This window comes from Deinococcus sp. KSM4-11, assembly GCF_004801415.1.
Taxonomy (GTDB): domain Bacteria; phylum Deinococcota; class Deinococci; order Deinococcales; family Deinococcaceae; genus Deinococcus.
Window position 1 is genome coordinate 1 of the sequence record NZ_SSNX01000002.1, and the last position, 57671, is coordinate 57671.

The 57671-nt window shown below is 67.2% G+C and carries 44 protein-coding genes (1 of these 44 running past the window's edge); 19 read left to right on the forward strand and 25 right to left on the reverse strand.

Annotated elements, in window-relative coordinates; all coding sequences use genetic code 11:
- The 4 genes from E7T09_RS07240 to E7T09_RS07255 form a co-directional block, all read right to left on the reverse strand.
- Window positions 1-265 (reverse strand): DeoR family transcriptional regulator (locus E7T09_RS07240; protein ID WP_136388531.1); only part of this gene is annotated, 265 nt, incomplete at its 3' end.
- 589 nt (window positions 266-854) lie between these two features.
- The gene (locus E7T09_RS07245) at window positions 855-1622 is read right to left on the reverse strand and encodes an SDR family oxidoreductase (protein WP_136388532.1); all 768 of its coding nucleotides are present in this window, start codon (window positions 1620-1622) and stop codon (window positions 855-857) included.
- 488 nt (window positions 1623-2110) lie between these two features.
- On the reverse strand, window positions 2111-2959 hold the full coding sequence (locus E7T09_RS07250; RefSeq protein ID WP_136388533.1) for a hypothetical protein: 849 nt from the start codon (window positions 2957-2959) through the stop codon (window positions 2111-2113).
- A gap of 225 nt (window positions 2960-3184) precedes the next feature.
- Complete coding sequence (locus tag E7T09_RS07255) at window positions 3185-5122, reverse strand: bifunctional diguanylate cyclase/phosphodiesterase (RefSeq protein WP_136388534.1); 1938 nt, start codon at window positions 5120-5122, stop codon at window positions 3185-3187.
- Between the two features lie 724 nt (window positions 5123-5846).
- Here E7T09_RS07255 and E7T09_RS07260 point away from each other — a divergent pair.
- Together E7T09_RS07260 and E7T09_RS07265 are read left to right on the forward strand one after the other, a co-directional pair.
- Window positions 5847-7196: a S8 family serine peptidase gene (locus E7T09_RS07260; protein WP_136388535.1), complete on the forward strand. Its 1350-nt coding sequence runs from the start codon at window positions 5847-5849 to the stop codon at window positions 7194-7196.
- 102 nt (window positions 7197-7298) lie between these two features.
- On the forward strand, window positions 7299-9926 hold the full coding sequence (locus E7T09_RS07265) for an EAL domain-containing protein (protein WP_136388536.1): 2628 nt from the start codon (window positions 7299-7301) through the stop codon (window positions 9924-9926).
- A gap of 69 nt (window positions 9927-9995) precedes the next feature.
- Here E7T09_RS07265 and E7T09_RS07270 read toward each other — a convergent pair whose 3' ends face one another.
- From E7T09_RS07270 to E7T09_RS07285, 4 genes are all read right to left on the reverse strand, one after another.
- A complete protein-coding gene (locus E7T09_RS07270; protein ID WP_136388537.1) occupies window positions 9996-10547 on the reverse strand; it encodes a VOC family protein in 552 nt (183 codons plus the stop codon).
- Between the two features lie 20 nt (window positions 10548-10567).
- Window positions 10568-12154 (reverse strand): glycerol-3-phosphate dehydrogenase/oxidase, encoded by a 1587-nt coding sequence (locus tag E7T09_RS07275; RefSeq protein ID WP_136388538.1) that lies wholly within the window; start codon window positions 12152-12154, stop codon window positions 10568-10570.
- Window positions 12155-12207: 53 nt separating this feature from the next.
- A complete protein-coding gene (gene glpK, locus E7T09_RS07280) occupies window positions 12208-13770 on the reverse strand; it encodes a glycerol kinase GlpK (RefSeq protein ID WP_136388539.1) in 1563 nt (520 codons plus the stop codon).
- 171 nt (window positions 13771-13941) lie between these two features.
- Window positions 13942-15717 (reverse strand): S9 family peptidase, encoded by a 1776-nt coding sequence (locus tag E7T09_RS07285; protein WP_168734747.1) that lies wholly within the window; start codon window positions 15715-15717, stop codon window positions 13942-13944.
- Between the two features lie 430 nt (window positions 15718-16147).
- Here E7T09_RS07285 and E7T09_RS07290 point away from each other — a divergent pair, with 430 nt between their 5' ends.
- Window positions 16148-17143 (forward strand): sugar-binding transcriptional regulator, encoded by a 996-nt coding sequence (locus E7T09_RS07290; RefSeq protein ID WP_136388540.1) that lies wholly within the window; start codon window positions 16148-16150, stop codon window positions 17141-17143.
- Between the two features lie 4 nt (window positions 17144-17147).
- Here E7T09_RS07290 and E7T09_RS07295 read toward each other — a convergent pair whose 3' ends face one another.
- The 4 genes from E7T09_RS07295 to E7T09_RS07310 all read right to left on the reverse strand — a co-directional run bounded on the left by E7T09_RS07295 (window position 17148) and on the right by E7T09_RS07310 (window position 22303).
- Window positions 17148-19025, reverse strand: a complete 1878-nt coding sequence (locus E7T09_RS07295; protein ID WP_240741670.1) for an ABC transporter ATP-binding protein — start codon at window positions 19023-19025, stop codon at window positions 17148-17150.
- An 81-nt stretch (window positions 19026-19106) separates the two neighbouring features.
- Window positions 19107-20090, reverse strand: coding sequence for a diguanylate cyclase (locus E7T09_RS07300; RefSeq protein ID WP_168734748.1), 984 nt, complete (start codon window positions 20088-20090; stop codon window positions 19107-19109).
- Window positions 20091-20272: 182 nt separating this feature from the next.
- Window positions 20273-21205, reverse strand: a complete 933-nt coding sequence (gene tal, locus E7T09_RS07305; RefSeq protein WP_136388542.1) for a transaldolase — start codon at window positions 21203-21205, stop codon at window positions 20273-20275.
- 138 nt (window positions 21206-21343) lie between these two features.
- Window positions 21344-22303, reverse strand: coding sequence for a transcriptional regulator (locus tag E7T09_RS07310; protein WP_136388543.1), 960 nt, complete (start codon window positions 22301-22303; stop codon window positions 21344-21346).
- A 351-nt stretch (window positions 22304-22654) separates the two neighbouring features.
- Here E7T09_RS07310 and E7T09_RS07315 point away from each other — a divergent pair, with 351 nt between their 5' ends.
- The 4 genes from E7T09_RS07315 to E7T09_RS07330 all read left to right on the forward strand — a co-directional run bounded on the left by E7T09_RS07315 (window position 22655) and on the right by E7T09_RS07330 (window position 27282).
- Window positions 22655-23623 (forward strand): ABC transporter substrate-binding protein, encoded by a 969-nt coding sequence (locus tag E7T09_RS07315; RefSeq protein ID WP_136388544.1) that lies wholly within the window; start codon window positions 22655-22657, stop codon window positions 23621-23623.
- Window positions 23624-23768: 145 nt separating this feature from the next.
- Entirely contained in the window at window positions 23769-25301 is a 1533-nt protein-coding gene (locus E7T09_RS07320) for a sugar ABC transporter ATP-binding protein (RefSeq protein WP_370293770.1), read from the forward strand.
- Window positions 25298-26314 (forward strand): ABC transporter permease, encoded by a 1017-nt coding sequence (locus E7T09_RS07325; RefSeq protein ID WP_136388545.1) that lies wholly within the window; start codon window positions 25298-25300, stop codon window positions 26312-26314. The genes E7T09_RS07320 and E7T09_RS07325 overlap by 4 nt, the downstream gene beginning before the upstream one ends.
- The gene (locus E7T09_RS07330; protein WP_136388546.1) at window positions 26311-27282 is read left to right on the forward strand and encodes an ABC transporter permease; all 972 of its coding nucleotides are present in this window, start codon (window positions 26311-26313) and stop codon (window positions 27280-27282) included. The genes E7T09_RS07325 and E7T09_RS07330 overlap by 4 nt, the downstream gene beginning before the upstream one ends.
- Before the next feature lie 41 nt (window positions 27283-27323).
- Here the strand turns inward: E7T09_RS07330 and E7T09_RS07335 are convergent, their stop codons facing one another.
- The 10 genes from E7T09_RS07335 to E7T09_RS07380 all read right to left on the reverse strand — a co-directional run bounded on the left by E7T09_RS07335 (window position 27324) and on the right by E7T09_RS07380 (window position 39247).
- Window positions 27324-28214 (reverse strand): N-acetylglucosamine kinase, encoded by an 891-nt coding sequence (locus tag E7T09_RS07335; RefSeq protein ID WP_136388547.1) that lies wholly within the window; start codon window positions 28212-28214, stop codon window positions 27324-27326.
- Window positions 28215-28325: 111 nt separating this feature from the next.
- Window positions 28326-29855: a CoA-acylating methylmalonate-semialdehyde dehydrogenase gene (locus E7T09_RS07340; protein ID WP_136388548.1), complete on the reverse strand. Its 1530-nt coding sequence runs from the start codon at window positions 29853-29855 to the stop codon at window positions 28326-28328.
- Window positions 29856-29957: 102 nt separating this feature from the next.
- Entirely contained in the window at window positions 29958-31310 is a 1353-nt protein-coding gene (locus E7T09_RS07345) for an aminotransferase class III-fold pyridoxal phosphate-dependent enzyme (protein WP_136388549.1), read from the reverse strand.
- Between the two features lie 111 nt (window positions 31311-31421).
- A complete protein-coding gene (gene iolB, locus E7T09_RS07350; RefSeq protein WP_136388550.1) occupies window positions 31422-32264 on the reverse strand; it encodes a 5-deoxy-glucuronate isomerase in 843 nt (280 codons plus the stop codon).
- The gene (iolG, locus tag E7T09_RS07355) at window positions 32261-33295 is read right to left on the reverse strand and encodes an inositol 2-dehydrogenase (RefSeq protein ID WP_136388551.1); all 1035 of its coding nucleotides are present in this window, start codon (window positions 33293-33295) and stop codon (window positions 32261-32263) included. The genes iolB and iolG overlap by 4 nt, the downstream gene beginning before the upstream one ends.
- Window positions 33292-34116 carry a class II fructose-bisphosphate aldolase gene (locus E7T09_RS07360; RefSeq protein WP_136388552.1) on the reverse strand — a complete coding sequence of 275 codons (825 nt, stop codon included), beginning with the start codon at window positions 34114-34116 and terminating at the stop codon, window positions 33292-33294. Before E7T09_RS07360 ends, iolG begins: the two co-directional genes overlap by 4 nt.
- Complete coding sequence (gene iolC, locus E7T09_RS07365; protein WP_205746953.1) at window positions 34113-35138, reverse strand: 5-dehydro-2-deoxygluconokinase; 1026 nt, start codon at window positions 35136-35138, stop codon at window positions 34113-34115. Before iolC ends, E7T09_RS07360 begins: the two co-directional genes overlap by 4 nt.
- Window positions 35135-36079, reverse strand: coding sequence for a TIM barrel protein (locus E7T09_RS07370; protein ID WP_136388553.1), 945 nt, complete (start codon window positions 36077-36079; stop codon window positions 35135-35137). The genes iolC and E7T09_RS07370 overlap by 4 nt, the downstream gene beginning before the upstream one ends.
- 34 nt (window positions 36080-36113) lie before the next feature.
- Window positions 36114-38006, reverse strand: a complete 1893-nt coding sequence (gene iolD / locus E7T09_RS07375; protein ID WP_136388554.1) for a 3D-(3,5/4)-trihydroxycyclohexane-1,2-dione acylhydrolase (decyclizing) — start codon at window positions 38004-38006, stop codon at window positions 36114-36116.
- 212 nt (window positions 38007-38218) lie between these two features.
- Window positions 38219-39247, reverse strand: coding sequence for a LacI family DNA-binding transcriptional regulator (locus E7T09_RS07380; protein WP_370293824.1), 1029 nt, complete (start codon window positions 39245-39247; stop codon window positions 38219-38221).
- 250 nt (window positions 39248-39497) lie between these two features.
- On the opposite strand from E7T09_RS07380, the gene E7T09_RS07385 reads away from it, so the two are divergent.
- A complete protein-coding gene (locus tag E7T09_RS07385; RefSeq protein ID WP_205746955.1) occupies window positions 39498-41474 on the forward strand; it encodes an alkaline phosphatase family protein in 1977 nt (658 codons plus the stop codon).
- Complete coding sequence (locus tag E7T09_RS07390; RefSeq protein WP_136388556.1) at window positions 41452-42099, forward strand: hypothetical protein; 648 nt, start codon at window positions 41452-41454, stop codon at window positions 42097-42099. The genes E7T09_RS07385 and E7T09_RS07390 overlap by 23 nt, the downstream gene beginning before the upstream one ends.
- Window positions 42100-42129: 30 nt before the next feature.
- Here E7T09_RS07390 and E7T09_RS07395 read toward each other — a convergent pair whose 3' ends face one another.
- Entirely contained in the window at window positions 42130-42831 is a 702-nt protein-coding gene (locus E7T09_RS07395) for a GNAT family N-acetyltransferase (RefSeq protein ID WP_136388557.1), read from the reverse strand.
- A gap of 343 nt (window positions 42832-43174) precedes the next feature.
- Between E7T09_RS07395 and E7T09_RS07400 the strand changes: the two genes are divergently transcribed.
- From E7T09_RS07400 to E7T09_RS07415, 4 genes are all read left to right on the forward strand, one after another.
- On the forward strand, window positions 43175-44143 hold the full coding sequence (locus E7T09_RS07400) for an aldo/keto reductase (RefSeq protein WP_136388558.1): 969 nt from the start codon (window positions 43175-43177) through the stop codon (window positions 44141-44143).
- Between the two features lie 313 nt (window positions 44144-44456).
- Window positions 44457-44705 (forward strand): AbrB/MazE/SpoVT family DNA-binding domain-containing protein, encoded by a 249-nt coding sequence (locus E7T09_RS07405; RefSeq protein ID WP_136388559.1) that lies wholly within the window; start codon window positions 44457-44459, stop codon window positions 44703-44705.
- Window positions 44702-45085 (forward strand): PIN domain-containing protein, encoded by a 384-nt coding sequence (locus tag E7T09_RS07410; protein ID WP_136388560.1) that lies wholly within the window; start codon window positions 44702-44704, stop codon window positions 45083-45085. Before E7T09_RS07405 ends, E7T09_RS07410 begins: the two co-directional genes overlap by 4 nt.
- Window positions 45082-46074, forward strand: coding sequence for a site-specific integrase (locus tag E7T09_RS07415; protein ID WP_136388561.1), 993 nt, complete (start codon window positions 45082-45084; stop codon window positions 46072-46074). The genes E7T09_RS07410 and E7T09_RS07415 overlap by 4 nt, the downstream gene beginning before the upstream one ends.
- A 45-nt stretch (window positions 46075-46119) precedes the next feature.
- On the opposite strand, the gene E7T09_RS07420 is transcribed toward E7T09_RS07415, so the two are convergent.
- Window positions 46120-46962 carry a nucleotidyltransferase domain-containing protein gene (locus E7T09_RS07420; RefSeq protein ID WP_136388562.1) on the reverse strand — a complete coding sequence of 281 codons (843 nt, stop codon included), beginning with the start codon at window positions 46960-46962 and terminating at the stop codon, window positions 46120-46122.
- 123 nt (window positions 46963-47085) lie between these two features.
- On the reverse strand, window positions 47086-48378 hold the full coding sequence (locus tag E7T09_RS07425) for an ABC transporter substrate-binding protein (RefSeq protein ID WP_136388563.1): 1293 nt from the start codon (window positions 48376-48378) through the stop codon (window positions 47086-47088).
- A gap of 397 nt (window positions 48379-48775) precedes the next feature.
- Between E7T09_RS07425 and E7T09_RS07430 the strand changes: the two genes are divergently transcribed.
- From E7T09_RS07430 to E7T09_RS07455, 6 genes are all read left to right on the forward strand, one after another.
- The gene (locus E7T09_RS07430) at window positions 48776-51607 is read left to right on the forward strand and encodes a BTAD domain-containing putative transcriptional regulator (RefSeq protein ID WP_136388564.1); all 2832 of its coding nucleotides are present in this window, start codon (window positions 48776-48778) and stop codon (window positions 51605-51607) included.
- Between the two features lie 313 nt (window positions 51608-51920).
- Window positions 51921-53807: a thiol-activated cytolysin family protein gene (locus E7T09_RS07435; protein ID WP_168734749.1), complete on the forward strand. Its 1887-nt coding sequence runs from the start codon at window positions 51921-51923 to the stop codon at window positions 53805-53807.
- 674 nt (window positions 53808-54481) lie between these two features.
- Window positions 54482-55498: a LacI family DNA-binding transcriptional regulator gene (locus tag E7T09_RS07440; RefSeq protein WP_136388566.1), complete on the forward strand. Its 1017-nt coding sequence runs from the start codon at window positions 54482-54484 to the stop codon at window positions 55496-55498.
- An 18-nt stretch (window positions 55499-55516) separates the two neighbouring features.
- Entirely contained in the window at window positions 55517-56449 is a 933-nt protein-coding gene (locus tag E7T09_RS07445; protein WP_240741671.1) for a carbohydrate ABC transporter permease, read from the forward strand.
- Between the two features lie 57 nt (window positions 56450-56506).
- On the forward strand, window positions 56507-57430 hold the full coding sequence (locus tag E7T09_RS07450; RefSeq protein ID WP_136388567.1) for a carbohydrate ABC transporter permease: 924 nt from the start codon (window positions 56507-56509) through the stop codon (window positions 57428-57430).
- Window positions 57431-57588: 158 nt separating this feature from the next.
- A protein-coding gene (locus E7T09_RS07455; RefSeq protein WP_136388568.1) for a sugar ABC transporter substrate-binding protein crosses the window boundary here: on the forward strand, window positions 57589-57671 show its 5' end (the start). It continues 1237 nt past the right edge of the window; only the first 83 of its 1320 coding nucleotides appear in the window; its start codon is at window positions 57589-57591; the stop codon falls past the right edge of the window.

Below are 57671 nucleotides of genomic sequence, written 5' to 3' on the forward strand. Positions count from 1 at the left end.
GCAGCGAGAAGGCCGCCTCGCCAATGGCGCGTTTGGCCTCCACCTGCTCCTGCACACGCGACTGGAAGGCGACTTCAGGATTGGCAGCGTCGGCCAGGCGGGCGCCGCCATGCGTGCGCGTGACCACGCCCTGTTCCTCGAGGCGCTGGAGGTCCCGCCGGATCGTGACGATCGAGGCGCCGGTCGCGTCAGCGAGATCCTGCACGTTGGAAAAGCCGTTGCTGTACAGGTGATGCTGGATCTTGTTGATCCGGTCGGACTGCATAGATGACCTCCGTCAGGGGTGGCTGCCGTGTCGTGCTGTGGGTGCTGGCATTCCCCAGCCCCGCGCTCTGATTGATGGTGGCACCATAGCACCCCATTCGACCAGATACAACCATGCAAGTGATCGTTTCGGATCGCATGCGCTCTGTCGCTGTGAGGAATGATCAGATGCCGCCCTGAACGGCGTGGAGCGTTTCGGCGGCGGGGAATGTGCATCGATGAAATGCCCCCTTGTCAGGAGGACAAGCGGGTCAATGTGAATACCATTGCGCTATTTTGGCGATCCAGCGATCGCAAACGATCAGTGGTGTTTATGAGGGTGGTTTGCTTTCCCTGCCGTCATCAGTAGCGCTGGGCACGGCCGTGATCGCCGCCTATTTCCCCTACATGCCACACGCGACGGTCTCCGGTTTGCTCCACCCGTACCACTGGCCGGACGGTGTCTCCAGGGCGATCCGGCGAAGGGACGGGCCAGTGCCAGATCAACCGCTTACAGGCGATCCTGGACGATCAGCAGGGCGGCCCCCGCATCGGTAGGGAGAGATCTGGCAACGCCGCTCTCCGTTGTCTGCCAGTCCTTCGCAGGTGATTCAGCCGTGTCTGGCAGCTCTGAGCATGTCGTTCATACGCTTGAAGAACACGTCGTACTCGCCGCTGCGTTCCGCGAACCGCTGGGCATGCACCCGTTGGACGAGCACCTCGGTGACCGCCGGATCGTCCTTCAGGATCTGCATGACCTCGGCAATGAATTCATCGAGTGGCATGGCATTCGGATCGTTTGCCTGCCGCTCTCCCTGCAGACTGGTACGCACGTAGGGCGGAGCCAGTTCGATCACCTGCACGGGCGTGTCTGCCAGTTGGTAGCGCAGGGACTGGGTATACGAGTGGATCGCGGCCTTCGTGGCGCTGTAGGTGGGGTTCAGGGCCAGGGGCACAAAGGCGAGCCCCGACGTGACCGTCATGACCGTCGCCGAGGGCAGGGTCAGCAGGTGTGGCAGGAGGGCCGAGTTCAGCCGGATCGGGCCGAGCAGATTGGTGGCAATGTGCGCCTCCGCGGTGGCGACCTCGCCTGTCTTCAGGTCTTCCTCGCTCATCATTCCCGCGTTGTGGATGACCGCGTTGAGCGCCGGGGAGTCCTGAATGAGTTGCCTGGCCACCTGCTGGATTGCGTCCGGATCGGCCACGTCGAGTACGACGGCGTGCATGCCGGGATGGGAAGCGACCGTGGCGTCCAGCGTGTCCTGCCGGCGGCCCGTAATGATGACCGTGTTGCCCAGCGAGTGAAAGGCAGAGGCGAGTGCCTGCCCAATGCCCGAGTTGCCGCCTGTGACCAGAATGGTATTGCCTGTCAGCTGCATGGAAATCTCCTTGACCGCATCCTAGTCCGAACACGCACCACTTGGAAGTAAGCACCCGGAAGTTCTCTACTTACTTTGTGGAGAGTGTCGACTGAAACGTATTCTTTGTCCTGCCACATGGAACACGGAGGCTGGAATCCTAAAGCGTCAGATTCGTCCGCCGGAACATACCGCTTCGCCAGGCTACGACCACCTGAATCCTGGTTCAGATGGACGTGATAGCGGGTTCGCCGTCCAGTTGCCCCAGACTTCCTGGGGGCGGCTATTCCACGGCATGCAGATGGACTCCTCGCGCCTCATGCTGCTCGGAGAGTGACGGTCGTCCGGAATCTGGAAATCGCTGGTCGCCCAGCCGTCGTTGGCCGGTGCAAATCGAAAAGCAGGTGCCGTGGATGCTTCACACTTTCCCGGAACTCATCTTGAGGCGCCCCAAAAAAAGCCCGCCCTGGCGGCCGATGAGGCTGCGCAGGACGTGCTGCAGGGACGTTTCAGGGGACCGTGAGGTGTAGGGTCATCTCGCTGACCATGGAACCCGATGCGGTCGCCGTGCAGGCGTAGGTGCCGGGAACGGTGGGTGTGACCTCGAAGCGCGCGGTTTCGCCGGCCCAACAGAAGTCCAGGGCGGACATGGTGGCGGCGGCCACCCGGTACGGCGCGTTGTAATGGCGGCTGGCCACCACGCCGAGTTGCCCCATCAGGACGGCGACGGGCATCGCGGGGAAGTTCTCGAAATGACCGGCGCAGGCCTCGCGGGGGACTTCGGGCAGCGTCAGGACGCCCGTGTCACCCTCGGTGCTGAACACGCCGGTGGGCGGCTCGGGCATGCGGTCGTAGTGCAGGACGCTGAATTCCGGGTCGTATTTCGAGCGGAACAGTCGGCGGAACGAGGCTTCACTCAGGATCGTGTAGGTGACACGCAGGTGTGCGAGGTCATGGCCGCCTGAGGTGATGGTGATCTCGGCGATCGCCTGGCGTTTGTTGCGTTCGAGCACGGTGGCGCTGAACGAGACGGTGGTGCCGTAGGGTGCGTCGTTTGCGAACCCGGTGTACGTGGCGTCCTGCGCGAGGTAGTACCGCCGGTCGTCGTCATCGAAGTCGAGGGCGACGGCGCACAGACCGCAGATGGCCGCGTGGCGGCTGATTTCACTGGCCTGCATGGGACCTTGCTCGGCGGTGGCGCGGGATTCGGCGGTCGCTTCGGCCATGAAGGTGTGGTCGAACAGCCGCAGATCCTGCAACGCGAAGTATGGAGCCCGGACGCAGATACGCTGCAGCAGTTGGTCGCGGTCGACCGGGCTGAACAGGGTTGGCAGGGAGGTGCGGCTGTGGTCGAGCATGGGGGGGCTCCTCTGAACCGATGAGTCGGGACTGAAGAGAGTCTATAGAAAAGCTTCATGAACATGCAACTGTCTTCACATACCCACATTTGTAAGTCTTCTGTCAGGGTGGCTGTGCCTGCTTCAGCTGTGTTTCAGACGCACATTCTGTGGAAAAAACAGCGAGCCCGAACCCCATCATCGGGTCGAGCCTAACCTTCATGAAAACTTAAGAGATCTGCCGAATCAATGGAGCGGTTTGCCGGCCGGACGCGGTGCAAAGAGCGCGGGCATGACGTAGGCCTCCAGCGCCGCGTCCTCGGCGAGCGGAGGGGACAGGAAATAGCCCTGGCCCAGATCACAGCCGAGGTCACGCAGCATTTCCAGCTGCTTGCGGGTCTCTACGCCCTCGGCGACCACCTGCAGTTCCAGGGTGTCGGCAATCCCGATCACTGCCTCGATCAACGCGAGCGCGAACTGTGGGGCGCGGCGCGGCGCACTCAGGTCGCTGATGAACGACCGGTCGATCTTGATGCAGTTGATCGGCAGGTCCCGCAGGTAGGCGAGCGACGAGTACCCCGTGCCGAAATCGTCGATGGCGATCTTCACACCCAGCGTCTGCAGTTCCTTTAGCGACGACTTCACGACGTCCAGGCGGCGCATCACGGCGCTCTCGGTCAGCTCGATCTCCAGCGACGAGGCGGGGAGATCGGCGCTCTGAAGGGCCTCACGGACGATATCCACGAAGTCCGGCTGGATGAATTGCAGGGGAGACACGTTCACGCTGACCGTCACGGCGAGTCCCGTCACGTCGTTCCAGCGCCGCGCCTGCCGGCAGGCCGCCCGCAGGGCCCAGGCACCCAGCGCGATGATCTGTCCATTGTTCTCCGCGATGGGAATGAACTCGGACGCCGGAATCGCGCCCAGCTCCGGATGCGTCCAGCGCAGCAGCGTTTCGAGTTTGCGAACCACGCCGTCGTCCAGCGAGCAGATCGGCTGGTACATCACATGCAGTTCACCGGCCCCCTGGGCCTGACCGAGGGCCCGCTCCACCAGTTTGAGCCGCTCGATGGCCGAATCGGTGTCGGCCTCATAGCGCCGCACCCCCGCCTTGCCGTAACTCTTGACGGTGTACATCGCGCTGTCCGCATGCTGGATCAGGGTCTGAGCGTCCAGGGCATCGTCGGGGAAGATGCTGACGCCGACGCTGGCCGTGAGGTTCACGATGCTGTTCCCCACGATCATGGGCTGGCACAGTTCGGCCAGCACCCGCTCCGCGACCTGCATGGCCAGGGCGGGCGGACTGGGCAGCACCATCACGAATTCGTCGCCACTCAAGCGGCCAACCAGGGTGGCGCTTCCCTGGGTGCGTTCCAGACGACGGGCCGTTTCCTGAAGGGCGAGATCGCCGATGCCGTGCCCAAGGGTGTCGTTCACGAGCTTGAAACCGTCCAGGTCGATGAACAGCAGGGCAAATGGCGTAGTCGCGTCAATGGTTTCGGAGATCACCTGATCGATCCTGGAGCGGTTCGGCAGTCCCGTGAGCAGGTCGGTGCCGATCAGCTGCCGCATCGTGTCCACCTCGGACATCGACCGCACATATTTGTCCTTGAAGCCGATGAACGCGTTAGTCACAACGAACAGCGCGATGTTTGCCAGGTTCAGTTCCAGCAGCGCGTACACGATGCCCTGGGGAGCGCCGTGGATGGCCGCGCGCAGCAGGTAGGCCACGCTCACCAGGAAGAACAGGGTAAAGAAGATGATCGACACCAGGCGTGCGCTCCGCAGCCTGGGGATGAAGAACGACAGCACCTGCAGCGCCGGAATCCAGAAGAACGTTTCGGTCATCTGGAGCTGCACGACGTAGGTCTGTGGGATCAGGAAGAGGATGAAGACCAGTTTCCCGAGAAACAGGCCACTCATGGCAAACACCAGTGAGGTGACCGCCGCGTTCGTCTGGGCCGGCCGTTGCCACAGCAGCGCGGAAAGCCCGAGCAGCAGCACCAGCGCGAGCGGGTACGTCACCTGATCAAAGGGAGAACCCTGGCCACTGGGAACATCGAAGGCCATGCCGATCGCGAAGGCCAGGGCCGCCAGCGGAAGGGCGAACAGCAGCGGACGACGCCACTCGATGTCAGGTTGCGTTCGCGCCGTGAGGTCCGCTTCAGTCAGGAGGCGTGCCATGAATGAGACAGATGCTATGACGACCAGTCTCTCAGAAAACTTTCACGCACGAGGTGGGTGTCGGTCAGCGATGACATGGAGCCCCGATATGTCGTGCAGCGCGCCCAATCGGTCTTCGACAGATGCCCGAGGCCCCACGCCCGTGTGCTTCTAGGTCTCTGGGCCTGAGTGGCAGACCGCAAGGCGCCAAGTGATCATCGAGAGGGAGTGTAGACCTGGAATTCACTTAAGAATGAAAGACTAAACATCGAAATTACTTGCAACGAAAGACGCAACAATCTAGACAATACTTTCATCCGTTGGCCAATCCCCGATGGGGGAGATGTGGTAGCTACCTGTTGTCGAGTCAATGGATTGACCTGGAGATCGCCCTTCGACGAGTTTCCGGCGGACACGTCTGTTCCCAGCATAAATCTGCCTCTGGCCTCCTATCGCGTGCTAGGTGAGAGCGTTTGCTGTATGTTCATGATGAATGTGAACTTTTTTTCATTTATCTCTCCGCCTGTAAGGACGGCGCCAGATCGTATTGCAAAGCCTTCAGCTGGCCCGCAAACTGACGTACAGGAGCGATCCATTTCGCAGAACGACCAGCAAAGCGGAATGCCAGGACAGACTGCGACCATTCCCCCCTCAATGCTCCTCATCACCCGTCGTCCTGCCGTTCTCTCACTCTGATCTCATAAGGGAGCCCTCAATGTCACGTCATACCCATACAACGCTCACCGTGTCGACTCTCGCCCTGACGGCGCTCCTGGCCAGCTGCGGACGTACCACGGCGCCGCAGATCAGCGCCAGCACCGACGCCGTCATGACGGTTCTCCAGCCGGGTACGGCCACCGATGCTCAACTCGAAGCGACGTACGGCGGCCACCTGATCACCCGCACTCCTGGCTTCGCCGTGCTGACTCTCAGCAGTCAAAGCGCCCGACTGGCTCCGCTGAGCGCCAAGGTGAAGGTCGAGAAGAACCACAACGTCTTCCGTGTGGGCAAAGGCAAGGGACAGACGAATACCACGGTGTCCGGCAGCGGCTCGATCGGCGTGTGGGGCAACGGCTCAATCGGCGTATGGGGCAACGGCTCGATCGGCGTGTGGGGCAACGGCTCGATCGGCGTATGGGGCAACGGCTCAATTGGCGTGTGGGGCAACGGCTCAATTGGCGTGTGGGGCAACGGCTCGATCGGCGTGTGGGGCAACGGCGAATACAAGCCGATCCCGCAGAACAGTGACACGTGGCAGCAGATCTCACTGAATGCCGTGCAGTCGACCGAACGTGCCGGTGGCGTGGGCATGACCGTGGCCGTCATCGATACCGGGGTCGACCTGAATCACCCGGCCATCCGTGGCGGGTTCACTGATCCCACCACGTGGCACGATTTCGTCGATGGAGACGCCACGCCGCAGGATGAAGGAACCCTGGGCAGCGGCCTGAGCGGGCACGGCACCGAGGTCGCTGGCATTGTGGCCCAGGTGGCCCCCGTGGCCAAGATCATGCCCCTGCGTGTGCTGGCCGCAGACGGGACGGGCGATGTCGCGTCCGTCGCGGCGGCCATCGTCTGGGCCACGGATCACGGTGCGAACGTCATCAACCTGAGCCTCGGCTCGGCTGAACCCGTCACAGCCGTGACGCAGGCGATCGCGTATGCCAACAGCCATGGCGTGGCCATTGCCGCAGCCGCCGGGAACGCCGGCACTGAAGGGCTCGACTATCCCGCGGCAGAATTCGCCTCGCAGCCCTTGAACATCGCGGTCGGCAGTGTCGATCTCCACGACGCCAAGAGCGCGTTCTCGCAGTACGCCTCGAATCTGGAACTCCTCGCCCCCGGTGAGCGGGTCTTCGGCCCAGCGCCCCAGGAGCGGTTCGCCGCGTGGAGCGGGACAAGCATGAGCGCCCCGGTGGTCGCGGGCGGACTGGCGCTCGGCATGAGCGTCGGCGCGAACGGCGCGCAGGCGGCCGCCGCGCTGACCAGCACCGCGACGTCGGTGGATACCGTGAGCGGGAACGCCTCCTACGCCGGCAAGCTCGGTGCGGGTCGCGTGAACCTGGACGCGGCCATCGCCTCCCTCGGCCACTGAGACCGAGCCCCTTCGCCCTCTGCACCGGCCTGCTTAAATGCCAGGCGGTGCAGAGGGCGTGTCAGTTTGCTGAAAGGCCCCCCCGCCTACCCTGACGGGGTGTTGAGTGAGCACCAGCCGTCAGCAGCGCCCATCGGCGCTCTGGATTCCATCGCCCTTCTGGGTGATGCGAACCTGCTGCTCGCCACAGATCCTGCCCTGGCCATGACCTACTGCGGTCAGGTGCTCGATGCCCTCGCGCTCGACCCCGATAGCGCCTCCCTGCGTGCCCAGGCCATCATCCAGTCCGCCGACGCGGCCCTGAAACTGGGCCAGGTCGATCTGGCCCTGTCGCATCTGGACGCCGCGATGGAACTTCCACCCGTGTGGGAATTGCAGGCGCGTGCGCTGCGCATCCGGGGGCAGTCCCTGCTGGCGAAGGGCGACATGGACGCGGCCTACAGATACATTGGACAGGCCGTCCAGAGTGCCGATCACGCCGGCCAACTCGACATTCTGGCCGAGGCGCTCAACCTCAGGGCGCAGATCGAGCACCGACGGGGGGAGAGCATTCCGGCCCTGGTCACCCTGGAGGAAGTCCGGCGCCTGCGGGCAACCCTGAATGACGTGGCCGGGGAAATCCGCACGGCCTGCAACGGCGCCCTGATCCTGATTGCCCTGGCCAAGCACACCGAGGCCCTGGAACTCCTGCACTGGTCCCTCGAACGTCTGCCCGACAGCGCGACACCACTCGCCAGCGAACTGCATGTGCACAGCAACCTGGGCATGCTGCTGGAGGGAATGGGGCAATATGAGGAAGCGGCCGTTCACTACATGCATGCCCGTCAGTCGGCCCAGATGACGGGAGACCTTCCAGCGTACGCCACCCTGTCGCTCAACGCAGGCGAAATCGCCCGCAAGTTGGGGCACCCGAACGCCTCCGACCTGCTCGAAGCGGCGCGCCGTGAGGCGCTGGAACTGCACCTCCCGCATGTCACGAGCGCTGCGCTCCACAGCCTCGGGCTGCTGCACACGGATCAGGGAAACGGTGTGGAGGCCGAGCGGTGCCTGGCCCATGCCGAGGAAATAGCCCACACGATCGGGGACATCGATACGCAGCTCGATGCCATGCTGGGCCGCGCGAAGAACTGGCTGTCGACGGCGCACTACCGTCTGGCCATGCCGAAGCTGGAGGAAGCGCTGCACCTCGCTGGGACCAACGACCGGCCTCAGGCAGCCTTCGATGCCCACATGCTGCTGGCCGGTGCGTACGAAACCGATGATCCCCGGGGCAGCCTCCATCACCTCAAGCTCGCGAATGAACTGGAACGCGAACTGCGTGACCTGGCCCTGGCGAAACAGGCGCAGAACCTTGCCAACGACGCCCTGCTGAACAGCGCGCGCCTGGAAGCCGAGCATGAGAGGCAACTCCGCACCATCAGTGAGCAGGCCCGGTCGGAAGCCGAGGCGAAAGTGCAGGCGCAGATGCAGGAACTGGAACGCGGACGCCTGCACGACGGCGTCACGGGCCTGCCAAACCGGCTGCTGCTGCGCGCCCTCCTCGGGCAGGAAATCCGTGAGGAGTCGGCCTTCTCCCTGGTGGTCGTGGATTTCGACCGCTTCCGGGGCATGATGGACGTCCTGGGCCTGATGGACGGCGACGACCTGCTGCGTCAGGTGGCGACGCGTCTGGAGGGCCTGGCTGCCGTAGGTGACACCCTGGCGAGGCTGAGCAGCGACGTGTTCGCGGTCATCATGAAGGGTGACCAGGACCTGGCGGTCATCCGGCGGCGGGCGGCCCAGCTGCTGGGGGCCTTCAACGCCGAGTTCAGCGTGGGCGGCGCGGAGGTTGTCATCGGGGCGACGGTCGGCGTGGCCCGGTTTCCCGACCATGGCATCGATCCGGATGACCTGCTGCGCCTGGCGTCGCAGGCAGCCAGTGAAGCAAAGGACGGCGCGGGGGTGGTCGTGGCCGCGGCCCAGGTCGTCGGCCAGACCGGCCGCAGCGTTGCCCTGAGTCTGGAAAGTGGTCTGGCACGGGCGCTGGAGCGCAATGAGTTCGAGCTGCACTTCCAGCCGCTCGTGGACGCCGTCAGTGGCCGCCCAGTGTCGGGCGAGGCGCTCCTGCGCTGGAACAGCGCTGCCCTGGGACGCCGGTCCCCGGCCGAGTTCATTCCGCTGCTGGAACGCAGCGGCCTGATCGTGCCCGTGGGCGACTGGGTGCTGCATGAAGCCTGCCGCCAGGCCGCGCCGTGGGGAGACGTACGGGTCGCGGTCAACCTGTCGGCGCGGCAGTTCATGGGCGGTGATCTCGTCGATACGGTCTCCCGCGCCCTGAAGGAAAGTGGCCTCGCGCCCGAGCGGCTGGAACTGGAGATCACCGAGAGCCTCATGATGCAGTCCCCGGAACGGGCGGTGCGTCTGTTGAGCGACCTCAAGCGCACGGGCGTGCGCGTCATGCTGGACGACTTCGGCACGGGCTTCTCGAACCTCAGCTACCTCCATGCCTTCCCGCTGGACGGCCTGAAAATCGACCGGAGCTTCGTGGTGGCGCTCGACCACGGCGAGCGGGCGGGCGGGATCATCGAGGCGATCGTGCAGATGGGTCACCGGCTCGGCCTGGAAATCGTGGCGGAGGGCATCGAGACGGAGGAGCAGCACCGCACCTTGCAGAAACTGGGCGTCCCGATTCTGCAGGGCTACCTGTTCGGCCGTCCCCAGCTGAACTGGCACCCGCACCCGCACGCGTAGACGAACGCTGTCAGGCGCAGAATCGGCTTGAAGGGAGACGAGGTTTTCAGCGCTGTGAAGGCCGGCCCCTCAGTGATCCAGGCGCCCCCGTCCTGCCAGCAGATCCTCGATGGCGTCCGCGAGGTGAACGTCCCCGATGTGATGGTCGCCGCGCTCGACCCGCAGCTGGTGGGCGCGCATCAGGACGTCTGCGGCGCGGTAGCCGTCCGGCGTCTCGAACTTGTAGCAGGCCAGTTCGACTTTCATGCCGTTCGGATCCTGCAGGTAGATGGAGTCCATGAAGCCCCGGTCGCGCTGGATGAAGTCGATGCCTCGCTCCTGGAGCCGCGCGGGAACCTGCGTGAAGGTCGCGCGCGAGACGTTGAAGGCGAGGTGTTCCAGACTCCCGACCTCGCGCGGGGCGGGGCGGCGGGCGTCCGAGCGCTCCTCGTTCGTGAACACGGTGAGCAGGCGGCCGTCGCCCGGGTCGAAGTACAGGTGACTCTCGTCGGCCTTCCCGAGATTCGGCTGCTCGAAGATGAACGGCATGCCCAGCACGCCCTCCCAGAAGTCAAGCGCACTCTGGCGGGTCGAGCCGACGATGGTGATGTGATGAACGCCCTGAACCTGAATCTTTCGCACGCGGCTACCTCGCCTCAAGGTTAAGCGTTCTGGGGCGCCCGGTCGTTGAGCCGGGACTCGGTTCCCGCCGTCAGCTGGTAGCCCGCCGCGAGCTCACGGTACGCGGCGACCTGGGCGTGCTGCCACGCGGCGTCGCGGTTCAGTTCCTCCGCGAGGAGGGCCGCCACACGTGGGGCCGCTTCGGCGCTCGCACGGGCATTCAGCAGCAGCGCCCGCAGGCGGCGCGCCAGGACGTCCTCGACCGTGCGGGCCTGCTCCATCCGGGCGGCCCAGCGCACCTCCGCCTCCGTGTAGGGCAGCTCAGAATGCAGGGGTGTGTCTGCGCCGGGCAGGGCCTGCACGCGCTCGGCGTCCGTGCCGTAGACCTTCCAGTGATCGGGCAATGGCGCGGTCATCGCGCCGTGCAGGGTCAGGCCGGCCGTCAGGCTGAGCCGGGGGGGCAGCCCGGCCTGGGCGGCGGCGCGGTTCACGGTGTCCTCGCCCATGCGGCGGTACGTCGTCCATTTGCCGCCGGTCAGGGTGATCAGGCCGCCGTCGGAAATGCGGATCACGTGGTCGCGCGAGATGGCCTTGGTGTCGGTGCCCTCGGCCGCCTTCACCAGGGGACGCAGGCCCGCGTACACGCTGCGGACGTCCGCGCGGGTGGGAGCGGGATCGAGATACTGCGCGGCGGTCTTCAGGATGAACTCGATTTCCTCGTCCAGGGCGCGCGGCTCCCAGCTCACGTCGGGCACCGGGGTATCGGTCGTGCCGATCACCACGTGGTCGTGCCACGGGACGGCGAACAGCACGCGGCCATCGTCGGTGCGCGGCACCATGACCGCCGCGTCGCCCGGCAGGAACCGGCGATCCACGACCACATGGACGCCCTGGCTGGGCGACAGCATCGGCTTCGCGCCCGGCTCGTCCATGCGGCGCAGGTCGTCCACGAAGACGCCCGTGGCGTTGACGACGACCTTGGCGCGCACCTCGTGTTCGGTTCCGGTTTCGTCGTCGCGCAGGCGCGCGCCCACGACCTTCTTTCCGTCCTTGAGCAGGCCCACCACGGGCGCGTGGTTCAGGGCCACGCCGCCGAAGTTCTCCAGCGTGCGCAGCAGCGTGACCGCCAGCCGGGAGTCGTCGAACTGGCCGTCGAAGTACAGGATGCCGCCCTTGAGCCCGGCGCGCTTCAGGGTGGGGGTCTGTTCGAGCGCCTGCGCCGGCGTGACATAGCGGCTGGCCTGGAGGTTCAACTTGCCGGCCAGCAGGTCGTACAGCTTCAGCCCGATGCCGTAGAAGGGCGCGGCCCACCACTGGTATGCCGCGATCACGAAGCCCAGGTCGCGGACGAGGTGCGGGGCGTTCTTCTTCAGGAGGCCGCGTTCGTGCAGCGCCTCGCGTACCAGCGACACGTTGCCCTGCGCGAGGTAGCGCACACCGCCGTGCACGAGTTTGGTCGAGCGGCTGCTGGTGCCCTTGGCGTAGTCGTGCGCTTCGAGCAGCAGCGTGGAATACCCGCGCGTGGCGGCTTCCAGCGCGGTGCCCAGCCCGGAGGCGCCACCGCCGATCACGAGGACGTCCCAGGTGTGTGGGGCGGTGGCGGCGGTCAGGGTCTCGGCTCGGTTCATGGCGTTCCTCGGCAGGGGAGTGGGATCGGAGGGATTCTGAACATCTGCTCAAGTCATTTGAACATATGTTCAGAGGGTTTGCCAGTGCCCGCGGTCTCCGCGCCCGGCTCCCCGTCGGGCCGCGCCCAGTCCCGGCTGCGCTCCACCGCGCGTTTCCAGGTACCCAGGCGCCGGGCCCGCTCGTCGACGCCCATGGTCGGCTCGAAACGGCGATCCACCCGCCACAGGGATTTCAGTTCGGTCTCGTCGGCCCAGAACCCCACCGCCAGTCCCGCCAGGAACGCAGCCCCCAGCGCGGTCGTCTCGGTCACCTGCGGGCGCACCACCGGCACGCCCAGGATGTCCGCCTGGAACTGCATCATCGCGTCATTCGAGCTGCCGCCGCCGTCCACGCGCAGCTCAGTCAGGGTGGCGCCGGTGCTGGCCGCGTCCTGCTGCATGGCCTCCAGCAGCTCGGCGCTCTGGAAGGCCACGCTCTCCAGGGCCGCGCGGGCCAGGTGCGCCGCCGTCGTGCCGCGCGTCAGACCGACCATCGTGCCCCGCGCGTACGGATCCCAGTACGGCGCGCCCAGACCCACGAAGGCCGGCACCAGCACCACGCCCCCGCTGTCCGGCACGCGCGCGGCGAGTTCCTCAACCTCGCCCGCCGAGCGGATGAGGCCCAGGCCGTCGCGCAGCCACTGCACCACCGCGCCCGCCACGAACACGCCTCCCTCCAGCGCGTAGGTGCGTTCCTGCCGCTGCTGCCACGCCACGGTGGTCAGCAGGCGGTGCGTGGACTCGGCCGCGTCCCGCCCGGTGTTCAGCAGCATGAAACAACCCGTGCCGTACGTGTTCTTCGCCATGCCCACGTCCAGGCACACCTGCCCGAAGGTCGCCGCCTGCTGGTCTCCCGCGATGCCCGCGATGGGCACCTGCGCGCCCAGCAGGCCCGCCGAAGTCGAACCATACACCTGAGACGAATCGCGCACCTCGGGCAGCAGCGAGCGCGGTACGTCCAGAACGGCCAGCAGTTCGTCATCCCAGGTGCCCGCGTGAATGTCGTACATCAGGGTGCGGCTGGCGTTGCTGGCGTCCGTGATGTGCAGCGCGCCATCCGTGAGCTTGTACACCAGCCAGGAATCCACGGTTCCGAAGGCCAGCTCCCCTGCCTCGGCCTGCGCCCGCGCACCAGGCACGTGATCGAGCAGCCAGCGCAGTTTCGTGCCCGAGAAGTACGCGTCGAGGATCAGGCCCGTCTTGCGGCGGAACAGCTCGGTGTGCCCGGCGGCGGTGAGCTGGTCACAGAAGCCCGCCGTGCGGCGATCCTGCCACACGATGGCGTTGTGGATGGGTTGCCCGGTGCGCCGGTTCCACACCACTACGGTTTCCCGCTGGTTGGTGATGCCGATGGCGGCCAGGTCGGACGCGCGGATGCCCGCGCTGCTCAGGGCCTCCTGCATCACGCCGCTCTGGGTGCTCCAGATCTCCAAGGGGTCATGTTCCACCCAGCCCGGCTGCGGAAAAAGCTGCCGGAACTCCTTCTGGGCACGGGCCTTCACCTGGCCGTCCCGCGTGAACACGATGGCGCGGCTGCTGGTCGTGCCCTGATCCAGGGCCAGGATGTACTCGCTCATTGCTCCTCCGGCGTCGCCTTCCCGGTGTGGTGGCGGGCGGCCCAGCCCAGACTGCTGTGGTTCCACTCTATGTCGGAATGCCCACGGACAGGGAGGTCGGTTCCCGTCTGGGACTGGCCCATCCCATGCCCACCCGGCTTGGATCCGGCCGTGGGCTGGCCGGGTTCGGGATCAGATGGGGAACTGGGTGGCCTGTCCCGCGACGATGTACCAGGTCAGGAACAGGGCGCTCACGAACGCCCCCGCATAGACCCGGTGCGTGTACCGGGCGAAGAAGGTCATGAAGATTCCGAGGATCGCCAGGATCGGCAGGAACTGGATCGCCACGATGACGTTCAGGGGCTCGGTCGGCGTGAACAGTTGCCCGGTCGTCAGCAGGGTGCCGTATTGCAGCAGCAGGAACAGCAGGAAGCCGCCGCACAGCAGCAGCGCGCCCTGCCAGACCGAGCCGCGTTCGGTGCGGCGCAACTGCCGGTGCAGCACGGTCGCGGTCATCAGGGCGTAGAGCGTGAAGGGAATCAGGTACGCCAGGAACATGCGGAATTGCCCGGTGCTCATGGGCTTGAGGCCCACGAACCAGAAGCGGAAATCCACCTTGAACAGGTACATGGTGAGCAGCAGCGCAAGGTAGCCGACCCCGACGGCCCCCAGGGCCAGCAGCGCCGACCGCCCGATCTCGCCCCAGCGCGAGGTCGGCCCGCTGGACGTGGGGGCGAGGCCCTGGCCGCCGTCGGCGCCGGGTGCTTCTGCTGAGGCCACGGAACCGGGCTGCTGGCGGCGCCACAGCAGGTACAGCACCAGGCTGATCAGCGAGTTCAGCAGCGCCCATACCATGATCTGGTTGGTGATGCTCTGGGGCCACAGTGCATTAGGAGTCAGCCGGGCGCCCAGCCGGAAGAACGGGAAATAGGTCAGCACCGGCAGGAACACTGTGATGACGGCTGCGAGCCACCAGCCCCGCGCAGTGACGACCGGCGCGCGGGCGGGGCGCTGGGACAGGGGCGCGAAATAGGGCAGGCGCAGCAGCAGGCCGCCGCTGCCCACCACCAGCAGGATGAAGCCGATCCAGCCGAGGGTCGTGCCAAATTCCTTCCAGGGCCAGATCTGGTTGCCGGCCGGCAGGGGCTTGCCGCCGCTGAGCGTCTGCTGGAACCACGCGATCGAGTCCCCGATGGCCACCCGCGACAGGTGATCGCCAGGGTGCGTGGTGGCCGGCGTGTACAGCACGCGGGCGGTTCCGGCCTGGAGGTCGCCGTACACCTTGCCGGGATCGATGGTGGTGGCGCTGGAGACGCCGAAGACCTTCTTCAACTTGCCGCTGCCCGTGACCTGCGCCGCCTTGGGCACCTCCCACATCAACTGGGAGAACTCGTCATACTTGCTGTACACCAGGGCGAGGTTGCGGGGAAAGGTCGGGCTGCCTTCCGGAGCCAGGCCGGAGCCCGTCGATGAGCCTTCGAGCACCATCGACTTGTATCCGTCAGGGAGAGCCGCTGCCGCGCTCAGGATCGTCCAGCCGCCCATCGAGTGGCCCTCAAGGCCGATGTTGTTTTTATCGACGATATCGAGACTTCGCAGGTAGGCGAGGCCCGCCGGCCCGCCGTAGCCGTTGGCGAACGCGGGCGCGGCGCTGTAGCCATGTCCGGCCTGATCGAGGTTCAGGACGACGTAGCCGCGCCGCGCGTACTCCAGTGCGAAGTCCGCCTGCACCTCGCGTGAATTGATGTAGCCGTGCACCGCCAGGATACCCGGCGCCGGGGTCTTGGCGGTGACGCCCTTGGGCACATAGAGCAGCGCACTGAGCGGTGTGCCATTCGTGCCGACAAAGCGCACGTCGCGCACGCTGACCTGGCCGCCGGCGGTCTGGATGCTGTAGGCCAGCAGACCGCCCAGCAGCACCAGGGCGGCACCGAGCAGGGCGAGCAGGGAACTTCGGGGTGAGGGCATGGGATCGCTCCTTTGGAGTGGCGGGTCAGCGTGCTGACCCCAGCGAGGACGTAAGAACCCTCAGGCCCGGCGAGCGGGCACTGGCATGGAACGGACAGAACCATCCGTGAACTGGAGTACGTCGCTATAAAACCATCCATTGAACAGGCTGTCAACCCCGGTGAACATATGTTCAGTGGTGGGCCAGGAAGGCCAGGGCGCAGCGAGAGGCGTAAAGCTTTGGTAGCGACGTCAGGGCCGGTGGAGGTGGCGTCATCCACCTCGCTGTGAACTGGGCAGAGCGCGAGCCTGTAGGCCGCAGCCTCGAAGTGAACGCGGCGCCCCGGGCCGTCACCCGCATGCTCGGCGTGCCTCCGTCGAGGCCACCGATCCGGGAGGAAGGGGGCCACCGTTCTCAAGGGCCAGACGCGGCCGTATCCTGACGTCACCGATGCCCGACGCGCCCGCTCCGCTTCCGACCCCGCCGGCGCCCGGCGCTGATCTCCAGGCCGTGCAGGTCGCGCGGCTGTACTACATCCAGGGCCTCACCACCGACGCCATCGCCCGGGAACTTGGCCTGTCCCGTCCGAAGGTGTCCCGGCTGCTCTCGCACGCCCGGCGCAGCGGGCTGGTCGAGATCCGCATCCACGATCCGGAAGGGCAGGCGCAGGCGCTCGAGACAGAGCTCCGAACGCACTACCCGTTCCTGCAGGCCCAGGTCGTCAGCGTGCCGCAGGGCAGCCCCGAGCACCTGTGGCAAGACCGCGTGGCCACCGCCGCCGCCAGCCTGCTGGGCCGCCTGATCCGCCCTGGCATGACTGTCGGCCTCGCGTGGGGCAACACCATCAATGCCGTGAGCCACGAACTGACCCCACGGGCCGTGCCCGGCGTGACCTTCGTGCAGCTCAACGGCTCCGCGAACGCCGCCGACTTCATGAGCGGCTTCGTGACCGACACCATCCTGCGTTTCGCCCGCAGCTACTCGGCCGGCGCCCAGCTGTTCCCGGTGCCCACCTTCTTCGACGATCCCGCCACCAAGCAGGCCATGTGGCGCGAACGGTCGGTGCGGCACGTCCTGGACCTGCAGGCCCACGCGGACCTGCTGCTGTATTCCGTCGGCAGCCACACCGCGTCCACGCCCAGCCACGTGTACGCCGCTGGGTACCTGGATGCCGGCGACCTGGACGTGCTGGCCGCCGAAGGCGCGGTGGGGGACATCGCCACGGTCTTTTTCCGCAAGGATGGAAGTTTCGACGGCCTGACCCTGAACGCCCGCGCCAGCGGCCCGGCCCTGAGTCTCGTGCGGGACGCGCCGGATTCCATCTGCGTCGTCAGCGGCCTGGGCAAGGTCGCCGCCCTGCATGCCGCGCTGCGGGGCGGCCTGATGCGCCGCCTGATCGTGGACGAGATCACCGCGCGGGCCGTCCTGGACAGCGTCGAGCCCTGAACCGTCACACGTCCGGCATCGCCACCCGCGCGGGCCGGGGAGCCTCGCCCCGGTCGTCGGCATAGCCGCTGGCCTGCAAGGTGTACAGCGCCGCGTAGCGGCCGCCCAGCGTCATGAGCTGCGCGTGCGTTCCGGATTCGGTGATCACGCCGCCGTCCAGCACCACGATCTGATCGGCGAGCCGCACCGTGGAGAAGCGGTGTGAGATCAGCAGCGTGATCCGCTCGCCCGCGTGCTCACGCAGCGCCTGGATGGTTTCGAACTCGGCCTTGGCGTCCAGCGCGGCGGTCGGCTCGTCGAACACCAGCACGGACGCTTCACGGAAGTACAGCCGCGCCAGGGCCAACCGCTGCCACTGCCCGCCCGAGAGCTGCCGTCCCCCCTGGAACAGGCGGCCCAGCGGCGTCTCCAGCCCCTCGGGCAGCGTGTCCACGAAGGCGGCGCCGGCCTGCTCGACGGCGCCCTGCACGCCCGGCACGTCGGTCAGACGATCCACCTCGGCCAGCCCGACGTTCTCGCGGGCACTCATCTGGTACTGCCCGAAGTCCTGGAAGATGATGCTCATCTGCCGCTGCACGCTGCGCGGACTGAAGCGCCGGGCGTCCAGGCCGTTCAGGAGGATCACGCCGCTGCTCGGCTCGAACAGCATGGTCAGGAGTTTGACCAGCGTCGTCTTCCCGGCGCCGTTCTCGCCGACCAGGGCCAGCGCCTGCCCGCGCCGCACGGTGAAATTCACGCCGCGCAGCACGTCCCGGTCGGTCAGCGGGTAGCGAAAGCCCACATCCCGGAACTCGATCGTGTCGATGGCCCCCTGCCACGTCTCCCCGGCGTCCAGGTCACGCGTTGGAAGTTCCAAGAAGCCGAAGAGGTTGCGCATGTACAGCAGGTTCTGGTAGATGCCGCTGACTCCATTCAGCAGCCCGGACACGGTGCCCTGCACCTGCGCGATCCCCAGGATGAACACGCTGAAATCCCCCACGCTGATCTGCCCGGCCGCCGCGCGGCGCAGGATCAGGGCGCTCGCCAGGCCGATCAGCAGGGCCGAGAGCAGCGCCGCGCCGAAGCTCCACCCGGAGCGGCGGCGGATGATGTCCTCCAGTTGCCGGCGAAAGCCCAGGTAGTACGTGCGCCAGCGCCCCAGCAGGTAGTCCTCGAAGCCGAACAGCCGCACCTCCTTGACCAGCGTGTCGGAGGTCAGCAGGCTGCCCAGGTAGTTCTGCACGCGCGCGTCGTGGGTCTGCCAGCGCAGCATGCGGTAGTTCTCCACCCCGAAGCGGTTCGACACGATGACGCCCGGAATGCTCGCCAGGATGACCAGCGGCAGCACCCACACACCCAGCCGCGCCATCAGCGCGCCCACCGATCCCAGCGTGACCAGGGCGCCCGCCAGCCCCACCAGCTGGGTCGCGACGCCCAGCGGCCGCGTGCCCACCTCGCGGTACGCCTGTTGCAGGCGGTCATAGGTTTCTGCGTTCTCGAAGGCCTCCACGCTCAGATCCGAAGCCTTGTCCAGAATCCGGCGCGTCACGGAATGCTGCAGTGAATCGCCCAGGAGCTGCTGTGAGGCGTTCCCGACCGTGCTGAGCAGGTTTCCCAGCACGACCAGGCTGACCTGTACGGCCAGCAGCGTCAGCAGGGAGGCGTACGTCACGCCCCCCTGCGCGGCCCGCGCGACCTCGTCCAGCAGCAGCTTGCCGATATAGAGGTTCGCGGCGGGCAGCGCGCTCGACGCCAGCGTGGTCAGGGCATAGGTCAGCGAGTGGCGCGGACTGGCCCGCCACACCAGCGCCAGCGTGCGGCCCAGGTCATGCAGTCGCTCCCGCAACGAGAGCTGCTCCCCATCCGGGAGTTTCGGCGGCGTGCGGGTGGGCATGGACATCATGGCCCGAGTGTGGCGTACCGGAACGGCCCGCACCGTGAGCCGGCGCGGAACCTGAACCGGGCTCGGGCGTCCAGGCGCCGGTCAGGCCGGATTGCCGACGGGCACGGGTCGCCACGTCACCGCGGCGTTGCGCCCTTTTGCCTTCGCGCGGTACAGCGCCTGATCGGCCGCGTCCTTCAGGCCGTGGTCCGCCGCGTCCGGCAACGCGGCCACCCCGATACTCACCGTCACGCGGCCCAGCGGGTGATCCGGATGGACGAACGCCTCGTGCTTCAGCCGGTGCAGGATGCGCTCGCCCACGACCGCCGCGCCCTGCGCGTCCGTGTCGCTCAGGAGGGCCGCGAATTCCTCGCCCCCGTAGCGGGCGACCAGGTCGGTGCTGCGGCGCACGCCTCCCCGCAGCACCATCGCCACCTGGTGCAGGCAGGCATCGCCCGCCGGATGTCCCAGCGCGTCGTTGTACCGCTTGAAGTGGTCGATGTCGATCATCAGCAGGGCCACGCCCAGCCCGCTGCGCGCGTGGTGGGCCAGCGCCTGATCGAAGGCCAGGTCGAAGGCCCGGCGGTTGGCCAGCCCGGTCAGGGCGTCGGTCATGGACAGGGCCTGCAGCTGCCCGTTCAGGTCGGCCAGCTGCGCGTTCACCTCCTGGAGTTCCAGCGCGCGTTCCCGGCTGGCCCGCAGCGCCCGGGTCAGGCGCGCGCCGCTTTTCGTGCGGGCGCGCAGGGTGGCCGGCGGACAGGGTTTGGTGACGTAATCCATGGCCCCGGCCGCGAACGCGACCTCCAGTTGCGCCTCGTCCTGAACGCCCGTGACCATGATCACGCTCAGTTCCTGCAGATGCGGGTACGCCCGCAGTTCTCGCAGAAAGCTCACCCCGTCCATCTCCGGCATCACCTGATCGAGCAGCACCACGTCCACGTCCGCCGCGCCCGTCCCGGTCATGCCCAGCCGCTCACGGGCGTCGGCCAGCGACGCGGGGCACGTCACCTGCGCTCCCAGCGGCTCTAGGGCCCGTGAGAGCATCAGTCGCACGACGGCACTGTCGTCGATGATCAGGACATTCAAGTGGCGCCCAGCCTCCATCCGGTGGCCCATGGGAAACGTGGAGCGGAAAGAACCGGCATGTCGGTCACAGCATACGGAACGGCGTCTGCGCTGCGGTGTGAACCCCTTGACGTCCAGGGGCCGCCCGGTGGGGGTGACCGGTCACCCTCCACAGCTCACAATGGGCCAGGGAGACGCCCGGGTCAGGCGGGCGCGGCCTGCTTCTGGCGCAGCAGCGTGCGCAGCTTCTCGGTGTCCTCGTGGAACCCACGGATGCCCTCGGCCAGCTTCTCGTTCGCCATGGGGTTGTTCGCGAGCGCCCAGCGGAAGTCCGCTTCGGTCATGGGCTGCTCCGTGGCCGTGGCCGGCACCGGCGTCAATGCCCGTTCCAGGTGGCCCTGATCCTCCGCGAGTTCCCCCAGCAGCTGCGGGCTCACGGTCAGGCGGTCACAGCCCGCCAGCGCCTTGACCTGCGCGGCCGAACGGAACGACGCGCCCATCACGATGGTGTCGTACCCATGCGACTTGAAGTGCGAGTAGATCTCCCGCACGCTCTGCACGCCGGGGTCCTCGTCCACCGGGTAGTCCTTGGTGCCGGTCGATTTCTTGTACCAGTCGGTGATGCGGCCCACGAAGGGGGAGAGCAGGTACGCGCCCGCCTGCGCCGCCGCGATCGCCTGCTCGAGGCTGAACACCAGCGTCAGGTTGCAGTGAATTCCCTCGTGTTCCAGGATGCGCGCGGCCTGCACGCCCTCCCAGGTGGTCGCCAGCTTGATCAGGATGCGTTCCTTGCCCACGCCGGCGTTCTGGTACAGCTCGATCAGGTGCCGCGCCTTGGCGACCATGGCGTCCGTGTCGAAGGACAGCCGGGCATCCACCTCGGTGCTCACGTAGCCGGGCACGATCCTGGTCAGTTCCGTGCCGATGCGGATGGTGAGCATGTCGATGGCCGCCTCGACATCCCCCATGTCCTGCGCGTCCCGCAGCGCCTGCACGTACCCAGGCAGGCTGGCCGCCTTGAGGATCAGCGAGGGGTTGGTGGTGCAGTCCTGCGGCTGGTACTTGCGGATCGCGTCCAGATCGCCGGTATCGGCCACCACGACGGTCATGGCTTTGAGCTGTTCAAGTGCGTTCATGGGAGCTCCTTGGCGCTGGACGGCGCTGAATTCGTGCCCAGGTCGTCTCCACGATACGCCGGTCGGTGCGCCCCGGGCCGCGCCGGAGCAGATGATTTCGTGAATCGCAGGCTCATCTTGGTGGGCCTGCCCCGGGTGTCACTTGATCTCGTAGGGCCGCTCGCCCGCGCGGAAGCCGTACCACAGGCGCATCACGATGTCCTGCTCGATGTTCCCGAACTTGCGGCCGAAGAGGTTCACGCCGCCCTGGTGCCGCGCGTCGTCCTTCACGCCGACCGCCACCTGGATCTGGTGCTGGCTGAGGTCGATGTCGGCGAGCCGCGTGTCACTGACCTGCCGGCCATCGATGAAGCAGCCCTGCGTGGTGATCCGGAAGCGTTTCAGGACGCCGTGCTGGGTGTGGTTGATCGGCCACCAGTGGGGCGTGACCTTGCCGCGCGTCCCCCCGAAATCCGACGGGCTCGTCCACGTGCCGATTTCGGCCCCGTTGATCCACACGGTGATGTCCGAGGGCCAGTCGAGGTCGTACTCGGGCGCTTCCGAGCACAGTTCCAGCGAGATCTCGATCTCGGTGGCCTCCGCCCCGTGCGGGAGGTTGTTCGGGAAGTCGTAGCCGAGCACGCCGTGCCGGAACCAGATGATCTGCGCGAACACGTGCTCGGGCTCGAAAAACGAGCGGGGATCGTCGACCAGGCCGATGAGTTTGGCCTCGGTGGCCAGCCCACAGGTGGGGACGATGTCGCAGCGGCGGTAGTTGCCGATGGGCATGCTGATCTCGACCACGTTCGCCTGGGCCGACACGGCCGCGCCCGGCACCTTGATGTGGATCTCCTCGTAGCGTTTGCTGATCAGCTTCTGCCGCCCGCGGGTGCCAGGCATGTACTGGATTTCGAGCAGCCCGGCTTCCTCCAGCAGTTTCAAGTTGAAGTTCACCGTGGAATGCGGAAGTTGCATGGCAGCGGTGAGCTCTCCGACGTTCATGGGCGCATGCGAGAGCTGGCTGAGGATGGACATGCGCGTCTCGTTCGCCATGGCGCGCATGACGGTGAGCGCCTGTTCGCCCTCGGCGACGAGGGTTCTGCTTCCTGCGATCGGCACGGTGGCCTCCTATGGAGCCCTGAGATTACCTCCCAGTATTACAAGTTTTATGGTGGTAATGAAAGGGTGCGATCAGAGGATCGTCACAGCGTGTCCTGGGGAGTCGGAGAATATCATTGTGCTGGACATCGAATCCCGGTAAGCGTCCAGAAAATGAAGCTGCCCAGGCCCATCGCGACTGGTACAAATCATCGAATAAAGTTGACATTCAAGAGTGATTTTGGTAGGTTTTGGGAGTTCATTCACTGTTTGTCGCGGCCCGATTGCACAGGCCAGACCTCCGTCGTCTACCAGACGGTCCAGGTCATGCCTGCCGTGCTGGCGGCGCCACAGTGCCAGGGGGAAGACCATATGAAACGACCCATGAAGCTCGGCCTGAGCGCCCTCGCCCTCCTGACCGGCACCGTGCTCGCCCAGAGCGTGCTGCCCAAACTGGCGGTGAAACCCACCTACCGCGTGGGCTTCGCGCAGACCGAGAGCAACAACCCCTGGCGCCTCGCCCAGACCAAGAGCATGCAGGACGAGGCCAAGAAGCTCGGCTACACCCTGGTGTACACCGACGCCGGCGGCTCCACGGCCAAGCAGGTCACGGACGTGCGCAGCATGATCGCCCAGAAGGTCGATGTGATCTTCCTGTCGCCCCGCGAAGACAAGCCCCTGGCGCCGGTCGTGAAGGAAGCCCGCAACGCCGGCATCCCGGTGATCCTGCTCGACCGCAACATCGACCCCACGCTCTCCAAGGCCGGCACGGACTACGTGACCTTCATCGGCTCGGACTTCATCAAGGAAGGCCAGCGGGTCGCGGACTGGCTGGTGAAGAACGCGAACGGCAAGACGAACATCATCGAGCTGGAAGGCACCACCGGCGCCAGCCCTGCCAACGACCGCAAGAAGGGCTTCGACGACGTGATCGCCAAGAATTCGCAGTTCAAGATCCTGGCCAGCCAGACCGGCAACTTCGCCCGCGACACCGGCCGTCAGGTCGCCGAGACGCTGCTCCAGGCCCACCCCGAAGCGAACGTCATCTACGCCCACAACGACGAGATGGCCATCGGCGCGGTGTCCGCCATCGAGGCGGCGGGCAAGGTGCCCGGCAAGGACATCCTGGTGCTGTCCATCGACGGCGGCAAGGAAGCCGTGAAGATGGTCGTGGACGGCAAGATCAACTACGTGGTCGAGTGCAACCCGCGCTTCGGCCCCGAGGCCTTCAAGACGCTGCAGGGCTACGCCAAGGGCACCAAGTACCCCGCCAAGATCATCAACGCCGACCGCGACTACACGCCAGAAAGCGCCAAGGCCGGACTGGCCAGCGCGTACTGACCACCGGCGCCCGCCCCAGACGCCGACCGTGACCTCCTAAGCGCCGCGCCACGCCTGACCGCGTGGCGCGCCCTTGCGTGCCAGGAGCGTACAGTCAGGATCACCACCGCTTCACCCATTCCCCACCTGGCAAGGAGGACTTCGGTTGACCGCTCCCCCCCCCACCAGCCCGCTCCTCGACATGCAGGACATCCACAAGGCCTTTTCGGGCGTGACCGCCCTGGGCGGCGCGTCCCTGACCGTGGGGCCCGGCGAGGTGCACGCCCTGATCGGCCAGAACGGCGCGGGCAAGAGCACGCTGATCAAGGTGCTGACCGGGGCCTACCAGCGCGACGGCGGCCAGATCCGTTTCGGCGGCCAGGACGTGACCTTCGCGTCCCCGCTCGCGGCGCAGCGCGGCGGCATCGCCACCATCTACCAGGAAGTCAACCTGGTTCCGCTGCGCTCGGTGGCCGAGAACATCTTCCTGGGCCGTGAACCGCTGCGCTTCGGCCTGGTGCAGTGGGCCGCCATGAACCGCGAGGCTGCCCGGATCCTGGGTGACCTGGGCCTGACCCTCGACGTGACCCGCCCGCTGGGCAGCTGTTCCACCGCCGTGCAGCAGATGGTCGCGCTGGCGCGGGCCGTGTCGATCAGCGCGCGGCTGGTCATCATGGACGAGCCCACCAGCAGCCTGAACGAGCGCGAGGTGGCCACGCTGTTCGGCGTGATCCGGACGCTGAGGGAACGCGGCGTGTCGGTGATCTTCGTCTCGCACCGCCTGGAGGAGCTGTACCAGGTGTGCGACCGGATCACCGTCATGCGCGACGGCACGACCGTGTACACCGGCGACATGAGCGGCATCACGCGCCTGCAACTCGTCGAACAGATGCTCGGCCGCGCCGTGAAGAGCGAGGGCGCCCAGACGGGCTTCGTGCGCTCGGGTGGGGGCGGCGCCGACCTGCTCCGCGCCCAGGACATCAGCGGAGGTCGCCTGCGCGGGGCCAGCGTGGACGTGCGCGCCGGGGAACTCGTGGGCCTGGGCGGCCTGCTCGGCTCGGGGCGCAGCGAACTGGCCCGCGTGATCTTCGGTGCCGACCGCGCCCAGGGCGGCGAGGTGCGCGTGCAGGGCCAGGACACCCACTTCCACTCGCCCGCCGACGCGATCCGTGCGGGCCTGGGCTTTTGCAGCGAGGACCGCAAGGCCGAGGGCATCATTCCCGACCTGAGCGTCCGCGAGAACCTCACGCTGGCCCTGCTGCCCAGGCTCGCCCGCGCCGGCGTGGTGGATACGGCCCGCCAGCAGCAGATCGTGGACGAGTTCATCGCCCGGCTGGGCATCAAGACCAGCGACCCGGAGCAGCCCATCCGCGAGCTGTCCGGCGGGAACCAGCAGAAGGTGCTGCTGGCCCGCTGGCTGGCCACCCGGCCCCGGCTGCTGATCCTCGATGAGCCGACGCGTGGCATCGACGTCGGCGCCAAGGCCGAGATCCAGCGCATGATCGGCGAGCTGGCCCAGGGCGGCCTGGGTGTCCTGATGATCTCCAGCGAGATCGAGGAACTCCTCGAGGGCTGCCACGCGGTCACGGTGCTGCTCGACGGGCAGTCGGTGGCGCGGCTGGAGGGCGCAGATCTGAACGAGGGCACGCTGCTGCACGCGATGGCCCAGGGCGCGGCCCAGACGGCGGAGCGCGCATGAGCGGCCCGACCACCGGTACGCCGTCGCCCGGCGTGCCCCGTGCCCGCCCCACGGCCCCCGGCTTCCTCGGCGATCTGCGGCAGGTGCGGGCCAGTGTACTGATCCTGCTGGCCCTGCTGGTCTTCAACGCCCTGTTCACCCCACATTTCCTGACCGTGCAGGCATTGAACGTGAACCTCACGCAGGTGGCGACCATCATCATCGTGGCCATGGGCATGACCCTGGTCATCGCCACGGGCGGCGTGGATCTCTCCGTCGGCTCGCTGATGGCGATCAGCGGCGTCCTGGCCCCCCTGATCTTCCTGAGTGGGGCGTTTGCGAACGCGCCCACGCTGGGACTCATTCTCTCGTTCATCGTGCCGGTTCTCGTCACGCTCGGCTTCGGCATGCTCAACGGCGTGTTCGTGACCCGGCTGCGCCTGCAACCCATCGTCGCCACGCTCGTGCTGTACATCGCCGGGCGCGGCCTCGCGCAGGTGATCACCAACGGGCAGCTCCAGAGCTTCACCAACGACGGTTTCTCCTACCTGGGCCTGGGCCGGCCGCTGGGCGTGCCGTTCCAGGTGTACGTGATGCTGCTGGTCGTGGCCGTGACCTACTGGGTCGTGAAGCGCACCGTGTTCGGCCGTTCCGTGCTCGCCACCGGCGGGAACGCCGCCGCCGCGCGGCTCGCGGGCGTGCCGGTCGGCCGCGTGACCGTGCAGGTGTACGCCATCAGCGGCCTGCTCGCGGGAATTGCGGGCCTGATCGTGGTCGCCATCAACCGCAGCAGCGACGCCAACCAGGTCGGGCAGGGGATGGAACTCGACGCCATCGCGGCCGTCGCCGTGGGCGGCACGCTCCTGAGCGGCGGGCGCGCGCAGGTGCTCGGAACGTTCCTGGGCGCCCTGATCATCCAGCTGATCCGCTTCACGCTGCTCACGCGCGGCGTCCCGGACGCCGGCGCGATGGTCGTCAAGGCCGCCGTGATCGTCGCCGCCGTGGCGCTCCAGCAGCGCCGCAGGAGGGAATGATGGTGGCGCCGGACCGTCCCCGCACCGCCCGCTTGGTCTCGCTGCTCAGCCAGTCCGGCGTGCTGATCGCCCTCATCCTGCTGCTGGTCTTCGGCGGCATCCGCTACGCCAGCCTGAATTTCCTCGGGGCGTACAACGTCGTGTCGGTGTTGCAGGGCACCGCGCCCTACGCCCTGACGGCGCTGGGCATGTGCTTTGTCATCATCACCGGCGGCATCGACCTCTCGGTCGGCAGTGTGGTCGGCCTGTCCGGGGTGGTCGCCGCGCTGCTCAGTCCACACGGCTTCGTGATCGCGCTGCTCGGCGCGGTGGGCGCGGGCCTGCTGGTGGGTCTGGTCAACGGACTGATCATCACGCGGCTGAACATCCAGCCGTTCATCACCACGCTGGCCACGCTGCTCGCCGCGCACGGCGCCGCGCTGCTGCTCTCACACAACGCGGGCGTGACGGTCGCTCCCGCCGTGGTCGATCTGGGGCAGGTCAAGTGGCTGTCCATCGGGATCATGCTCGCGGCCTTCGTGATCGGCGCGGTGGTGCTGCGCTGGGCGCGCTTCGGCCGCAACGCCCTGGCCGTGGGCGGCGGCGCGGACGCCAGCCGCCTGATGGGCCTGAACGTGCCACGCATCCTGATGGGCGTGTACCTCCTCTCGGGCGCGCTGGCGGGCCTGGCGGGCCTGCTGATCAGCGCGCAGTCCGGAGCCGGGCAGCCCAACGAGGGCACGGGCTGGGAGCTCTCGGCCATTGCCGCCGTCGTGGTGGGCGGCACCCTGCTGACCGGCGGGGTCGGCAGCGTCTGGGCCACCCTGACCGGCTCGCTGCTGCTGGGCGTGATCCTGAACATGCTGAACTTCGAGAATGGGCTCGGCGTCGTGTCGCTGTCGCCCTACTGGCAGAGCGTCATCCGCGGCGTGTTCCTGCTGATCGTGGTCGTGCTGCAAAGCCGCACCGCCCGCGCCGCCGAACCCTGAAGACAGCGGAGCAGGCCGGAGCGGCCTGTCCTGATCCGGCCCTACCGCACGGCCAGATGGGCCGCCGCATACCGCGCGGCGGCCTCGGCATGTTCACGCTGCTGGACGTTCGCGCCGGGAAGTTCGCGCGTCAGGGCGGCACGCAGCAGGGAACTCACCCGGAACGCCCCCCCAGTCGCGGTGACCGGCAAGGAACCGACCCGCGCCTGCACCCGGCGGGCCAGTTCCGCCAGCTGGCCCGCCGCCTCGGTCAGCAGCGCGTCCGCGCGCGCGTCACCGGCATCGGCCGCCTTGCCGACCGCCGGGGCGAGCCGCGCGACCGACGCCGCGCCTGGCGTGCCATACACGAAGGCCCGCACCGTCTCCCAGTCCAGGCCGCCGGTGATGGCGGCGACCTCCCTCGCCAGCGGGCCGGACGGCACCACACCCCGGTCCAGATCGTCTGTGAGCACCCGCAGCGCGGCGCGGCCGAGGCTGAAGCCGCCCCCATCGTCCCCGATCCGGTACCCGTACCCGCCCGCCCGCGTGACCGTTCCATCGGCGGCCACGTGGTAGGCCACCGAGCCCGTCCCGGCGTACAGCAGAATGCCCTCGCCTCCGCCCAGATGCGCGCGGTAGGCGAGATCCAGGTCGCCCTCCACCGTCACGCGGGGCGTGTCCAGGCCCAGCACGCCCGCCAGTTCCCGCGCGACGGCCGCCGCCCGTTCGGAGCCAGCGGTGAGGCCCGCCACGCCCGCATGCACCGCCTCCGGCCGACCGGGCAGGGCCGCGGCCAGGGCCGTCAGGGCCTGTGCTCCCGCCGCCGTGTCCAGGAGCGCCGCTGTGAACGGCAGGGACACGCCGCTCGCCACGGTCTGCCCATCGCGTACCAGCGACCACTTCGTGCCGCTTCCCCCCGCGTCCAGTCCCAGGAGGAGGGCAGGACGGTTCAACACTTCACCCACGGAAACTCGGTCATCCGCCCGATTCTGACAGCCCCAGCCGAAACAAACCTGACCATGTGCAGGCTTGGCACATGGTCAGGAACGGGCGGGGGCGCCGCGTCAGCGGTTCTGTGGGAAGCCCAGGTCGATCCTGCTGGTCGCGGGGTCGGGCCAGCGGGAGGTCACGACCTTGCCGCGCGTGTAGAACTGCACGCCTTCCGGGCCGTACATATGCGTGTCCCCGAACAGGCTGGCCTTCCAGCCGCCGAAGGAGTAGTACGACACCGGCACCGGGATCGGCACGTTCACGCCGACCATGCCGACCTCCACGTCGAACTGGAACTGCCGGGCCACGCCGCCGTCCCGCGTGAAGATCGCGGTGCCGTTGCCATACAGGTTGTCATTGATGAGCTTCAGGCCCTCCTCGTAGGTGTTCACGCGGGCCACGCCCAGCACCGGCCCGAAGATCTCGTCGTCGTAGCACTTCATGCCGGGCTTCACGCCGTCGAGCAGCGACACGCCGGTGAAGAAGCCCTGCTCGGCCAGGGCGTGGTTCCGGCCGTCCACGACCACCGTCGCGCCCTCGGCGGCGGCGTTCGCCACGTAGCCCTCCACGCGGTCGCGGGCCTCTTTCGTGATCAGCGGCCCCATCTCGGCCTGGCCGTCGCTGGCCGGGCCGATCTTCACGTTCGGCATGCGCTTCTGGATGGCCGCCAGCAGCGGATCGGCCACGTTCCCCACGGCCACGACCACCGAGATTGCCATGCAGCGCTCGCCGGCCGATCCGAAGGCCGCACTCACGGCCGCGTCGGCCGCCATGTCCAGGTCGGCGTCCGGCAGCACCAGCATGTGGTTCTTCGCGCCGCCCAGCGCCTGCACGCGCTTCCCGTTCCTCGTGCCTGTCTCGTACACGTACTTCGCGATGGGCGTGCTGCCCACGAAGGACACCGCCTTCACGTCCGGGTGGGTCAGCAGGCCATCGACCGCCTGCTTGTCGCCGTGCAGTACCGTGAACACGCCGTCCGGCAGGCCCGCGCGCTGCAGCAGTTCCGCCAGGAACAGGGACACGCTCGGATCCCGCTCGCTGGGCTTCAGGATGAAGGTGTTCCCACACGCGATGGCGTTCGCGAACATCCACATCGGCACCATGGCCGGGAAGTTAAAGGGCGTGATGCCCGCCACGACGCCCAGCGGCTGCCGGATCGAGTACACGTCCACGCCGCGCGCCGCCTGCTCCGAGAACCCGCCCTTCAGGAGCTGCGGAATGCCGCACGCGAACTCCACGTTCTCCAGGCCGCGCGCCAGTTCGCCCAGCGCGTCGGAGTGCACCTTGCCGTGCTCTGCCGAGATCAGCGACGCGATGTGGTCACGGTTGTCGTCGATCAGCGCACGGAACTTGAACAGGATTTCGGCCCGGCGGCCCAGGCCCGTTGCGCGCCACGCCGGAAACGCCGCCTTCGCGATCCGCACCGCCTCGTTGATTTCACCGTCGTCGGCGAGCCCGAGCGTGCCGGTGACCTGTCCGGTCGCCGGGTCGTACACCGGGGACGTGCGCCCGGACGCGCTGTGCACGACCTTGCCGCTGAACCAGTGGCCGATGGGGGAGGGCGTGGCAGTGTCGGTGGTGTCCTTCTGAATGGTGGTGGTCATGAAATACTCCTCTGTACGTGGCGGTCGGGTCGCAGACGACCTTTCGGGGCACCTCCATCGTGGGAGGCGGGACTTGGATTCGTGGAGCTGCGGAGCACGGGCTTAGCCCGCCGCTCCCAGCAAGGCGTCCACCTTCGCCAGGCCTTCCTCGTAGACATCGAGGCCGTGGTCGAGTTCCTCTTTGGTGATCACCAGGGGCGGGCACACCCACAGGAAGTTGAAGCGGCTGTAGGCATACACCTGCTGACCCTTGATGTGGCCGGCCAGCGCATTCATCTCGGGGCTGGTGCCGTTGAACGGCGCGAGCGGTTCCTTGGTGGCCTTGTCCTTCACGAGTTCCAGCACGGAGAACAGGCCCTTGTAGCGCACGTCGCCCACGCAGGCGTATTTCGCCTTCATGGCCTCCAGACGTGTGGCGAGGTGTGCGCCCAGCTCATCCACCCGCTCGAAGATGTGTTCCTCCTCGTAGATGGCGAGGTTCTCGACGCCCGCCGCGCAGCTCACGGGATGCCCGGAGTAGGTCAGGCCGCCCCACAGCATGTGATCCTCGAAGTAGTTCGCGACGCGCTCGTTCACGATCACCGCACCGAGCGGCATGTATCCGCTGGTGAGGCCCTTGGCGCAGGTGATGATGTCCGGCAGGATGTTCCAGTGCTGGGTGGCCACCCACTTCCCGGTGCGGCCGAAGCCGCTCATCACCTCGTCGGTGATCAGCAGGATGCCGTACTTGTCGCACAGGGCGCGCAGTTTCGGGTAGTAGTCGTCGGGCGGCACGAGCAGGCCGTTGCTGCCGGTGATGCCCTCGACCAGGATCGCGGCAATCGAGGCCGGGCCTTCCATCTGGATGACCTCCTCGATATGAGAGACGCACTCGCGCCCGCACGAATCCGGCGTCTTGCCAAACGGGCAGCGGTAGCAGTAAGGATCGAACACGCGCACCACGCCGGGCACGCCGGGTTCCACCGGCCAGCGGCGCGGATCGCCGGAGGCGGTCATGCTGCCCATGGTCGCGCCGTGGTAGCTACGGTACCGGGTGATGATCTTGTCGCGTCCCGTGACCAGCCGCGCCATCTTGATGGCGTTCTCGTTTGCCTCGCTGCCGCCCAGCGTGAAGAAGGCCTTGCTCAGGCCTGTGACCTCCGCGAGTTTCTTGCCGAGCAGGCCGCGCGGTTCCGTCGCGAAGGACGGTCCGGCGAAGCACAGCGTATCGACCTGCTTCTTGATGGCGTCCAGCATGCGCGGGTGCTGGTGCCCGACGTTCAGGTTGATGAGCTGGCTGCTGAAGTCCAGCCACGACGCGCCGTTGCCGTCCGTGAAGTGGCTGCCCTTCCCGCCGGTCATGACCATGGGGGTGGACGCGCCCTGCACGCTCCACGAGAACATGGTGTAGTCGCGGTTCATCTGGGCGATATCGTGCGCCGACGCGACGCCGGGGCGATCCTGGGTGCTGGTCATGGGTAAACCTCCTGAAGGGCAGAAACGATCCGAGAGGCCCCATTGTCCGCCCCTGCCCTCCTCGACTCAAGAGACAGGGTGTCCAAAGCTGGCGACGCGCCCGGGTAAACCTCAGTCCGTGCGGGGTGCTCCACCCAGGGGCAGGGGCAGCGGTCGCCCACCCCAGTCCTGGCGCATCCAGGCCCAGTCGGCCTCGTCCACCGGCGGCGTCCGGCGCTGCTCGCCCACGGCGTCGCCGGCCATGAAATTCAGGTAGTACACGTTGCTGCCGGGCGCGGCGGCCACCGGGTGGTAGCCGCGCGGCGCGAGGATCAGGTCGCCGTCACGGGCGACCAGCGCCTCGTCGTAGTCGTCCTCGGGGCTGTAATTGCGGTGGATGGCCCAGCCGGTCTCCGGCTGCACGCGGTACAGGTACGTTTCCTCGATGTACAGCGAGCCCAGCTGGCCGTCGTGGCGGTGGGGAGGCCAGCCGCTCCAGTGGCCGCTGGGCGTGTAGACCTCGTACAGCAGCAGGCGTTCGGCCGGCAGGTCCGGGCCCAGCAGGTGCGTGACCTGTCTGGTGGCGTTCGCGCCGCCGCGCATCTCCACGCGCATCTCCTCCGGGCAGAACAGGCGCAGCGGAAGTCGGCCCTCGGCGGGCGCGCCGCCGTGGGCGACGGTGCTGTCCGCATGCGCGGTCACGCTCCAAGCCGTGCCGGGCGGCACGTACAGCAGGTGTGGCAAGGCCTCGAACACCGACGGGCGGCGCAGGTCGAAGTCCTGCCCCCCTGCCTGCAGGGTCACTGCCCCGTTCTGGAGCACCACGGCGACCTCCTGACCGCCGGTGCCAAAGGTGCGGGTCTCGCCGGCCTTCAGCGTCTCCACGGCGGAACTCAGGTAGCGCCAGCCCGCGCTCTCGGGCGTGACCGAGACGCCTCCGTCCGGGCCGGGCCTCAGCTGCGTCCGCCCGGTCATGGCGTGGCGGCCGGAACCTGCACGTCCTGCACGCGCACGGTGTGGCCCTCCTTCAGGCTGCGGGTGCACGCCAGCGCCAGCCGCAGCGATTCCACCGCGTCCCGCGCGCCGGGCGTGGGGTTGCGGCTTTCCCGCAGGGCCAGCACGAAGGCGGCGATCTCGGCGCGGTAGGCGTCCCGGAACCGGTCCATGAAGAAGTGGTAGTGATCCATGCCGACGCCCTCGCCGTAGCGCAGCAGCGCCGTCTTCGGGGTGGCGTCCATGACCAGCTTGCCGCCGGACCCGAAGACCTCCGTGCGGACGTCGTAGCCGTACACGGCGCGGCGGGAGTTCATCACGACGCCCTGCGCGCCGTTCTCGAACTTCAGCAGAACGGTCGTCGTGTCCACGTCCCCGATCTCCCCGATGGCCGGATCGACCCGCACGCTGCCCATGGCCGTGACCTCCGCCACCTCCCCGACCAGGAACCGCGCGGCGTCCAGGTCGTGAATCGCCTGATCCAGGAACACCCCGCCGGAGATCTTCAGGTACTCCAGCGGTGGCGGGGCCGGGTCGCGGCCGGTGGCGCTGAACTGCTCGATGACTCCGATCTCGCCCGCGTCGATGCGCTCCTTCGCCTGGATGTACGGCGCGTCGTAGCGGCGGTTGAAGCCGATCTGGAAGGGCACGCCGCGCTCCTGCACGATCTTCATGACCCGTTCGGTCTCCGCGAGGTCGGCGGCCACGGGCTTCTCGCAGAAGATGGCCTTGCCCGCCAGCGCCGCCGCCTCGATCAGCGCCGCGTGCGTGCTGGTCGGCGTGACGATGATCACGGCCTCGACCTCCGGATCATGGATGGCGTCCAGCGGATCGGCGTACGTGCGCGCGGCCCGGGTGAGGCGCGCGACCTTCTGCGCGGAGGCCTCGACCGGATCGGCCACGGCGACCACCTGCGCGTCAGGCAGGCCGATCAGGGCGTGGCCGTGCTCGACGCCCATGCGTCCGGCACCGAGAATCGCGAAACGGAGGGCGGGCAGGGGAGAGTCAGTCATGCGGAGTTCCTTTGCGGATGGAGCAGGTCGAGGAAGGGGGCGGCGGCGCCCTTGACGGCCGCGCGGATGGAGGCGTACCCGGCGCGGTGCGTGGGCAGGGTCGGCGTGGCCATCCACGCGGCGCGCACGGCGCGGTACAGGGCGCTGCCGATGTTCACCTTCGTGACCCCCTGGCGCACGGCAGCCTGAAGGTCGTCCGGGTGGATACCGCTCCCACCGTGCAGGACGAGCGGGCCGCCCGCTTGCGTCTGGATCTCGGCCAGCAGGGTCAGGTCGAGGCGGCTGGCGTGTCCGTGCTCACTGCCCACGGCGCAGGCGATCAGGTCGGCTCCGGCGTCCCGCAGCGCGCGGGCCTGCTGCGGATCAGTCGTGTCCAGCACGTTGTCGTCGGCGCCGGGCAGCCCGAACCCCTCGGCGCTGACTTCCAGCGCGGCGCCGCTGGCATGGGCAATCCCGGCCAGGTGGGCGGTCATCCGGAGCGTTTCATCGAAGGGCAGGCCCTGTCCGTCGAACATCACCGAACCGTACCCGGCGCGCAGACACGCGATCACCTGATCCACGTCCCGCCCGTGGTCGAGATGCAGGGTGACCGGCACGCTGACCTCGTCGGCCAGCGCGCGGATCAGCTGGGCGAACACGTGCGGACTGGCCTGCTCGATGTCGGCCGGGTAGGTCTGGAGGATCACGGGCTTCCCGGCCGCCTCGGCCGCGTCCAGGCACCCCTTCGCCATCTCCAGCGAGCACACGTTGTACGCGGGCAGCGCGTAACCGCCAGCCAGCGCGGCGTGGTAGAGGGGCCGGGCATCGGCGTGGTAGGTCATGGCTGCGCCGCTGCGGGGTGGCCCGCCATGAGCGCCTCGACCTCGTCCCAGGTGGGCGTGAAGTCCGCGCAGCCGATCCGCGTGACCACGATGGCCCCGCAGGCGTTCCCGACCCGCGCGGCCTCCGGCCAGTCCAGGCCGCGCAGCCGCCCCGCGACCACGCCCGCCGCGAAGGCGTCCCCGGCGCCCAGGACGCTCAGCACCTCGACCGGGAAGCCCGGCACGTTCACGGCTGCCAGGCCCTGACGGTGCACGGTGCAGCCGCGCGCACCCTCCTTCACGATCACCACCGGCACCTCGGCCAGCAGCGCGGCGGTGTTGGCGGCCACGTCGCCGTGGATCTCGGGCGCGGTGATCATCGAGTCGCGGATGACCACGCCCTCACGGTCGCTCAGGAGCGCGGCGTTGATCTCCTCCTCAGTGCCCAGCACCACGTCCACGTCGCGCAGCAGGGCGCGGATATTCAGGCCGTAGCCCAGGACATCCGGCCACAGGTTCGCGCGGAAATCCAGGTCGAGGAACACTGGCACGCCCGCACCGTGCGCCCGTCGGGCGGCGTGCAGCGTGGCCGAGCGCCCCGGATCCAGCGCCAGCGCCGACCCGTTCACGACCAGCGCCCGCGCCGCCTCGATGGGGGCGGCGTCGATATCCGGAATCCCGAGCTGGATGTCGGCCGCGTTCTCCCGGTAGAAGGTGATCGGGAACCTGTCCGGCGGCTGGATGCCGAGCAGCACGGCGCTCGTGCGCGTGCCGGGTTTGCGGGGGATGTACCGCGTCTCGACCTGCTCCCGCCCCAGGCCCGCCAGGATGAAGTCCCCGACCTGATCCTCACCCACGGCCGTGAGCAGCGCCGATCTCACGCCCAGCCTGCTCGCGCCCACCGCGATGTTCAGTGGACTCCCACCCAGGTACGCCCCGAAGCGCGTGATCTCCGTGAACGGCTTCCCGATGTCGTCCGAATACAGGTCGATGGAGGAGCGGCCCACCGTGAACAGCTCGATGGTGGCGTCCGGCGATATCACGCGCCGCCCCCGAGGCCCCTCAGGTACTCCAGATTGGCGCGCGCGCTTTCCAGCGGTTCGCCCATGCCCGGCAACACGTCCTGCTCCACCGTGATCCAGCCGTGGTAGCCACTGCTCTGGAGCTCGTCCAGCACGGCCGGGAACGGCACCACGCCGCGCCCCAGTTCGCAGAACACGCCCGCCCCGACCGCCTGCTGGTAGGTGAGGCCCGCCGTGCGGGCGTGGGCGGCCACCTCCGCCGACATGTCCTTGAAGTGCACGTACCAGATGCGCTCACGCAGCGCCCTCAGGCCGTCCAGCACGACCTGGGCCTCGCTGGTGCCGCTGCCGTACAGGTAATGGCCGGTGTCGAACACCAGCCCCACCAGCGTGGAATCGGTGCGGGCCAGGAACGTCTCGATCTCGGCCGGCGTCTCGACGTACCCGCCGCAGTGGTGGTGGAACACCGTGCGCAGGCCCGTTTCGTTCCGCACCGCGCGGGCGATCCGCTCGGCGCCGGATGTGAAGGCCGCCCAGCCCGCCCCGTCCAGAGACAGCTCCGGCGTGATGTGCCCGGCGTTTCGGAACCTCGGCGCGTCCCGGCTGTGCTCGTCGGCCAGTACGACCAGAGGCTGCCAGCCGTCGCCCAGGTCGGCCACCGCCGCGAGCTGTCGGGCCACGCGCAGGACGCGCGATTCTCCTTCCGCATGCGCGGCCGGGTCGCGCAGGTACACGCCCTCGTACGCGCCCAGCATGGTCAGGTGCCGGCTGGCGAGGGCCTCCCGCAGCGCCGCCACGTCCGTCGGGAAGTACCCGTAATCGCCGAGTTCCGTGCCCCGGTACCCGGCCTGCACGAGCTCGTCGAGCATGCGCGGCGCGGGAATGCCCTCGCCGAAGCCCTCGATGGTGCCCCACGAGCAGGGCGCGTTGCCGAAGCGGATGGATGGTGGGGTCGCGGTCATGGCCGTCCCCGCCCTTGACTGGAGGGAAGTCTGTTCATTTCACGTCCTGTGGCTGGGTGGAGGGAAAGTACGTGACCTGGTTCGCCAGATGGCCCTCGTAGGCCCGCCGGGTCGAGGCCACGGTCTCCTGAGCGGACACCTCGGCAATGGGCACGTCCCACCAGCTCTCGAAGCCAGGGACGCGCTCGCGCAGGTTCACAGGCACGACGATGACGTGCACGCCCCCCTGCGCCTGCGCTTCCTCCAGCGCGGAGCGCAGGTCACCCAGCGTCTCCGCCCGAACCGCGTGCGCGCCCATGCCCTGGGCGTGCTTCACGAAATCCAGGTCGACCGTGGGGCCGTCCGTGCGCCCCGTCGCCGGATTGCGGTGCCGCAGCTCATTGTTGAAACTGGGCGAGCCGCACTCCATCTGCAGGCCCCGGATGCTCATGAACGCGCGGTTGTCCACCAGCACCACCGTCAGGTTCACGTTCTCCGCCACGGCCGTGACCAGCTCGCTGTTCATCATCAGGTACGAGCCGTCCCCGACCATCACGACTACGCGCCGCCCCGGCTCGGCCAGCGCGACGCCCAGCCCCGCCGGGATCTCGTAGCCCATGCACGAATACCCGTACTCCACGTGGTACGCCTTCGGGTCTTCCGCCCGCCACAACCGCACGAGATCGCCGGGCATGCTCCCCGCCGCGCAGATCACCGTGGCGTGCCCACCGATGGTGTCGTTCACCGTGCCGATCACGCTGCCCTGGGAGGGCGGCGTGCTGCCGGTGTCCTGCCGCTGGGCGTCCACCGCCGCGTTCCACTCCTGTCGCAGGGCGTTCACCTCGGCGGCGTACCCGGTGTCCACCGTGTAGCCAGCCAACGCGTGGGCCAGCGCCTCCAGGCCCTGCCGGGCGTCGGCGACCAGGCTGAGTGCGCCGAGTTTCGCGGCGTCCATCGGCACCACGTTCAGGCCGATGACCTGCACGCCCGGCGCGAAGGCCGTCTTGCTGGCGGTCACGAAATCTCCCAGGCGCGTGCCCACCGCCACGATCAGGTCGGCCTCCCGGGCCAGCCGGTTCGCGGCCAGTCCGCCGATGGCGCCGATCGGCCCGGCGTTCTGTGGATGGTTCCACGGCACGGCTCCCTTGCCGGCCTGCGATTCGCTGAAGGGAAGCCCGGTCGCCTCGGCCAGCGCCGTCAGGGCCTGCCCGGCCCCGCTGTAGATCACGCCGCCCCCGCCGATGATCAGGGGTCGCTTGGCCGCGCGGATCAGGTCGGCGGCCTGCTGGATCAGGTCGGGTTCGGGCACCGGCCGACGTACCCGCCACACCCGCTCCTCGAACAGCGCGTCCGGCCAGTCGTAGGCCTCGGTCTGCACGTCCTCGGGCAGCGACAGGACGACCGCGCCCGTCTCGGCCGGATCGGTCAGCACACGCATCGCCTCGGGCAGCGCCGACAGCAGCTGCTCCGGCCTGGAAATCCGGGTATAGAAGCGGCTCACGGGGCGGAAACAGTCGTTGACGCTGAGGTCGTGTTCGGACGGGTGTTCCAGGCCCTGGAGCACCGGATCGGGAATTCGGCTGGCGAAGTGGTCGCTCGGCAGCAGCAGCACCGGCAGGCGGTTCACGGTCGCCAGGGCCGCGCCGGTCAGCATGTTGGTGCTGCCGGGACCAACAGAGGCGGTGCAGGCGTAGGTCTGCAGGCGGTTGCGGTGGCGGGCGAAGGCGGCGGCGATGTGCACCATGCCCTGCTCGTTCTGCGGCCGGTACGTGGGCAGCCCAAGCCCATCTCCGTATTCTTCGAGCGCCTGCCCGACACCGGCGACGTTGCCGTGTCCGAAGATGCCCCAGACGCCGGGAATGAGCCGCTGGCGTACCCCATCCCGCTCACTGTGCTGAGCGGCCAGGAAGTGCACCAGGGCCTGCGCGACCGTCAGGCGGCGCGTCATGGGCGGCCCTCCTCTGACATGCTGTCCCTCCTGAACCCCTGCCCGTTCACCGTCTCGACCGTTTGACTGCCGAGGCCGGGTGGTGGTCTGAGAATCCTGTTTTCATCTTGCCTCCCGGTGCGCCTGGACGGCGGCGGTGCGTGAACGGGTCGGAACTGGAGTCTGCTGGAACCGGTGGCCACGAGTGAGGCGTCGCTGCGGCGGTGGCCCGGTCATGGCGGGGCCACCGACCCCCGCGCGATGAAGGGAGCGTCAAGTCGCACGTGCTGGGGCACGTCACCGCCGGACAGGGCGGAGATCAGCACCTCGCAGGCGCGGACGCCGAGTTCATACGTCGGCTGCGCGACCACGCTGATCGGCGGCTCGTGCAGCAGCATCAGGCGGGAATCGTCGAAGGAGATCAGCGAGAGGTCGCCCGGCAGTTTCAGGCCCAGCGAGCGCATGGCGATGATCGCGCCGACCGTCATCTCGTGGTTGCTCACGAACAGGGCCGTGGGTCGCCCGGCCGGGGCAACGTCCAGCAGCTCCAGCGCCGCCGCCCGGCCGCTGGGCTCCAGGTCGTTGCCGTAGCGGACGAGCGTTCCGTCGTACGGCAGCTGCGCCTCCGCGAGGGCGTCCTGGAAGCCCTGGTGGCGTTCGTGGGCGGTACTCACATGCAGTTGCCCGAAGATGGCCCCGATGCGCCGGTGCCCCTGCGCGATCAGGTGGCGCACGGCCTGACGGGCTCCGCTCCGGTTGTGCACCTGCACGGTATGGGCGCCGTCCAGGCCGCTCTGCCGGTCGAGTTCCACGACGGTCATGCCCTGGAGCAGCCGGGCGTGCTGGATCGTGTGCGCGCTGGGAATCAGGATCAGTCCCTGCGGCATATGGCTGCGCAGGATCGACAGCGCCTCGCGCTCACGGGCGGCCGAGTCGTCGCTGGTGAACAGGATGACGTTCAGGTCGTTGCGCTCGGCGGTGTCCTGCACGCCCTTGACCAGCGTGGCGTGGAAGGGGTTGAGATCCGTCACGACCAGGCCGATGGTGCGGGATTCCTGCTGGCGCAGGCTGCGGGCCAGTTCGTTCTGCCGGAAACCTGTGGCCTCCACGGCGTTCAGCACGCGCCGCCGCGTCCGTTCCGCCACCAGATCAGGGCGGGACAGGGTGCGGGACACCGTGGCCGCCGACACGCCCGCCAGTTTCGCAATTTCGGCCAGCCGGTTGACTGTAATTGCTCCACCCCCTTCACCCGTAGCCGGAATATGAGAAAGCTACAAACGTTTGCAAGAACCCATACTCTAGCCGACTGATTCGTCTGGCCGACCCTCTGCCGGCGTTCCGCTATGCAATGCGAGCAGCGTAGAGAACGAAGGGGCTGGTGTCAATCACAGCCCGGAACACCCGGGCCCCAGGCCGACCATCCACACAGCAGTGGAGAGGGCCTCCGGTGACGGATCCGAAGCGGCCTGGGTAGCTGACAGAATCCTGATGAACGAGGAGCCTGATAACGCCGTGAAAACGATCCCCCTGAGTGCGGGCGTGCTGCTCGCCAGCCTGGCCCTGGGCAGCTGCTCGATGACGCACACCACGACGCCCGCCGCGATCACGCCGCACCGGACGATCATCTTCGTGTGGGACGGCATGCGGCCGGACGCGATCTCGCAGGCCGACACACCCAACCTGTACGCCATGCAGCAGGCGGGCGTGAACTTCAAGGACAACCACTCGACCTACCCGACCTTCACCATGATGAACGCCGCCAGCCTCGCGACCGGGTCGTTCCCCGGCACGACCGGCTTCTACGGCAACACCCTGTGGGCCCCCGGCGCGACCGGCGCCGACTCGGGTGGCAAGGCCGTGAGCTTCCAGCAGCCGGCCTTCACCGAGGACTACGCGATCTTGCAGGATCTCGACACCTTCTACTCGGGGCAGTTGATGCAGGTGGACACGCTGTTCAAGGTGGCGCAGGCCAAGGGCCTGAAGACGGCGGCGGTCGGCAAGTCCGGCCCGGCCTTCCTGCAGGACTACAAACGCGGCGGCGTGGTGCTCGACGAGCGGCACGCGTACCCGGCGTCGCTGGCCACCGGCCTTCAGGCGGCCGGGCTGCCGCTGCCGAAGCTCACGCCCATCGCCTACCCGGACGGTTCGGTGACCCTGAGCGCCACGAACGGCGATCCGACCGCCGGGAAGGCCAAACTCACCCTGACCGACAAGGTCACCAGCGACCCCACCACCGCGACCACCGAGCTGAACGCCGATGCGAATACGTACCTGATGTCCGCGTACCTGAATTACATCCTGCCCACGGTGAAGCCCGACCTGAGCCTGGTGTGGCTGCGCTCGCCGGACTCCACCGAGCATGCCTACGGCGTGGGCACTGCGCCGTTCCGCGACGCGCTGCATACCCAGGACGCCCTGCTGGGCCAGCTGCGCGCCAAGCTGACCGCGCTGGGCGAACTCGACAGCACGAATATCATCGTGGTCAGCGACCACGGCCACTCGAACGTGGCGGGTGACGCCACGCTGTTCCCGCTGCGCGCCATCACGGCAGGCGCCACCGGGGCGGTTGATCCCAGCGGCTACGCCGTGTCCGGCGACGTCCGTACCGCCGACCTGATGACCCGCGCGGGGTTCACAGCCTTCGACGGCAACGGCTGCATCAACGATCCCGTCATGAGCGGCCTCAAGGCCGACGGCACCCCGGTGTACACCCCCAAAGTGGACGCCGACGGCAGCATCTGCGGCGCGGCGGGTACGGCCTATGTCACGCCCAGCTACAAGGTGCCGGCCACCCTCACGCCCGGCAGCTTCGTGATCGCCGCGAACGGCGGCAGCGACTACCTCTACCAGCCCGAGCACGACGCCGCGCAGGTCGCCAGGGCTGTGAAATTCCTGCAATCCCGCCAGGAGTACGGCGCGATCTTCGTCGACGACCGCTACCAGATTCCCGGCACCCTGCCCATGAGCAAGGTGCACCTCGAAAATGCCAGCGGCCGCAACCCGGACATCGTGGTGAGCTTCAACTTCAATGCCGCCGCGACCGTGCAGGGCTTCCCCGGCACCGAGTACGAGAGCGCCGGGAACAACCGGGGCATGCACGGCTCGTTCAGCCCCATCGACGTGCACAACACGCTGCTCGCCAGCGGCCCGAACTTCCGCACCGGCTTCGCGAACACCGCCCCGAGCGGGAACGTCGACGTGGCCCCAACTGTCGCCGCGATCTTCGGCGTGAGCCTGCCCAAAGCGGACGGCCGCGTGCTCTTCGAGGCCCTCAGGGGCAACGACGCGCTGACCGTGCCCGTGACCGCCCAGACGGTCACCCCGGCCTCGGCCGCCACGGGCCTGATCGTCGCGCGTCCCACCGATCCCGACGGCAAGGACATCGACGCCAGCCAGACGTCGTACTCCTTCGACCTCAAGGTGAAGACCGTCACGCAGGCCGGCAAGTCCTACACCTACCTCGACCGTGCCGCGCCCGTCCGCAAGTAAGCTCCTGGCCGTGGCCGCGCTGCCCACCCTTGCTCTGGCGGGCGGGGCGTGGGCGGCCCCGTCCGCCACCTGGGCGCAGACCTTCGGGGACATCAAGGCCGCTGTGCACCTGGTGGCCACCTTCCAGGACGCGCAGGGCCACGCGCAGCCCCTGGAATTCTGGCGATCCGCGCAGGGCCACGTCGTGCGCCGCACCGGGCAGCGCACCGAATTGCGCCTGAGCCCCGCCGCGGACGGGGAAGACCTCTACCAGCTGCGGAACCTGCCGGGGAAGGTCGCGTACACCGTTCACCGCGTGAACCTGTACCGGCTGGGCATCTTCACAGATCGGTGGAGTGTGCAGCACCTGCTCGACCGGCCCACGGGTGCGGTGAGCCTGACCCGGCTGAGCGGCGCTGCAGCGACCATCGCGGGCCAGTCCTGCACGTGGTGGCGGATCCAGCCTGCCGGAGCCGTCGCTCAGGAGACCTGCTGGTCAGCGAGCCTGGGTGTGCCCCTGGCCCTCCGGGCGGGTGGCCACGACCTCATGCGGGTCACGCGGGTGAACCGGGCCGCCCTGCCCGACGCGACCCTGCCGCCCGGCTGGCACGAACTGAATGCCGACGTGGACATCTCGCCGGACTGACCCCAGGGGCGTGCCGGTTGCCCCCAGCGGTCAGGGAGTCAGACCGCTGGGGGCAACCGGCACAGTCGCGTGGATGCCCACGCGCTCCTCGAAACCCACCCGCCGGTACGCGCGAACGGCACCGGCGTTGTCCGTCTTCACGTGCAGGAACGGCCGCTCCCCACGCGCCAGGATGCCCTGGCTGACCCGCTGCACGAGCGCCTTCCCGTACCCGCGCCCCTGGTGATCCGGGTGCGTGCAGACGGCGCTGATCTCAGTGAAGCCGCGCAGGTGCAGGCGCTCACCGGCCATCGCGACCAGCTGGCCATCCACCCGCAGGCCGTAGTAGGTTCCCAGTCGGTACGTCTCGGCGGCGAACGGCCCTGGCCGGGTGAGGTTCACCAGAGCCAGCATGTCCGGCACGTCCGCCTCACCCAGCACCGGATACTCCCTATCCGGTGCTTCGTCCACAGTGTCACCGACCATCTGGACGATCACGAAGTCCTGCAGCACCGTCCAGGGCCGGGGCACCTCGAGGGCCGCGGCGGTGAGCGTGATCGCCATCATCTGTGGCCCGAGCACTTCGGCCAGGGCGGCGAAACCTGCCGGAGTGGGTTCTTCCATCGCCGCAAAGCGCGCAATCGTCGGCGGGAAGGCACGGGCCAGCCCGCGTCCCTGCGCGAACGGGGCCTGCTCGGTGGTCAGGGCCAGCCAGACCGGATGATCGAGCGGATGGACGGCAGAATGGGTCATCGGGCTCCAGTGCCCTCCAGAACGGGTTCCACTGCGTTCCTCCGGAGGCAGGAAGAGTATAAGGGCCGCCCTCGGAACCGTCCGGCACTGCGTGTGGGCGGTTCACAGGCTCACCTGTGGAGCTTTTACGAGTGGCGTCAGCCTGCGTGACTGACGGCTGATTCCGGAGAACACGGCAAGATCGCCGCACGAATAGGCAACCCACCGTGAAGCGCGCCGACCATACTTGGACGCAGCTGGGCCGGAGATACACATGATCCGCTTGCGGTTCGCCACACGCGACCCCGTTCCGCACCAGCGATCAGACCTGTCCAGTTCATTCCCTTTCACCGGAGGAACACACATGCAGCAACGTCAACTCGGGAGTCATGGCCCCCTCGTCTCTGCGCTCGGCCTGGGCTGCATGCGCATGAGCTTCGGCGACGCCCCCATCGGCAACACCGCCGAGATGATCACCTTCCTGCGCGCCGCCGTCGAGCGCGGCGTCACCTTCTTCGATACTGCCGAGGTCTACGGCCCGTTCACCAATGAGGAACTTGTCGGTGAGGCCCTCGAACCCTACAAGGGACGCGTCGTGATCGCCACCAAGTTCGGGTTCAATCCCGGCCCGGACGGCAAACCCGCCCCCGGTACCGGCGTGAACAGCCGACCCGAACGCATCCGCCAGGTGGCCGAGGAATCGCTCCGGCGCCTCCGGGTGGATGCCATCGATCTGTTCTACCAGCACCGCCCGGATCCTCAGGTGCCCATCGAGGACGTGGCCGGCACCGTGAAGGAACTGATCCAGGAGGGCAAGGTCAGACATTTCGGCCTGTCGGAATCCGATGCGCCCACCATCCGGCGCGCCCATGCCGTGCAGCCGGTGGCGGCCCTGCAGAGCGAATACTCGATCTGGTGGCGGGCGATCGAGCCGGAGATCCTGCCCACGCTGGAGGAACTGGGCATCGGCCTGGTGCCCTACAGCCCCCTCGGACGCGGATTCCTGACCGGAACAATCACGGCAGACCAGACGTTCGCCAGCAACGACATCCGCAGCCGCAACCCGCGCTTTACGCCTGAAGCCATCCAGGCCAACCAGAGCGTGATCGACCTGCTCGGACGGATCGGCAAGCAGCACGCAGCCACACCCGCGCAGATCGCCCTGGCGTGGCTCCTGGCCCAGAAGCCCTGGATCGTCCCGATTCCCGGCAGCCGCAAACTGGAACGCCTCGACGAGAACAACGGCGCGGCAGACATCGAACTGACGGCGGCTGACCTGAGCGACATCGAAACCGCCATGGCCGGGATTGAGGTCGTGGGCGACCGCTACTAGCGGGGCGCGCCGGTGGATCGGTGATTCAAAGCCCTGGAGGAATGAAGTTCCTCTATATATCTATATATGCAGTACTCCTGTGAGGTTCACTCACCGCCGTGGAAATGGATGCTGCCCTCAGGCGACCTTGAAGGGCAGCCTCCTTGTGGGGTCGACAAGATTGAGGAAGTCAACGTTTGCACCACCGTGATCGGCGACACTATTCTGCGCTTACCCGCTTCTCTTACCTAACAGACCTTAGGTAAGAGAGAACAAAGTGGTCGAAGCTGTGCCACTTTGATGCGTAGCCGTACATATTTTGTAGTCTTGTGGCATGACCTACACCAGATCCCACGAAATCAAGGTTCATGCCCAGGGTCGGATTGTCATTCCATCCGAACTCCGTCAGGCCATGCGGGTACAGGAAGGAGAACAGCTTCTCGCACGGCTGGAGGATGGCCGCCTAATTCTGGAACGCCGGATGGATGTCCTCCACAGATTGCGCTCGGCGTTTCAGGCAAGTGACGCCGTGGCTCAAAGGGAGCAGGATCTGGCATCGTCCGCTGAACCGGAGCACGCATGACGCAGGTGGTACTGGAGACGGGTGCCGTTCTCGCGTGGCTCAGGCAGGAACCTGGAGCTGAACACGTGGAGGCTCGCCTTCCCGGTGCGTTGCTCAGCAGCGTGAGTTTCGCAGCGGTACTGGCCACTATCGCTGACCGTGGCGGCAACGTTCGCGCCGCCAGTGTGGATCTGGAGGCGTACGGACTCGTGGTTCAACCGTTTACCGCGGAACACGCGGAACTCTGCGCCGTGTGGCATCCATACGCGGCCACGCATGGCCTGTCACTGGAAGACCGGGCCTGCCTGGCCCTGGGGAAAACGCTGGGCGCGACGGTCTTGACGGTCGTCCCAGCCTGGGCCACGCTGCCGCTCGGCGTGAGCGTCCACGTCCTGCCATGACGCTCGTTCCGTACCAGGGCGATCTGCTGGCGCGCACGCGGGAGTGGACGAACCTCCACGATGACGAACTCCGCCGCCGGGCCGTGCAGGCCGCCGGCGAGAAGGACGTCGCGGCCCTCGTGTCCCTCACCACCGCCTACCTCGCGCACTCGGGTGGCAGCGGGGTGCTCACCAGTCCCCGCACCGTGGAGGCCTATGCCCTCGGCACCCGGCAATTCGTCGAGTACGCCACGCGGCAGGCAGTGAACCTGCTTCGTCCTGGCCGGCATGACGCGCAGAGTTACGTGAACCAGATGCTCGCAGATGGCCGCAAGCCGGCGGGCGTGCAGCTCAAGGTCGCGGCGGCCGGCTGCCTGTACCGCGCGCTGCGCTGGGCGGGTGCGACCGAAGCCGATCCTTTCCGGGATGCGCGGGTGCCGAAAGACCGCACGTCCGGTCTCGTGAAGAGGCCGCCGTACACCGAGGACGAACTCGCAGATGTCATCGACGTTGCCGACGTGCACGCGAAATTCCTGGTGTTCCTGACCGCCCATGCGGGACTGCGCATCAGCGAGGCCCTGGCCCTGGCCTGGGATGACCTCGACGAAGCGGCGCGGCGCATCCAGGTGCGCAGCGGGAAGGGCCGCAAGGCGCGGACAGTGGCCATGAGCACCAGCCTGGCACGCGCCGCGCGGCATTACCGGGCCCTGTTCGGGCCGGGCGGCCCCGATCACGCGGATGGCAAGCGCACCACGCCGGGAACGCAGGTGTTCCGGTATGCCAGCGTGATGACGGCCCGGTACCACCTGGAAAAGGCCTTCCGGGCGGCGGGCGTGGGCTTCCGAGGGTTTCATCCGGGGCGCAAGTACGCCGGGACGCGGCTGTTGCAACAGGTGAAGGATTTCGGCCGGGTGGCGGCGCACCTCGGACACGAATCCGTGGACACCACCCGCAAGGGCTATGCGGCTCTGGCGGTCGACGACCTGAAGGACGATCTCAGCGGCTGGTGATCCGGGACTGAAGGAGCGAGACCAAGGCCTTGACTCCTCTTCTGTTCATTCGCCGCTTGCTGCTGTGGCCGGCGAGTCGTCACGATCGGTGCGTGGTCGGGCGACCTCCGCGGCCAACTGGTGGAGGGCTGGCAGATCCATCCCGGCGACCGCCGCATTGACCCGGCGCGCAAAGTCCTGAGGAGCTGTTGGACAGCGGGCCGCTCGTTCTACCGCTCCCTTTTCATTGAGCAGCCACAGGTGGGCCCGCGCACAGATGACCTGCACCATGGCCATGACCGCCTGAAAAGCGCATCCCTGAACATAGGACAGGTCACCGCGACCAAGCCCCTTGTCGGCACCCCCCAGCCAGAAGGCAGGCGCCCAGCCGTACGCCCCCTCGAGGGAGCGACTGAGCGCCGGTGGATAGACGCTGACCTGCGCTCGGAGCGCCTCCAGGCGTCCCGTCGGGTCGTCGAGAATGACGCACGAGGCCAGTTCAGCCGCGTACTGATGGCCATGAATGCCGTGTGGGTGACCCATCTGGACGTGCAACGTGACCCGACCCTCACGGGCCTCCTGAACACTGTGCGCGACGCGGCCGAGTTCCCGGTAGATGATGTCGACCCGCCTTCCCTGGATGGTGAGCCACGCTCCCCCATTCACCCACGGGCCCCAGCCACCGGGGTCAGACGCGGTCGCAACTCCTGAATCGTCGAGATCGGCGCACAGTGCGTTGAGGGCGGCCATGGCCAGCGGAGCGGTGTGGTCGTAGCAGATCCCCAGGTCAAGGTCGGACGTCGAAGTTGCGGTGCCGGTCGCGTATGAGCCGCCCAGGACGACTCCCTGCACACCGGGAATCTGGAGCAGCCGGCGGGCCACGCTGGACGCCAGATCAGGAATGGCCATCCCTGATTCTAGCCACCGCGTTGACGGGAACGACAAGTCGGGGGTCTCAGAATGCAGGCACTCTGTGACCGGTCCCCTGCCAGCTCTCACCATCCAGAACCAAATGAGCTGGCACGGCGGTCGTCACTTGAAGTTGGCATTGTACTCGGCGAGCGCCGCATCGGCCCGCGTCTTGGCCTCCTTGAGGGCCTCATCCACTGAGGTGCCGCTCAGCACCCGCTGGATGGCTTCCTCCACGATCTTGCGGGTGGCCGGGCCAGCACCATTGAGGGCGCCGGCCGTCGCAGGACTCGGAATGGTATTCGTCTGCTGGTTGAAGGCCACGAGCTGGAGGGGCGCCTTCGCGAGCCAGCCCTCCGCCCGGAGCTGCGCGATGGAACTCTGCCGCACCGGGTAGTAGCCAGTGAGTTTGTGCCACTCGGCCATGTTCTTCGTGTTCGTCATGAACAGGGCGAAATCGAGCGCGGCCTCGGCCTTCTCCTTGCTGATGTTCTTGGCAATCCACAGTGAGGCGCCGCCCAGCACCACGCCGTTGCGCTTGCTGCCGGTCGGAATGGGCAACACGCCCACTCCCAGGTCGAAACCGGCCTTCTTCGCCGCGTCGCCGTTGTTGCCGATCTTCGAGGTGGAGGTGATGTGGTACACGACCTTCTGGTTGTTGAAGATCGCGTCGCTGCCGTCGTAGTCCTCGAGCTTCCCGGTGTAACTGTAGTAGCCGTTGTCCTGAAGAGTCTTAAAGAAGGTGAAGATGGTTCTGGCCGCCGCGCTGTCGAGGTTGGTCGCGGTCGCCCGGCCGCTGCGGCCGTTGTCGTTGTTGAGGAAGGGCTGGCCCTGCTCAGCCATCCAGTTTTCGATGAACCAGCCGTTGAGACTCATGCCGAAGCACTTCACGCCCAGGTTGGCGGCCTCGATCTTGCGGCAGTCGGCGAGCAGCCCGCCGAAGGTGGTCGGAGGGCGTTTGGGATCCAGGCCAGCCTGCTTCATCAGTGTCTTGTTGTAGTACAGCACTGGACTCGAGGAGTTGAACGGCAGGGAGTTCACTTTGCCCTGAATGGTGTAGAAGTTGATGACTGGTTTGATGTAATCGCTGAAATCGACGTTCTTGATGCCGCTGACCGGCTGAAACACGCCGCTGTCCAATGCCAGCTGACTGCCTCCTTCAAAGATCTGGGTGAGGGCCGGTGGGGTGTTCTGCCGGGCAGACAGGATGGTGGCCGTGATCAGATCGTTGTCGTTGCCTTTGAATGTCGGGATCACCTGAACACCTGGATGGGCTTTGGTATACTCGTCGGCCCGATCCTGTATCCATCCACCCCTTTTGGCGTCGCCAAACGTATGCCAGAATTCCACGGTGGTCTGGGCAGCGGCCTGTACTGAAAGCGTGGCGACGATGATAGAGAGTGTCAGTATTTTCATTCAGTTCAGCGTATAATCCGCTCATCCAATATGTTGTAAGAAGAACCTAAATTCCTATTGTTGGGGCATTTCTTACATTGTTACTGAGATGAGTCCTGTTGAGACCACGTGTGCCGAACGTGGTGGTTCAGCAACATAGGCTGGGTTGCCGGAACTGTCCAGAGGTTGCCAAGGAGGCGTCTGAACCCTGGGAACCTGCCTCCGGGACGCGTCACCTGTGCTGCCCCTCCTGCGCGGCATCGCCACCGAAATCAGGCCTTGCCCTGCTGTCGAGCTGCCGCCACGCGGGCTGGAGAGGCTAGACTGCGGGCATTCCAGACAGTGGCGAGGCAATGTGGACGAGGCTCAGCAACCATTCCCTATTTCAGTGCGTCTTCTCGGGGCGCCGGAAGCTGTGGTGAACGGGACGGTCGACGCGCTGCCCGCCGACACGTCCCTGTGGATGCTCAGTCTGCTGGCCAGCACGGCACAGCCGTTGTCGCGCCTGGAGCTCCTCGACTTCCTGTATCCCGAGGTCGACGAAGGAGTCGGCCGCAACCGACTGCGCCAGATGCTCCACCGCGTGCGCAGTCGCCCGTGGGGCGCGGCCGTGGCCGCCACCTCCGCTGACGTGCAGTGGAGCGCGCCCAGCGACGTCCGCACGTTCCGGGACGCCTGCCTGGCCGGGCGATGGCACGAGGCGCTGACCGCGTACCGAGCGCCCCTGCTCGCTCACCTGCGCCCCACGGATCTGCCTGCGTTCGAAGCCTGGCTCGACTCGGAGCGGGATGACCTGCAGCAGCTCTGGATCGATGCGGCCCTGAGTCACGCGGAGGAGCTTGAACACAGCGGTCAGCCGGGCGAGGCCCGAACCTGGCTCGAGCAGGTCATGCTGGTCAGTCCCTACCATGAGGAGGCTGTCCAGGCCAGCCTGCGCTGCGCGGCGCGCCTGGGCGACGTGCAGGGCGCCGCGGCCGTGTATGACCGCTTCCGTACCCAGTTGCGCCGGGAATTGGGCGTGGTTCCAGCCGAGGCCACGACCGCGCTGTATGGGGCCATTCATTCCGGACGGCGGTCCGGCGTGGACACCGCGGGATTCGGGGCCGGTCGTGCGCCCATCATCGGCCGGCAGGACGAGCTGGACAGCCTGCTGGCCCGGCTGGCGGATCCAGCGACCCGACTGCTCACGTTGAGCGGGCCGGGAGGGGCCGGCAAAACGCGGCTCGCGCTGGAGGTGTTGCGCCGGAGCGAGCCGAGACCGGCCGGCCTGCACTTCGTGGCGCTGGAGGCCGCCGGCTCGCTGGAGGCAGTCATCTCAGCGCTTGCCACCACCCTGGGCCTGGCGGCCGGGGGCGCCGAGGCCCCGGAACGGCAGGTGCTGGCCGCGTTGCAGGCGGGTGCGTCACTGGTGGTGCTGGACAACCTCGAGCACCTGCTGGGCGGGGAGACGCGTGAAGAGCTGCTGGCCTTCATGACCCGCCTGTTGGCCGCCGCTCCGGGCCTGCAGCTGGTGGCGACGTCCCGCATCCGTCTCGGACTGCAAGAGGAATGGCTGACGCCGGTGGACGGACTCGACCTGCCCGCCACCCCGACCCTGGACGGAGCCGCGCACTCCAGCGCGATCCGCTTGTTCCTGGAGCGCGCCCGCCGCGTACAGCCGGATCTGGCCCTCACCCCGCAGTCCCTGGCTGCCCTGGTGACGGTGGTCGAGCAGACGGGGGGACTGCCCCTGGCACTGGAGCTGACCGCCGGGTGGCTGGGAACCCTCTCGCTCCAGGACGTGGCCCGTGAACTGCAGCTGGGCCTGGAGGGTCTCGGCAGTGACAGTCCGGACCGGCCGTCCCGGCACCGCAGCCTGCAGGCCGCCTTCGATCATTCCTGGGCCCTGCTGCCGCCCGGCGCGCAGGTGGCCCTCGCCCGCCTGTCGGTGTGCCGGGGAGGCTTCGATCTGGGTGCCGCCCGCTCTGTGGGCGGCACCACGCTGCCGACGCTGCTGCTGCTCGGCGACCATTCACTGCTCACCCGTGACCGCAGCGGACGGTACGCCCTGCACGCGGTGATCCGGGAGTTCGCGTTCGCGCGGCTGCTCGCCCGTCCAGACGAGCTGGCGGTCGCCCGCACCGCACATGCCGGGTACTACGCTGCGCTCGCCCGTGACGCGGCGCCGCAGCTGCACGGCCCTGACCAGCAGCAGTGGCTGTCGGAGCTGCAGCTTGAGCACGACAACCTGCGCGCCGCCCTTTCCCACCTCGTCGCCCACGGTGATGCGTCTGGCGCGCAGACTCTGGCCACAGATCTGTACTGGTTCTGGTATGTGCGCGGCCACCACCTTGAGGGCGCCGCACACCTGGAAGCGGCCCTGGCCCTGCCCGGCGCCTCGACATTGGAACGGGCGCGTGCCCACAATGCGGCCGGTTCCCTCGCGCGTGACCTGGGACACTACGACGCCGCGCATGCTCACCTTGACGAGGCGCTGTCGCTCGCCCGCGCGCAGCACGTGCCGGCCCTGGAGGCACAGGCCCTGCATGGCCTGGCGCTTCTGGATCGGGAGCTCGGGCACCTGGACGCCGCACGCGAGAAATTCCGGATCGCTGAGGCCCTTCAGCGTCCCGCACAGGACCTCTGGGGACTGGCCAGTACCCTCAATGATCTCGGGATCGTCTGGGCCTTGCAGGGCGACGCGGCGCAGGCGGGCACGCTCTTCGAGGAGAGCCTGGAACTCAAGCGGCGCATCGGCGACCGGCAGGGCGTGGCGTACGCTCTGGCGAACCTGGGCAACATGGCCAGCACCAGCAGTGAGTTTCAGCGTCTGACCGAACAGAGTCTGGTCATCAAACGCGAGCTCGGTGATCGCCAGGGCATCGCCAACTCGCTGTTCAACCTGGCCGATCTGCACGTCAATGCCGGAGCGTTGCCGCTGGCCCGCGCTCAGCTTACGGAAGCGCTGGAGGTGTACGCCCAGATCGGCCGGCACCGCGGCACGGCCGCCGCCCTGATGGAATTTGCCAAGCTCAACGCGGCCGAGGGCGATGCCCGGACGTGCCTGATCCTGGCCGGCGCGGCGGACGCGCTCGCGCGGGCCGCCGGCGTGCAGGTTCAGGGCGTCGACATCACTGACGTGATTCGTCATGCCCGGCTTACCTGCGGTGCGGAGGCCGATCAGCTGTACCTGCAGGGTCAGCTGTTGTCGCTGACTGCGGCCGTCCAGCGGGCGATCACGCTGCCAGAGACGACCGTCACGGCCACGTAACGGCAGCTAACGGCTCCCTTCTACGCTCTCCTCACCTCGAGATCCACGCGGCAAATACGCCCGGATTCAGGTGAGGAGCGCGACCGATGACTATTCCAGCGATCCCCACGGCCTTTCCACTGGACTTCACTCCGGGGCTTTCACCGGGCCGCATCCGGTGCCACGTCCTGTACACCACCGGCGTGCAGGCCTGGTATCCGCCGCCTGGGCATGAGCACCCGACACCGTCATGGCGCCGCACCCGGAGCGAACCGCGCTGAGCCCGCCTCCTGTCCTTCCGCCGTCCCCACCGTTCTCACCCTGGAGGTTTGCCATGCGTTCCCCGATTCCGTCCCGTTACCTGCTGATCCTGTCCCTGCCCCTGCTGATCGCCGCCTGTGGTTCGGGGAGCACGCCCTCGGGTCAGACGCTGTCCGATCCGCTCAACTTCGCGGCGACGGCCGCTCCCACGACGGTCAACCTCCACTGGGACGCCGTGGCCGGCGCCTCCTCCTACACCCTGGAACGCAAAACGAACACCGCCGCGTACGCGATGGTCACCTCGCTCGACGCCACTACCCAGAATTACGCCGATACCGGTGTGATCGCCAGCACCGCTTACACGTACCGGCTGAAGGCGGTGGGCGGGGCGGGGACCACTCCCAGTCCCGGCGCCACGATCACCGTGACCACGCCCTCCGCGCCCAACCCCAACGCGGACGCCATCAATGCGTACACCAGCAGCCTGCCGTCCTGGTCTGCGTTCTCACCGCCCATCGCTGACAAGGACGAGGCCGCCGGAGCGCCCGTCCCCTCGGTCATCGGTGAGGGGGGCGTCACCTACGACTGCACCACCACGCCCTACGGTCTGGCCCGAACGCCCGAAAAGGTCGTGACCTTCCAGCCGGACGCCTCGGTCTTCTGGCCCGGCGTGCTGCTGCAGGGCAGGGGCTACGCCGATGGACTCGGTTCCCTCAAGGAACTGCCCATCCGGCAGCGGGCGCCGCTGGCCGTGTCGATCGATCTGCTCGGCAACGACAACGCCCGGACGGTGGACAATCCCACCCTGCAGACCGTGACGCAGGCCATCGGTCAGCTCATCGCCTCGGCCAAGGCCGAGGGCGTCGCGCCCGGCACCAGCATCGACTACCAGAAGCAGGAAACGAACTCCAGCAACGAGGTCGCGCTGCATCTGGGCCTCTCCGCGCGCTACATGCCCCTGACGGTCAAGGCGACGCTGGACGTCAACCGCAAGGCCAACGAAACGACCATCACCGCGAACTTCGTCGAGAAGGCCTTCACGGTGTCGGTCGTGCCGCCGCAGACCCCGGCGGGGTTCTTCAGTGCCGAGTTCACGCCGGCCCTGCTGGACGAGCAGAAGGCCCTGGGGACGGTCGGGCCGAACAACCTGCCCACCTACGTGTCCAGCATCACGTATGGGCGCATTCTGCTGTTCAGCTTCACGGCGTCCGGTTCGGAGCAGGAGATCAAGGGCACCCTGGACGCCCTGTACGAGTCCGCCAACACGGGCGCCTCGGTGGAACTCAGCGCGGCGCAAAAGCAGCTGCTGTCCACGGCATCGATCAAGGTGACGACGGTGGGCGGGGATTCCAGCAACGCCCTGGCGTTGATCCGCAGTGGGAACATCAGCGACTACTTTGCGAACACCAATGCCCTGGAGACGTACAAGCCCATCTCGTACGAGGTGCGGAACCTCGGGGATGGAAGCATCGCCAAGGTCAGCGAGACCACCAGTTACAACATCCGCCAGTGCACCGCCCGGCCCAAAGTGCCGGTGAAGACCGGCGAGGAAGTCCAGATCACCCTCGACCGCATCAACGTGAACGACGCGGGAGACGGCAGCGCTGAAAACGGAGAGGTCTACGGTGAAGTGAAATTGGACGGCAACGCCGCCTGGTCTGCCAATCGCGACAATGCGGTCTCTGTCGGGAACGGTGAAGTGATCAATATGAACGGTACAAACGCCTTGAAGAAGGAAGCCGACCTGGGAAGCAGCGTCTCCTTCAACATCACGGGCTACTTCAAGGACGCTGACTCCGGCCTGCGCGGCGGTGACGATGACCTGGGGAGCTTTGATACCAACGTCACGGTGCCGGTTCCCATGAGTTCCGGGCAATACACCACGACCATCGATGACTCGACCGGATCCATGACGCTGGTGTACACCGTGAAGAAGACCAAGGATCTGATGACCCCCTGACAGCCAGTGCGCAGTGGCGTGCGGGTGGCCAGAGCGGCATCAGGGTGTAAGGTTCCCTGATGCCGCTCTTGAGTTGATTCCGAGGCGGTGGGGACCGTCAGCCCGTGGAGCGATAAGAGGCTAGCCGCCCCACCCTTACCCGAATGTGCTGGCTAAGTTGGCCGGAGAGCAGTTTAATCTAGGAATGGATATGAAACTGCGCCCATCTGTTCGGCTTGCCGTATGAAGGCTTATGAGGGCTTTCAAGCAGTCTGTGTTGAATTGCTTGTACGTGGAGTCGAGTATTACTCGGATCATCATCTGTTACGTTCAGAGATGGGTAGTTCAGAGATGGGTCGATTACATACCATGCATTGGATATGAGCTCTTTCAAGCGCCGACCTCTTCTCTGCCCTACCCCTGTTCTCCGTTTATACAACGGAGCAGATGCATGTGCCTAAGCTTGCGAATAAACATTGTGGTGGATTGGCTTAGTAAGCGGCGCTGAATGTGGGGTGTGTGGTGAAGCCAACCAGAGATGAGGCCGCTCGACACCGACGTTCATATCCAGTCTTCGATAATAATCGCTCTACCGAGCACAATTTTTCGCACTCTTGACAGTCCTGCAGCTTTATGGTTCTATATTTTTGAACGTTCAAATCCACATCGGTTCTTCATTCCAGCAGGGGGTGAACATGACCCGCGTCACGTTGAAAGAAGTGGCCACACACGCCGGTGTGTCGCATCAGACGGTCTCGAATGTCCTGAACAACCACCCGTCCATCCGTCCCCAGACGAGAGCCAGGGTTCTCTCCTCTATCGAGGCCCTCGACTACCACCCGAACCAGGCCGCCAAGGCCCTGCGCGAGGCCCGCGTGACCACCCTCTGCTGCGCCTTCTACGGGCATGATCCGGAGAACTTCACCGATCCCTACCGCAACCTCGTGCAGTCGGCATTCATCGCCGAAGCGCAGGCCAACGGGTACAGCGTGACCACCGAATTCATCACCCATGGGCCAGACGAAAGCACTCTGCCCTCACTCGACGGCCTGCGCCAGCGCTTCATGCAGCGGCAGTTCGGCGGCGTCGTGATCGTCGGCACGACCCTCACCCCCGAGCAGTACCAGGTCATGGCCGCCTGGAAACTCCCGATCGTGCTGTTCGACCACCACCACCCCGGCACCAGCGCCACGTGGATCAGCGCCGACTACGAACGCGGCATGGAACTGCTGGTCGACCACCACGTCACGCAGGGACGCACACGCCTCACCCTGATCCTGCCGCACGACGACTCGGGCAGCACATCCATCGGTCGGCGGATCGGCTTCGAGCGCGCCTGCGCCAGGGCCGGTGTCGAGGCGGCCATCGTGCAGGGTGACTGGTCCTACGAATCCGGGTATCAGGCCATGCGCACGCTCTGGGTCGACGGCCAGCGGCCCGACGCGGTGCTGGCGGGCAACGACCGGATGGCGGCCGGCGCCATGCGTGCGGCCCACGACCTTGCCCTGAACGTTCCTGACGACGTGGCCGTCAGTGGTTTCGACGATTTCGAATTCGCGCTTTACACCACGCCCAGCCTGACCACCATCCACATTCCGCACGGTGACATGGCCCGCCAGGCGGTGCGCGCCCTCCTGGCCCTCCTGGACGGCAACGAACTCCCCGAGTCGCGGGTCTTCCCGCTTTCACTGGTCGTCCGTGAGTCGGCCTGACGTTCCGGAGGTACATCTATGACCGTCCAGTCCGAACCCATGTCCGTGCCGATGGCCGTCACCGGCACCCGCAAGACCCGCCGGGGCAGCCAGGAAGCCATGATCGGCTACCTCTTCATCCTGCCCGCCATCATCGGCTTCGTCCTGTTCTACCTGTACCCCGCCATCCGCGGCTTCACCATCAGTTTCACCGACTGGAACCTGCTCAGTCCGCCCAAGAGCGTCGGCCTGGAGAATTACAACACGGCCCTGCACGACCCCAAATTCTGGTCGGCCCTGGCCATCACCTTCAAGTACGTGCTGTGGAACATCCCGATCCAGACCATCCTCTCGATCCTGCTCGCCATCGCCATGGATCGGCTGGTCAAGAGCATGTTCATCAAGGGTCTGCTGATCGTCCCGTACCTGCTGTCCAGCGTGCTGGTCGCGTTGATCTTCCTGTGGCTGCTCGATCCGCTCCTCGGCATCGTCAACATCTGGCTGTCCCACACGTTCATCGGCAAGCAGGCCTTCTTCGCCTCGGAATCCCAGGCCATCCCCACCATTGCCATGGTGAACATCTGGAAGTACACGGGCTTCAACGCACTGCTGTTCTATGCCGGGCTGCAGGCCATTCCCCGCACGGTCTACGAAGCAGCCGCCATCGACGGCTCACAGGAGTGGACAACCTTCTGGAAGATCACCATGCCCCTGCTGCGCCCCGTCACGGTCTTCGTCCTCGTCACGTCGGTCATCGGCTCCTTCCAGATCTTCGACACCATCGCGGTGGCCACCCAGGGCGGCCCGGCGGACGCGACCAAGGTACTCGTCTACTACATCTACCAGAACGCGTTTTCCTTCTTCAAGATGGGCTACGCCACCGCCATGAGCATGCTGCTCTTCGCCCTGCTGGTCGCCTTCACCCTGGTGCAGATGCGACTGCTGCGCGCCAACGAATCCGACCTCGAGTGATCGCCCGAGTGCCGTCGTGCGTCCTACACGACACGCCAGGAGTACGAAGGAGCTGACATGACCATCGCCGCCCCACCCACCAGCACGCTCTCCGACCGCCCCAAGAAACCCGTCTCGATCGGCCGCATCATCGCCTGGGCCCTGCTGCTGCTGATGGTCGTGATCTCGATCTTCCCGGTCGTGATCGTCCTCAAGACCGCGCTGACCAGCAACAAGGACATCTTCACGGAATCCGCGCGGCTATGGCCCAGCCACCCCACCATGATCAACTTCCAGCGCGTCCTGGGGCTGGTCTCCCCCGAGGTCGCGCAGGCGGCCGGCGGCTCCGGCAGCACCATCAGCTTCGCCGCCGCCACCAAGAACAGCGTGATCTTCACCCTCCTGATCGTCGTCGGGCAGACCTTCTTCTGCGCCATGGCCGCATACTCGTTCGCGCGGCTGAAGTTCCCCGGACGCGACTTCATCTTCACGCTCTTCCTGATCGCCCTGATGATCCCCGGCATCGTCCTGTTCATTCCCAACTTCATCACCATCAAGAACCTGGGCTGGCTGAACACCATGCCGGGCATGGTCGCCCCGTTCATCCTGATGTCGCCCTTCGGCGTGTTCTTCCTGCGCCAGTTCTTCCTCTCGCTGCCCCGCGAGACCGAGGAGGCGGCCCTGATCGACGGCGCGAGCGTCTTCACCATCTTCTTCCGCATCACCCTGCCCATGGCCCAGGGGCCGCTGATCACGCTGGCAATCCTGACGACCATCGGCATGTGGAACGAGTTCTTCTGGCCCTTCCTGATCGCCAAGGATGACCACCTGTTCACGCTCCCGGTGGCGTTGCAGACCTTCCGAACCCAGACGCCCCAGGGCTCGCCGGACTGGTCTGGGCTGATGGCCGGCACCTTCATCGCCACCGTTCCCGTGTTCATCCTGCTCATCGCGCTGGGCCGGCGGGTCGTCGAGTCCCTCGCCTTCAGCGGCTCCAAGTAACCCGGCCTCCTGCTCTCACCCCCCGCTGCGACCACCCGGATCGTTCCCGCCTTCTTCCGAGGTACCACCGTGACCGACGCGATTCCTCCACCCCTGTCCACTGCGTGCAGTTCCAGGTCTGCTTCGGCCCTCCGCCCCCATTCGCCCAGGAGTCACCCATGAAGAAAATCGCCACGCTCACCGCCGCCCTCACCGTTCTCGCCGGCCCCATCGCCAGCGCCGCCCAGGCCGCCACGACCCT

What these genes read in the sequence shown, in the direction of transcription:
- E7T09_RS07245 (WP_136388532.1), bottom strand. Translation starts at nt 1,622, where the DNA reads ATGCAGCTGACAGGCAATACCATTCTGGTCACAGGCGGCAACTCGGGC.
- E7T09_RS07250 (WP_136388533.1), bottom strand. Translation starts at nt 2,959, where the DNA reads ATGCTCGACCACAGCCGCACCTCCCTGCCAACCCTGTTCAGCCCGGTC.
- E7T09_RS07255 (WP_136388534.1), bottom strand. Translation starts at nt 5,122, where the DNA reads ATGGCACGCCTCCTGACTGAAGCGGACCTCACGGCGCGAACGCAACCT.
- E7T09_RS07275 (WP_136388538.1), bottom strand. Translation starts at nt 12,154, where the DNA reads ATGAACCGAGCCGAGACCCTGACCGCCGCCACCGCCCCACACACCTGG.
- glpK (WP_136388539.1), bottom strand. Translation starts at nt 13,770, where the DNA reads ATGAGCGAGTACATCCTGGCCCTGGATCAGGGCACGACCAGCAGCCGC.
- E7T09_RS07285 (WP_168734747.1), bottom strand. Translation starts at nt 15,717, where the DNA reads ATGCCCTCACCCCGAAGTTCCCTGCTCGCCCTGCTCGGTGCCGCCCTG.
- E7T09_RS07290 (WP_136388540.1), top strand. Translation starts at nt 16,148, where the DNA reads ATGCCCGACGCGCCCGCTCCGCTTCCGACCCCGCCGGCGCCCGGCGCT.
- E7T09_RS07295 (WP_240741670.1), bottom strand. Translation starts at nt 19,025, where the DNA reads ATGATGTCCATGCCCACCCGCACGCCGCCGAAACTCCCGGATGGGGAG.
- tal (WP_136388542.1), bottom strand. Translation starts at nt 21,205, where the DNA reads ATGAACGCACTTGAACAGCTCAAAGCCATGACCGTCGTGGTGGCCGAT.
- E7T09_RS07315 (WP_136388544.1), top strand. Translation starts at nt 22,655, where the DNA reads ATGAAACGACCCATGAAGCTCGGCCTGAGCGCCCTCGCCCTCCTGACC.
- E7T09_RS07325 (WP_136388545.1), top strand. Translation starts at nt 25,298, where the DNA reads ATGAGCGGCCCGACCACCGGTACGCCGTCGCCCGGCGTGCCCCGTGCC.
- E7T09_RS07330 (WP_136388546.1), top strand. Translation starts at nt 26,311, where the DNA reads ATGATGGTGGCGCCGGACCGTCCCCGCACCGCCCGCTTGGTCTCGCTG.
- E7T09_RS07340 (WP_136388548.1), bottom strand. Translation starts at nt 29,855, where the DNA reads ATGACCACCACCATTCAGAAGGACACCACCGACACTGCCACGCCCTCC.
- E7T09_RS07345 (WP_136388549.1), bottom strand. Translation starts at nt 31,310, where the DNA reads ATGACCAGCACCCAGGATCGCCCCGGCGTCGCGTCGGCGCACGATATC.
- iolB (WP_136388550.1), bottom strand. Translation starts at nt 32,264, where the DNA reads ATGACCGGGCGGACGCAGCTGAGGCCCGGCCCGGACGGAGGCGTCTCG.
- iolG (WP_136388551.1), bottom strand. Translation starts at nt 33,295, where the DNA reads ATGACTGACTCTCCCCTGCCCGCCCTCCGTTTCGCGATTCTCGGTGCC.
- E7T09_RS07360 (WP_136388552.1), bottom strand. Translation starts at nt 34,116, where the DNA reads ATGACCTACCACGCCGATGCCCGGCCCCTCTACCACGCCGCGCTGGCT.
- E7T09_RS07370 (WP_136388553.1), bottom strand. Translation starts at nt 36,079, where the DNA reads ATGACCGCGACCCCACCATCCATCCGCTTCGGCAACGCGCCCTGCTCG.
- iolD (WP_136388554.1), bottom strand. Translation starts at nt 38,006, where the DNA reads ATGACGCGCCGCCTGACGGTCGCGCAGGCCCTGGTGCACTTCCTGGCC.
- E7T09_RS07395 (WP_136388557.1), bottom strand. Translation starts at nt 42,831, where the DNA reads ATGACCCATTCTGCCGTCCATCCGCTCGATCATCCGGTCTGGCTGGCC.
- E7T09_RS07400 (WP_136388558.1), top strand. Translation starts at nt 43,175, where the DNA reads ATGCAGCAACGTCAACTCGGGAGTCATGGCCCCCTCGTCTCTGCGCTC.
- E7T09_RS07405 (WP_136388559.1), top strand. Translation starts at nt 44,457, where the DNA reads ATGACCTACACCAGATCCCACGAAATCAAGGTTCATGCCCAGGGTCGG.
- E7T09_RS07410 (WP_136388560.1), top strand. Translation starts at nt 44,702, where the DNA reads ATGACGCAGGTGGTACTGGAGACGGGTGCCGTTCTCGCGTGGCTCAGG.
- E7T09_RS07415 (WP_136388561.1), top strand. Translation starts at nt 45,082, where the DNA reads ATGACGCTCGTTCCGTACCAGGGCGATCTGCTGGCGCGCACGCGGGAG.
- E7T09_RS07420 (WP_136388562.1), bottom strand. Translation starts at nt 46,962, where the DNA reads ATGGCCATTCCTGATCTGGCGTCCAGCGTGGCCCGCCGGCTGCTCCAG.
- E7T09_RS07425 (WP_136388563.1), bottom strand. Translation starts at nt 48,378, where the DNA reads ATGAAAATACTGACACTCTCTATCATCGTCGCCACGCTTTCAGTACAG.
- E7T09_RS07435 (WP_168734749.1), top strand. Translation starts at nt 51,921, where the DNA reads ATGCGTTCCCCGATTCCGTCCCGTTACCTGCTGATCCTGTCCCTGCCC.
- E7T09_RS07440 (WP_136388566.1), top strand. Translation starts at nt 54,482, where the DNA reads ATGACCCGCGTCACGTTGAAAGAAGTGGCCACACACGCCGGTGTGTCG.
- E7T09_RS07445 (WP_240741671.1), top strand. Translation starts at nt 55,517, where the DNA reads ATGACCGTCCAGTCCGAACCCATGTCCGTGCCGATGGCCGTCACCGGC.
- E7T09_RS07450 (WP_136388567.1), top strand. Translation starts at nt 56,507, where the DNA reads ATGACCATCGCCGCCCCACCCACCAGCACGCTCTCCGACCGCCCCAAG.